The sequence below is a fragment of the Williamsia muralis NBRC 105860 genome (genome assembly GCF_001598915.1).
Taxonomy (GTDB): Bacteria; Actinomycetota; Actinomycetes; order Mycobacteriales; family Mycobacteriaceae; genus Williamsia; species Williamsia muralis.
The window spans coordinates 287,983-345,653 of sequence record NZ_BDAP01000006.1 but is presented as its reverse complement, the minus strand read 5'-3'; the positions used below and the strand labels follow the sequence as shown (position 1 = coordinate 345,653).

The window sequence follows — 57,671 nt, the reverse complement described above, 5'->3', positions numbered from 1 at the left end:
CAGCGGCGGCGCTCGCGGCCCGTGCGTTCGGCCCGCTGAGACGGGCGGGATTCGAGCCAGGATTGAAAGGCTGTGACGGCGCCGCCGTCGAGCGCAAGCTCGAACGCACCGTCCCGGTCGGCCAGTTCGAGGATCACCATGTCGTCGTCCATCACATCGGCCTCGGACGGCGTGGGCCCGCGGCGCCCTTTGGACACGACAACCTGACGGAGAACCAGGCGGTTGGGGCCGGGACGCATGCTGCGGAGCCGGAAGTACTCCATCGCGTTGTCGTCATAACGCACCACGCCATGCCGCCACGCTCGACCGTCATCAGCGGGTAGTTCGCGCAACAGTGCAGAAGTACCCGCGCCGCGCAGCTGATTGATGCGATAAAAAACGTAGAACATCGCCAAGGTGACCAGTACCAACACCGCAAGGGCAATCAGATTCCAGTGCACAACCGACACCTCCTTCTGCCCCCGCTAGAAAAACACCCGGTCCCCGCAAACTCCTCGAAGTTCGCGGGGACCGGGGAAACGGCTAGCCGTCCAGATGGTCCCCTGGTCACCAGGATGCCATCCGATCGACGATCTACTTCACGTGGCCCAGCTCTTCGACCGCACGCAGCCGAGACTGCGCACGGATGTAACGCTCGCTGCCCTCTTCTTCCGACTCCAGAACGGAACGTTCTGCGTCGGCGTCGACCTCGTCTGCCCACTCGGCAGACTCGGCGAGGACGGTGACGGTCTCACCGGTGACCGACAGGAAACCACCCTGCACGGCCGCGACTTTGCGTTGACCGCCCTCTTCCTCGATCAACACGAAACCGCCTTCGACCAATTGTCCCAGCAACGGCTCGTGATTGGCGAGGACACCCAGCTCACCTTCGGTGGTCTGAGCGATCACGAAGGTCGCCTCACCCGAGTACAGCCGCGTGTCCGCCGAGACGACCTCGATGTGAAATGCGGTGTCAGCCATGGATTTCGGTCACTTCCCGGAGATTCGTGCGGCAGCAGCCTCGACGTCATCGAGACCACCACAGCTGTTGAACGCCTGCTCGGGCAGGTGATCGAACTCACCCTTGGCGACCCGGTCGAACGCCTCGATCGTGTCGGCAAGCGAGACAACCGAACCCTTCTGACCGGTGAACTTCTCGGCGACCAAGAAGTTCTGACCGAGGAACTTCTGGATGCGACGAGCGCGCTGGACGGTCACCTTGTCCTCTTCGGACAGCTCATCCATACCGAGGATTGCGATGATGTCCTGCAGTTCCTTGTACTTCTGGAGGATCCGCTTGACCTCGTTGGCGACGCGGAAGTGCTCGTCTCCGACGATCGAGGCCTCCAGGATCCGCGAGGTCGACGTCAGCGGATCCACCGCCGGGTAGATACCCAGCTGCGAGATCGGACGGGACAACTCGGTGGTGGCGTCGAGGTGCGCGAACGTGGTGGCCGGCGCCGGGTCGGTGTAGTCGTCGGCGGGCACGTAGATCGCCTGCAGCGAGGTGATCGAGTTACCACGCGTCGAGGTGATGCGCTCCTGGAGCTCACCCATCTCGTCGGCCAGGGTCGGCTGGTAACCAACGGCAGACGGCATGCGGCCGAGCAGCGTGGAGACCTCGGAACCGGCCTGCGTGAACCGGAAGATGTTGTCGATGAAGAGCAACACGTCCTGGTTCTTGACGTCGCGGAAGTACTCCGCCATCGTCAGCGCGGACAGGGCCACGCGCATACGCGTGCCCGGCGGCTCGTCCATCTGGCCGAACACCAAGGCGGTGTCCTGGAGAACGCCCATCTCCTCCATCTCGAGGTGGAGGTCGGTGCCCTCACGGGTGCGCTCACCGACGCCGGCGAACACCGAGGTGCCGGAGAACTCGCGAGCGATACGGGTGATCATCTCCTGGATGAGGACGGTCTTGCCGACACCGGCACCACCGAACAGACCGATCTTTCCGCCCTTGACGTACGGGGTGAGAAGATCGATGACCTTGATGCCCGTTTCCAGGATCTCGGTCTTGCCCTCGAGCTGATCGAAGGCCGGTGGCTTACGGTGGATGCCCCACTGCTCGCCGTCGCGACCGAGACCCGGAGTGTCGAGGCAGTCGCCGAGAGCGTTGAAGACGTGTCCCTTGACCACGTCACCAACAGGCACCGAGATCGGCTTGGTGGTGTCGGATACCTCGGTACCTCGGGTCAAACCGTCGGTCGGCTGCATCGAGATGGTGCGGACAAGATTGTCACCGAGGTGCTGAGCGACCTCGAGCGTCAATTTCTTGGCCACCGAGGGCAGCGTGATCTCGGCATGGAGGGCATTGAAAAGCTCGGGCACTGCGCCACGCGGGAACTCCACGTCGACGACAGGTCCGATGACTCGTACGACCCGGCCGGTCACCGAGTCTGCGGTCGAACCCGAGACGGATTCGGTTACAGCTGTGGTCATGTTGTCTCTTCCTCTTTGTCGGTGCGCGGGTGGTGATCCGCGACCGCCTTTGGCTTGTTGCTGCTAGTTCGCGAGCGCGTTTGCGCCGCCGACAATCTCGCTGATTTCCTGGGTGATCTGTGCCTGCCGCAGCTGGTTTGCCTCGCGCGACAGGTTGGTCACCAACTCTTCGGCGTTGTCGGTGGCGGCCTTCATCGCGGTACGACGGGCGGCCGACTCCGATGCCGACGAATCGAGCAGGGCCGCGTACACGCGCGTTGCCACATACTTCGGCAGCAGCGCCGAGAGCAACGTCTCCGCACCGGGTTCGAACGTGTAGTTGCGCGCCGGCGTGGACGACTCGTCGTCGTCGCTCTCCGACACCACAAGCGGTGCGATCCTGCGAACCTCGGGCGACTGGTTGAGCATGCTCACGAACTTGGTGAACACCAGGTGCAGTTCGTCGACGCCTTCGATCTTGCCGCCGTCGAGCCCGTCGATCTCCGTGCCCGAGCCGGCGGCGAACAGGTCCACCAAGTGGTCGGTGGCTTCCGCAGCGTTGTGATACTCAGGCTGCTGCGAGAACCCCGTCCACGAGCCGGCGACGTTGACCCCGCGGAAGGAGAAGTAGCCGAGGCCCTTCTGTCCGGTGATGAACAGAACGGTCTCTTTGCCCTCGTCCTCGAGCAACTCCAGCAGTTGCCGGGTTTCACGCAAGACGTTGGAGTTGTACGCACCGCACATACCGCGGTCACTGGTCACCACCAACACCGCTGCGCGCTTCGGGTTCTCCCGGGCGACGAGCAACGGATGGTCAAGCGTGCCGGCTCCGGAAGCAAGCTCCGAGAGCACCGCGGTCATCTCCTGCGAGTACGGCTTGGCCGCCGCAACCCGCGACTGCGCCTTGACGATGCGCGAAGTCGCGATGAGTTCCTGGGCTTTGGTGATCTTCTTTGTCGACTGGACTGACCGGATGCGTGAGCGCAGATCACGAATACTTGCCATGGGCGTGTCTCACACTCCTTTCGGTTTGGTCATGGATTGTCGAATCATCTGCCCTAGGACTTCCGGACCTTGATTTCTTCGTTGTTGACTTCGTCGGCCGCGAGAGCGCCCGGATCTTCTTCGTTGACCGATCCGGGGCCGTCGCTGGCGAGGAACGACTTCTTGTACTTGTCGGCGGCGGTCTTGAGTGCCTCTGCCTGATCGTCGGACAGAGCCTTACCGCCCGCGATCGAGTCGTAGACGCCCTTGGCACCGTGGTGCAGGTGATTGAGGAGCTCGCCCTCGTACCGGCGCACGTCGTCGACGGCAACCGAGTCGTAGTGGCCCTCACCCGCGAGGTAGATCGAGACGATCTGGTCCTCGACGGACACCGGGGAGTACTGGTCCTGCTTGAGCAGCTCCACCCAGCGAGCACCGCGGGCCAGCTGGGCCTTGGATGCGTCGTCGAGGTCCGAGGCGAAAGCCGAGAAGGCCTCCAGCTCACGGAACTGCGCAAGCTCTAGACGGAGCGAACCCGAGACCTTCTTCAGGCCCTTCGTCTGCGCTGCACCACCGACACGAGACACCGAGGTTCCCACGTTGATCGCGGGGCGGACGCCCTTGTTGAAGAGGTCCGACTCGAGGAAGACCTGACCGTCGGTGATCGAGATGACGTTGGTCGGGATGAACGCCGAGACGTCGTTGGCCTTGGTCTCGATGATCGGGAGACCGGTCATCGATCCGCCACCGAGCTCGTCGGACAGCTTTGCGCAACGTTCGAGCAGACGGGAATGCAAGTAGAAGACGTCACCCGGGTATGCCTCGCGGCCCGGCGGGCGACGCAGCAGCAGCGAGATGGCGCGGTAGGCCTCGGCCTGCTTGGAGAGATCATCGAACACGATGAGGACGTGCTTGCCCTGGTACATCCAGTGCTGGCCGATGGCCGAACCGGTGTACGGGGCCAGCCACTTGAATCCGGCCGAGTCAGATGCGGGAGCCGCGACGATGGTGGTGTACTCCATCGCGCCGGCCTCGTCGAGCGCGGACTTGACGCCCGCGATGGTCGAACCCTTCTGGCCGATCGCCACGTAGATGCAACGCACCTGCTTGGTCGGGTCACCGGTTTCCCAGTTCGCCTTCTGGTTCAGGATCGCGTCGATGCAGACCGCGGTCTTGCCGGTCTTGCGGTCGCCGATGATCAGCTGACGCTGGCCGCGGCCGATAGCGGTCATCGCGTCGATGGCCTTGATGCCGGTCGCGAGCGACTCCTCGACGGGCTGACGCTCGAGCACCGATGCCGCCTGGAGCTCCAGCACGCGCTTCTCGTTCGATTCGATCTCGCCCTGGCCGTCGATGGGCTGACCCAGCGGGTTCACCACACGGCCGAGGAAGTTGTCGCCGACCGGGACAGACAGCACGTCGCCGGTACGGCTGACCTGCTGGCCTTCCTCGATCTCGTCGTATGCACCGAGGATGACGGCACCGACCTCGTCCTCGTCGAGGTTGAGGGCCACGCCCAGAACCCCGCCCGAGAACTCGAGCAGTTCGTTCGCCATCGCGCCCGGCAGGCCGCTCACGTGGGCGATACCGTCCGAGGTGTCGGCGACTAGGCCGACTTCTTCGCGCGATGCCTCGGCCTGGAATGACGAGACGTACTGCTCGATCGCTCCCTTGATCTCGTCGGATGAGATCGTCAACTCCGCCATGAGTACTCGTTCCTTGCTTTCGTTTTCGCTTGTGGTCTAAGTGTGCCCGCGCCGGAGTGCGTCCGGTCGGGCGTCGCGCCCGTCGGGCTAACTCGGCAAGGTCTCGCTCGCCTTGGCCAGTCGGCTGGCCACGTCGCCCTCGATGACTTCGTCGGCAACGATGACCTTGAAACCGCCGAGCAACTGCTCATCGATCTCGATCTGCACCGACATGTCGCGGCCGTAGATCCGCCCCAGCACTGTGCTGAGCCGCTCGATCTGCGCATCGGTCGGCAGTGCCGCCGCGATGACGTGTGCAACCGACTCTCCGCGTCGAGCAGCAGCCAGTTCGGCGATGCCTGACACGGTGACGTCGATCGGCTGATGCCCGCGCTGCAACTGCACAGCCTGTCGGACCAGCGCTCCGGTCTCGTCAGTGACCTTTCCGCCGATGACCCTGTCGAGCAACTGCAACCGGCCCTCGGCAGGTGCATTCGAATCGGACAGCAGTCGCGACAGATCAGGTTCTGCCAGCAGCAACCGGCCCAGCCGGAACAGTTCGTCCTCGACCTCGCCGATCTTGCCGCTGCGGTCGGCGACCGTCAGCAGCGCGAGCCGGGCGAGCCGCTCGAGTGCGGTGAGGAAATCTGCGGTGGCCGACCATTTCGCGGCGACAGCGGACTTGACGATGTCGAGGGTGGTGTCGGACACCTTCCCCGACAGGATCGAATCAACCAGAGACGCCTTGTGCTGCGACTCGTCGGTGGACTCCGCCAGGTGCTTGCGCAGAACCGGGTTGGCCGCGAGAAGGATTGCGACCGAACCGAGTTCGTCACCGATCGTTCGGAGCTGCTCGACATCCGCCGAGCCGGTCTTCTCGTCGAACGTGCGTGCCAGCGTGCGTACCGAGTCACGGCTCGCTGCCCGCATCGAGTGGGTGCCGATTGCCTCACCGGTGGATGTGGACTCCGGTGCGACACCGCCTTCGGCGGCCATCTGCTCCAACTCGGCCAGAACCCTGTCGAAGGAATCCTGCTTGGCCTTCGGGTCCTCGAGGTGCTCGCGCACCAGGTTGCCGGCGACGTCGAGTGAGGCGAGCCCCAGTTCGCCACGCAGCTGACGGATCAGCGCCTGGCGGTTGAGGGCGACCTGCGCCTTACCGTGCTCGGTGATGCGCTTGACCTCTGAATCGGCCTGGTTGCGCATCTGTTCCGCGATCGCCTGAGCGTCACCGCGTGCCTCTTCACGGATCTGGCTCGCCTCTGCCCTGGCCTGCTCGAGTGCTGTGGCGTGAGCGTCTTTCGCCTCGGCGAGCCGGGCCTTGGCCTGCTCGCTCTCGGCGACCTGCGTGGCGATCGTTTCCTTCTGCGCCGCAACGGATTTACGCAGCGGCGGAAGAACGTATCGGATGAAAACGAAGACAACGACGGCAAAGCCGACGAGTTGTCCGATGAAAATATCCACTGGTCAGTTCACCGTCCCGGTCTTTTCGCCCTCGGTCGCGGAGACACGATCGAGGGATGCCGACAACTTCGGGTCCGACGAGACGTCGAATCCGAGTACTCGGCTGGCCAGCCCGGAGGACAGCCTGCCCAGTTCCGCGCGGGCCTCCGCCGCAGCCCGCTGCCCTTCGGCGGCCAGCTGTTCGGAGGTTTCGCGCTGAACCGCGTCCGACTCCTCGGTTGCCCGCCGCCTCATCTCCTCGAGGTTCTCGTTGCCCTTGGCACGAGCCTCGTCGCGGATGCCGGTCGCCTCGACGCGGGCGCCCTTCATGGCGGATCGGTATTCCGATTCGGCATCCTCGAAACTCTTGGCCGCGGCCTTGTTGTCCTCGTTGGTCTTCGAGACCAGTGCCTCACGTTCTTCGAGGACCTGGCGGATCGGCGGAACGATGAACTTGCCGAGCACCACCAGCACGATGATGAAGATCAAGAGGACAACGAAGAACGTGCCGTTGGGTATGAGGAAATTCTCTGCGGCGAGATCCATGGTGTCGTTTTACCTGTTTCCCGAAATTATTCGGCGCTGATCGGGGTGGCGAAGACGAACAACGCCATGAAGGCCAGGTTGATGAAGTAAGCAGCCTCAACCAGACCGACGGTGATGAAGAACGGAGTGAACAGACGACTCTGCGCTTCGGGCTGACGCGCGATGCCTGCGATCAGCTGAGCACCGGCGAGACCGTCACCGATACCGGCTCCGATAGCTCCACCAGCCATGATCAGACCGCCGCCGATCAGTGCGCCCATGCCAATTGTTGGATCCATTTACTCTTCCCTTTCGGTGGTACTGACAATGGGATTGCCAGGTCTTTGTGCCCCGCCAGCATCGCGCCAGCAAGGGGTCGTGCTAGTGGTGCTCGTCCTCCAGCTCCATTGACTGGCTGAAGTACAAGATGGTCAGCAAGGTGAAGATGAACGCCTGGATGAGGCCGACGAAGAGGTCGAACATCTTCCAGATCGAGTTGGGGGCCCACATGATGTAGGCCGGGAAGATCGCGATCAGGGACACCATCACGCCGCCGGCGAACATGTTGCCGAAAAGACGGAGGGAGAGCGAGACGGGCTTCGCGATCTCTTCGATGATGTTGATCGGGGCCAGGCCGATGGCGTGACCCTTGATCAGGGCCTTCGGGTGGCCGAGGAAGCCGCGACGCTTGACGCCTGCGGCGTGGTACGCGACGAAGACGAACAGCGCGAGGGCGTAGACGAAGTTCGCGTCCGAGGCCGGCGGCTTCAGCCACTCACCGGTACCTCCCCCCTCTTTGCCGTACTGGACCGGCAACACCGAGATCCAGTTGGCGACGAGGATGAAGATGAACAGGGTGACCGCCAGAGGCAGCAGGAACGGCGCGACGCGCATGCCGATCGAGCTCTCGACCTGGCCACGCATCTGCGAGGTGAGTGTCTCGAAGAACAGCTGTACGGGGTTGGGAACCCCCGACGTCATCTTGGCCCGCACGTAGAAGGCCAGACCGAGCACGACCAGGGCCGCGAAGGCGGTCCCGATGATGGTGTCCAGGTTGAAGGTCATCCCGAACAGATCGACGTGGGTGTGATGCCCGACCTCGATCTCTGCCTCGGCGAGATACGACGTATCTGTCATGACTGGGTACGAAGTCCTTTCATCACTGGAATAACCGTGTTGAGAACCAGGATCACCTGACTCAGCGCGAGTCCGAACATCACGCCGATGCCGTCGGGCCTGGCGAGGAACGCCACCACGAGGGCGACGACCGTCAGGAGCGCCAGGCGCAGTACGGAGTTGATCGCGACCGGCCGCTTGCGCGGGTTCTCTTCAGCGGTGATTCCTTGCACATACAACTGCACGAGCTTGGCGTTGGCCAGACTCAGGGCCAATCCGACGAGCATCCAGATACCGAACATGATGTGGCCGAGGTAAGCGCTGGCGGCCACTGCGACGACGACCAGCAATCCGCTGAGGATCGCCGGACGCACCAAACTCAACGGAACATCCGGGAATACCGGCGCCGAGTCGGAGCTTGACGTCGTCATGCACCTCTCCTCAAGGGTCCAGCGGGTTCGCTAGCTCTGGGGGCAGCCTGGTAGAGCCGTGCCCGTCGATCTGGAACATGATCGGGGCGACAGCTCATCGATCCCTGTGACCATATCAACACTGTCGTGGCCTGCCACCAGGGGGTGCATTGACCGCGATTGCGGCTCTCACCTTGGTGATTCGGCTACTACAGACGATAGTACTACGTCGCATCGCATACCCGAAATGTCCGGGTTAGGCTGCACTTCGTCACAGATTACTGGACACGGTTCTACCTGCTGCACCCGGTCAGGCAGATGCACCCTGACGGTGTCGTCGTCGAAGGCGCGGGACGATGGTGGCGACCATCGCGAGGACCAGTCCGGCTGCCAGTACCGGTACCACCACCGACACCGAGAAGAACGTGCTCGCAGCCGCCCCGAAGGCCAGTAGTCCGACCCAGAGGTAGATGAGCAGCACCACGCGCCTGTGCGAGTGACCGATCTCCAGCAGTCGATGGTGCAGGTGCATCTTGTCCGGTGTGTAGAAGCCGACACCCGCCCTGGTCCTGCGTACGACCGCCATCAGCATGTCGAGCATCGGGATGAACATGACGGCCGCCACCAGGATGATCGGCGAGAGCAACGTGAACACATCGGCGGGGCCGTAGGCATTGGTGGCCACCCTGCCCGATGCGCTGGTCGAGGCCGTGGCCAGCATGAGCCCGATGAGCATCGAGCCGGAATCGCCCATGAAGATACGGGCGGGCTGGAAGTTGTGCGGCAGGAAACCGAGGCATGCGCCGGCGAGAATGGCCGAGATGAGAGCCGGTGGGTAGTAACTGACGTCGCCGCCCTGGTCTCGGAGCAGACCCAGCGAGAAGACGCAGATCGCCAGCGACGCGATGAGCGCGAGGCCTGCGGCGAGCCCGTCGAGGCCGTCGACGAAGTTCATCGCGTTGACCGTTGCGACGGTGACCGCGATCGTGAGCAGTCCCGCCTGGAGTGGGTCCAGCACCACCGTGCCGATGTCGCCGAACGGGACGTACAGCAGATACCAGCTCACACCCATGATCACCAGGACACCGGCAGCGGTCAGCTGGCCGACGAATTTAGTCAGGGCGTCGATCCCCCAGCGGTCGTCGATGATTCCGACGAGCACGATGACCCCACCGGCGACGACAACGGCGTTCATGTCGTCGGTGTATGCGAAACCCCTTGTCAGAGCCGGTAACTCGCCGGCGAGAGCCATTCCGGCGAGTACACCGATGTACATGCCGACACCGCCGAGACGCGGCGTGGGAATCGCGTGGACATCCCGGGTCCGCGGAACGGCCACCGCACCAGTTCGCGTGGCGATGACCCGCACGACACCTGTGGCGAGATAAGTGATGACGGCGGCGGCGAGCCCGACGAGCATCAGCTCCCGCAGCGGGACGCCTGCACCACTGCTCGTGAGGCCGGACTGCGCTGCGATCAGCACACCACTGCTCTCAAGGGAACTCGAATAGGCCGCGAACACGGGTCAACGCTACTAGCGCGCGCTCGAAAAGCACGCAAGCGGTCGACCTGACCCGCCAGCGGGATCGAGCCGACTCAGCTCCGCAGGCTCTCGACTCCGGTGCCCAACACCTCGGCGATCTGCTCGGCACTGATCGCACCCTCGCGCAGAATCTTGGGGCTGACGTCTGTGAGGTCGACGATGGTCGACGGCATCGCCTTCTCGGCCGGTCCACCATCGAGGTACACGGCCACCGACTCCCCCAGTTGCTCTCGGGCCTCGGCGGCGGTGGTCGCCGGCGGTCGGCCGGAGATGTTCGCGCTGGAGACGGCCATGGGCCCGACCTCCCGAAGGATCTCGATGGCCACCGGGTGCAGCGGCATCCGCAGCATCACCGTGCCCCGCGTATCACCCAGATCCCAGGCCAGCGAGGGAGCCTGGTGGACCACCAGACTCAGGCCGCCGGGCCAGAACGCCCGGGTCAGTTCCCTCGCCATCGACGACACGGACAACACCAGGCCGTCGATGGTGCTCCACGAGCCGACCAGCACGGGCACGGGCATGTCCCTGCCCCGCCCTTTGGCGGCCAGGAGGTTGTTGACCGATTCGGAATCGAAAGCGTCGCAACCCAACCCGTACAACGTGTCGGTGGGCAGGACGATCAGGCGGCCACCTTTGGCGGCGCCGACGGCGGCCCGGATACCGGCCGTTCGAGAATGGGGATCGTTGCAGTCGAACGTGGTGCTCACGGGTCCCATCCTTGCATGGTCGCCCTGGCCCCCATCCGCGACGTACCCGCCGGTCAGATGCGGCGGGACGTCGTCGTTCTGGTGGCGGTGACAAAACGCGGCCGTCCGGCCAGATCGTGGTTCTGGACGATCGAATCAAACCGGCCATCGGCGGTCAGCACCTCGATCACCGCCTGCCCCGTGCTGTCGTCATGCTCGATGGCCACTTTGCCACCCGCCTCGAGGAGCTGGGCGACGGTGGCGATCATCGGACCGATGACCGACATCCCATCCGCTCCCCCGAACAGTGCGAGGGGCGGGTCGTGGTCGATCACCTCGACCGGCAATTCGGCTGTCTCGGGTATGTAGGGCGGGTTGGCGACCACAACATCAGCTCTGATGCCGGCCAGAACGGCCGGGTCCCGAACGTCGCCCTGATGCACCTCGACTCGATCCGCGACCTGATCGGGCATCCGCGAGAGGTTCCGCTGAAGCCATCGGAGTGGCTCGTCGGCGATCTCGACGGCGTGCACCACGGCGTTGCGCCGAGCATCCGCGATGGACAACGCGAGTGCACCGCTTCCGCTGCACAGATCGACCACCACCGGTTCGGCAACGTCGGCAATCGCCTCCAGTGCCCACGACAGCAGCGCCTCGGTTTCCATCCGGGGTATGAACACCCCGGGGCCGACCTCAAGATCGACCATGCCGAACTGGACGTGACCGATGATGTGCTGCAAGGGCTCACGCGCGCGCCGCCGGTCGATCATTACGCGGTACGTGTCGGCCTGCTCCTGCGTCAGCTCGTCGACCGTGACGAGGCCGCCCACGGATGTGCCGGCCACGTGAGCCAGCAGAAGCGCTGCGTCGACGTCCGGGCTGGGAACGCCTGCGGCGGCCAGTTCGGCCGTTGCGGCCCTGCGATGTTCGCGCGCGTTCACTCCGCCTCGAGGCGGGCCTGGCGATCGGCGGCTCTGAGGGCGTCGAGTAGTGCGTCCATGTCGCCTGCGAGAACGGCGTCGAGGTTGCTGGCCTTGTAACCGATCCGGTGGTCGGTGATGCGATTCTCCGGGAAGTTGTAGGTGCGGATCCGCTCAGAACGATCAACTGTCCGCACCTGCGCCGCCCGTCCTTCCGACGCCTCCGAGTTGGCTGCCTCCTCGGCCGCCGCCTGCAGGCGCGCAGCGAGGACCTGCATCGCGCGGGCCTTGTTCTGCAACTGCGATCGTTCGTTCTGACAGGTCACGACGATCCCGGTGGGCAAGTGGGTGATCCGGACCGCGGAGTCGGTGGTGTTCACGCCCTGTCCGCCCTTGCCCGAACTGCGGTACACGTCGATGCGGAGGTCCGAATCGTCGATCTGCACCTGCTCGACCTCATCGGGTTCTGGATAGATCAGCACGCCGGCAGCCGAGGTGTGGATACGCCCCTGCGACTCCGTGACCGGCACACGCTGGACACGGTGTACGCCACCCTCGAACTTCAATCGCGCCCACACACCGTCCGGACCGTCGCCTCTCGACTTGATCGAGATGGTGACGTCCTTGTACCCGCCGAGATCGGACTCGGTGAGTCCGAGGGTCTGGGCCTTCCAGCCGTGCCGTTCGCAGTATTTGAGGTACATCCGGGCCAGATCCGAGGCGAACAGGGCCGACTCCTCGCCGCCTGCACCCGATTTGATCTCCAACACCACGTCGTCGCCGTCGTGGGGATCGCGTGGCGACAACAGGTCGGTGAGGGTGGCGTCGAGATCGGCGGCGGTCTTCTCCAGCTCGGGTATCTCGGCCGCAAATGCCGGGTCGTCCGCAGCGAGTTCGCGTGCCGCCTGCAGATCGTCCTGTGCTGCTTGAAGTTTGGTGTACGTGGCCATGATCGGCGCGAGCTCGGAGAAGCGCTTGCCAACGCGGCGCGCGGCAGCGGGGTCATCGTGCAGGGAAGGGTCGGAGAGCTGCGACTGCAAGCCTGCATGCTCGGCGAGAATGTCGTCGATCGCGGACGGCTCGGGGCTGCTCATGACCTGTTCCTACTCGAGAAAAGTTGTGACCGACGGCTGATGACGTCAACCGGGTGATTCGACGAAAACGGCGCCTGGCCTGCCGCGAAGGCAGACCAGACGCCGGACTTTCAAGCTATTTCTCGGCTGCAGCGTCTTTCTTCGCCGGACGCTTGCCGTATCGCTTCTCGAAGCGTGCGACGCGGCCACCGGTGTCGAGAATCTTCTGCTTGCCCGTGTAGAACGGGTGGCACTGCGAGCAGACCTCGACGTTGATACGACCGTTGTCCTTGGTGGAGCGGGTCGTGAAGGTGTTCCCGCAGCCGCAGACCACAGTGGTCTCGACGTACTGGGGGTGGATTCCCTGCTTCATTCTGGTGTCCCTTTCAATGGTCGCCGGGTCACCTTCGCGGATCGAAGGTGTGAACCGGAACCGGACTCGACCGTTCAGTATGCCAGAGCAGCGATGCCATCTCCCAATCGCTGAAATCTCGGAGAAGGCGCTGCACCCATGCTTGGCGGCACGATCACTGGAACGACCCGACAACCATTTTCATTCCGGGGATTTTCCTTCCACGCGAACGGGCATCTACATTCCACCTACGTGGAGTTCCATCGACGTCGTCGGGCGTTCCCTCGTCACGACTCCGGGTTAATCGACATACGGCTGGCAGGCACAGTGATGACCAGGTCAAGAACAATTGCGACGGCGGCGACCATCCTGGTCCTGGGGACGACAGGATGTGTGGCCGAGCGTTCCGGCGATCCCGTCCCCGAATCGGCGGACTCCGGATCGGTGTCGAGCTTGCGACCATCGGCGGACAATCCTGATCCCACCGACGACATCGAAGGCGTCGAGAAAAGGTACTACCCCGCTGCTCTTCATGTGGTCCCGACCGATCGCGTCCGTTACTCGTTCAGCCCGCCCATCGGCGGCCGACACGACGCAATCTGGGCCGCCTGCACCGGGGTGGTCTACAACGCGGGCATCCGTTCGGAAAACGCCGTGCATTCACTCGAACACGGAGCGGTCTGGCTCACCTACAACCCGGAAGACCTCGACGCCGAGGCCGTGGAATCGCTCGCCGAACGCGTCGACGGAGTCGACTACACACTGCTGTCGCCCTATCCCGGATTGGACCGGCCGGTGTCGGTGCAGTCGTGGGGACATCAGCTCAAGGTCGACGATGCCGACGACCCACGTATCGACCAATTCATCACCGCGACGAAACAGAACATCCAGAGCGGTGTCTACCCGGAAGCCCCAGAAGAGACCGGTTACCCCGAACCGGGGGCCACGTGCGCGGCGTCCGGCGCGTTCGATCAGCTCGATCCCCCACCGTTCGATCCACGCCCCGGCACCCTGCCGGAGAACTGATCACTGCCACCACGCACGAACCCACCCATCCCGTTCGGCCCGCCCTGTGACGGGTGGGCCCACGGGATCAGGTGGGTTCGGTGGCTGCGAGCCGGCGACTAGTCGTCGCCCATGGCTCCCGGTGCGGTCTTCTGGACCTGCATGAGGAACTCGATGTTGCTCTTGGTCTTCTTCAGCTGACTCACCAGGAGATCGATCGCCTGCTGCGAATCGAGGCCGGCAAGCACGCGCCGCAGCTTGTGCACGATCGAGAACTCCTCGGGCGACAACAGCAACTCGTCCTTACGCGTGCTGGACATGTTGACGTCGACGGCCGGGAACACCCTGCGCTCGGAGATCTTGCGGTCCAGTTTGAGCTCGGCGTTGCCGGTGCCCTTGAACTCCTCGAAGATCACCGTGTCGCCGGTGGAACCGGTCTCGACCAGAGCCGAGGCGATGATGGTGAGCGAGCCGCCGTTCTCGATGTTGCGGGCAGCACCGAGGAAACGCTTGGGTGGGTACAGCGCTGTGGAGTCGACACCACCGGACAGGATCCGGCCCGAAGCCGGCGACGCATTGTTGTACGCGCGACCCAGCCGGGTGATCGAATCGAGCAGCACCACAACGTCTTTGCCGTCTTCGACCAGACGCTTGGCCCGCTCGATCGCCAGCTCGGCCACCGAGGTGTGGTCTGACGGCGGGCGGTCGAAGGTGGAGGCGATGACCTCACCCTTCACCGACCGCTGCATGTCGGTGACCTCTTCGGGCCGCTCGTCCACGAGCACCACCATGAGGTAGCACTCGGGGTTGTTGATCGAGATGGCATTGGCGATGTTCTGCAGAATCGTCGTCTTACCGGCCTTGGGCGGGGACACGATCAGTGCACGCTGTCCCTTGCCGATCGGCATGACCAGGTCGATGACGCGGGTGGAGATGCGCTCGCTGGTGGTCTCCAAGCGAAGACGCTGATTCGGATACAGCGGGGTCAGCTTGTTGAACTCCGGCCGGCGCTTGGCGGTCTCGACGTCAGCGCCGTTCACCGAATCGAGCCGGACCAGCGGATTGAACTTCTGACGCTGGTTCGACTGCTCACCATCGCGCGGGACCTTGACCGCCCCGGTGATCGCGTCACCGCGACGCAGCCCGTTCTTGCGGATGAGGTTCATCGACACGTAGACATCGTTCGGTCCGGCGAGGTAGCCCGACGTACGAACGAACGCATAGTTGTCCAGCACATCGAGGATTCCCGCGACCGGCTGCAACACGTCGTCGTCGGAGATCTGTGGCTCACGCTCGTTGCCGCCACCGCCGCCTTCGCCGCGGTCACGTCCCCGTCGACGCTCACGGAAACGGCGTCCCCGCCGACCGCCGCGGCCGTCGCCGTCCTCGTCGTCGTCACGGGGACCGTTGTCGCGGTTGTCACGGGGGCCGCTGTTCTGGCCACTTCCCTGATCGTTGCGGTTGCGGTTCCTGTTGCCCTGCTCGGAGCGGTTTCCCTGCTCCGAACGGTTGCCCTGGTCGTCGCGGTTGCGGTCGTCGCGGTTGCGGTTGTCACGGCCCTGGCCTTCGCGGCTGGAGCCGCTGCCCTGGTTGTCGCGAATCTGACCCTCGCGGGTCTGATTGTCGCGGCCCTGACCCTCGCGGCCCTGGCTTTCACGGCCCTGACCCTCGCGGTTGTCCCGACCTGCGGCCTGCCCGTCGCGACCACGACGACGCTGCCGCCGCTGGTCGTTGCCGTCTGCCTGGTCACCGTCTTGGGAAGACTCGTCGGTCTTCGGCGCAGCCTTCTCCTCGGCGGGCGCCGCAGTGGCAGCCTGCTCGGGTTCGACCTTTGTGGTTTCGGTGGTCTTCGTCGCTGCTTCGGCGGCGGGTTCCGCAGGGGCGGAGGCGCTCTTGACCTGCGGCTTTTCGGCAGAGGCAGTCGGTGCGTCCTCCGACGGCGCCGTTCCTGCCGAGGTCTTGTCCGCGGGCGCCTTGCTCGAGGCGGCCTTGCCCTTGGTGGCAGGTGCGCTGGACGCCCCGCCGCTCTGGCGTTCCTTGATGGCCGCGATCAGGTCGCTCTTGCGCATACCCGACGTGCCCTTGATGCCCAGCTCTCCTGCCAGGCCACGAAGTTCAGTCAGAACCATTCCCGAGAGCCCGGTCCCACGACGACGTTCGGCTTTCGGAGTGTCAACTCCACCGAGGTCGAGCGTGTTCTCCGAGCCCGGTGCAGTGATCAGGTCCGTATCCGTCAACGGATATCCTTTCCTTCCCCCGCCGGTAGATTCGCGAGGGCCAAAGTTCTCGCACCCGGAGCCCAGGTGAGAGGTGCCGCTAGTTTTTCAGCGGTCTTATGAGGCGTGTGTCGTTTGCCGCGCTTTATATTTCACGGACTGGCGCCCGCGGGCTGTGATTCGAATTTGACATCCGATGAGAAGCACGCTCGGGTGAAAACATCCGCGGCTGGACGGGTACATGCTAACCAGGATCAGTAGTTCGGGCAACACCCACAGAATGCGGCGTGTTCACAAACTGCGAATCAATCAATGTTGCACCCGCCGTCGTCAGTGTACGACTACTCCGGGTGCAATCTCTACTTCCTGCAGAACAAATCCCAGCTCAGCTGCCTTGTCGCGGGTCTGAGGTGGTAGCTCCGACGCCGTCAGCGCCAGCACGGTGGGCCCGGCGCCCGACACGGTGGCCGGTACCTGCCGCTCACGCAACCATCGCACCAGAGCGGCCGTCGCAGGCATCACCGGGGCCCGGTAGTCCTGGTGCAGTCGATCCTCGGTCGCAGCCATCAGCAACTGGGGTTCGGTCGTCAACGCCACCACGGCCAGGGCCGCGCGGCTGACATTGAAGACCGCATCCGCCCGGGACACCGCGTCCGGCAACAACCCACGGGTGACCGCGGTCGACGACTCGACCTGCGGAATCATGGCGTAGGCGCGAATACCTGGATGCAGCTCCAGCGACCTCGCGAAGTAATTGAGTGCCGGCGAGTCCCCCGCCACGTCCGAGGTGTGGACGCCCGCGGTGGGTTCGGACCAGGAGACCACGGCCGAACCGAGCACACTCGCCGAGGCATTGTCCGGGTGGCCTTCGAACTCCGACGACAGCTGGATCAACGCCTCGGTGGACAGTTGTGTTCCCAGGCCGGCTGCGCGGACCAGGCCGGCGGCGACCGCCAGCCCGCCGACAACTGCGGACGCCGACGACCCCAGACCACGGGCATGGGGAATGCTGTTGCGGCACTTGACGTCCAGGCCCGGGGCCGTGACACCGGCCGCCGCCAGCCCCCGATTGATCGCCCGAACCACCAGGTGTCGCTCGTCGAGCGGTACTCCCTCGGCGCCTTCACCGCTGACGGTGATGCGCAGTGCATCGCCACCGACGGTGACGGAGATGTCGTCGTAGATGCCCAGAGCGATACCCAGACAATCAAACCCGGGGCCCAGATTGGCACTCGACGCGGGAACGCGCGCTTGCGCCTGGACCCCCGCAGGCAGAACGGGATTCACGTCCACACCTTCGCGACGGAGCCCAGCCACGTGCGAGTCATCGCCAGAGGATTCATCAGTCCGCGTTGCCCACACCGTCATGATCGGTTCCCATCAGCCCACATTCAGCGCGCGTGCGACAGCCACCGGATCAACCGGGATTGCCTCTACCGGCGGGATGCCGGCCAACGCGGTGTCGGGATCCTTGAGGCCGTTGCCGGTGACGGTGCAGACGACGAGCTCGCCCGCAGACACCCAACCCTCTTCACGGGCAGCAAGAAGTCCGGCGACACTGGCGGCCGACGCCGGCTCGACGAAGACACCTTCGTGGCCTGCGATCAACCGGTAGGCCTCGAGGAGTTTCTCGTCGGTGGCAGCCCGGAATTGACCACCCGATTCGTCCTTGGCGGCCACTGCCTGGTTCCAGCTGGCGGGTGAGCCGATCCGGATGGCGGTGGCGATCGTCTCGGGATCCTTGACCGGTTTGCCGGTGACCAGAGGGGCCGCGCCGGCCGCCTGCACGCCGAGCATGCGAGGGGTCGACCCGACAACACCGTCGCGGTGGTACTCGGTGTAGCCCTTCCAGTACGCGGTGATGTTGCCCGCGTTCCCCACCGGCAACGCATGCACGTCAGGAGCCCTGCCGAGCACATCCATGATCTCGAAGGCGGCAGTTTTCTGACCTTCGATGCGGGCGGGGTTCACCGAGTTGACCAGCTCGATCTCGGTCCACTCGGCGGTGGCCTTGCGAGCCAGTTCGAGGCAGTCGTCGAAGTTGCCCTGCACCTGGATGATCTTCGCGCCGTGCATCACGGCCTGGGCGAGTTTGCCCATTGCGATCTTGCCCTCGGGGATGAGGACTGCGCACGTGATGCCGGCGCGGGTCGCGTACGCGGCAGCCGAGGCCGAGGTGTTCCCGGTGGACGCGCACAGCACCGCGGTCTTCCCGTTGTTGACGGCGTTGCTCACGGCCATCGTCATCCCGCGGTCCTTGAACGAGCCGGTCGGGTTGAGGCCCTCCACCTTGAGGTACACCTCGCACCCGGTGATCTCGGACAGGTGCGGTGCGGCGATCAACGGCGTGCCACCCTCGAGCAGGGTGACGACCTTCCAGTCGTCCTTGACAGGCAATCGGTCGCGGTACGCCTCGATTAATCCCGGCCACGCACGGTGCACGGCGACAGACTCACTCATTGGTTCCCTCCAGTCGGAGAACGCTGGACACGCTCAGGACGGCCTCCAGCTTCTCCAGTGCCGCAACGGTTTCGGACAATGCCGCATCAGGTGCGCGATGGGTGACCACCACGAGCCGGGCGTCGTCGCCGGCGCCTTCCTGGCGAACGGTCGAGATGCTGATGCCCCGGGAGGAAAACTCCCCGGCGACTGTTGCGAGCACCCCGGCGCGGTCCGCCACCCGCATCGACACGTAATACCGGGTTCGCACGTCACCCATGGGGGCGATCGGCAGCGACGCGTACGTGGACTCCAGTGGGCCACGACCACCGTGCACTTTGTTGCGCGCAGCCATCACCAGGTCTCCCAACACCGCCGATGCGGTGGGTGCGCCACCGGCACCCTGTCCGTAGAACATCAGCCGACCGGCGTTCTCGGCTTCGACGACCACCGCGTTGAAAGCGCCGTTGACCGCCGCGAGAGGATGTTCGAGCGGTACCAGCGCAGGATAGACGCGGGCCGAAATGCGTTGCTGCCCATCCTCACCGACGATCCGCTCGCAAATCGACAGCAACTTCACCGTGCAGTCGAGTGCCTGGGCCGAGACGAGGTCGGCAGCGGTGATCTTGGAGATGCCCTCGCGGTAGACGTTGAGCGCGGTGACCCTCGAATGGAAGGAGATCGACGCCAGGATGGCTGCTTTCGCCGCCGCGTCGTAGCCCTCGACATCGGCCGTCGGGTCGGCCTCGGCGTAGCCGAGTCGGCCTGCCTCGGCGAGCGTCTCCTCGTAGTCACTGCCGTCGGCGTCCATCGCGGACAGGATGAAGTTGGTTGTGCCGTTGACGATTCCGGCGACACGGTTGACGGTGTCACCGGCGAGCGACTGCATCAGCGGGCGGATCACCGGGATGGCGCCGGCCACGGCCGCCTCGAAGTACAGATCCACCTTCGCCCCGGCTGCGGCAGTCGCGAGTTCGCCGGTGTAATCGGCGAGCAGCGCCTTGTTGGCGGTGACCACGGACTTGCCGCTCTGCAGCGATTCGCGGATCAACATCCGCGGCGGGTCGATGCCGCCGATGAGTTCGACAACGATGTCCACGTCGTCGCGGGCAACGAGGTCTTCGGGCTTGTCGGTGAGCAGGGCCGGGTCCACCCCGTCACGAGGAACATTCAGGTTCCGGACGGCGACCCCGCGCAGTTCCAGTGGGGCGCCGACCCGTGCCTGCAGATCAGCGGCGTTGTCGGTGAGGATGCGAACCACCTCGGTACCGACATTTCCCATTCCGAGTACCGCAACGCCGATGGCGCGGGCCCCGTTGTCGTTGATTCGGCTGTCCGTCACTCGTTCACCTCCAAGCTCAGTAGATCTTCGACAGTTTCACGACGCAGGATCACTCGCGCGTCGCCTCCCCGCGTGGCGACCACGGCGGGTCGGGTGACCATGTTGTAGCGACTCGACATCGAGTAGCAGTAGGCGCCGGTGGCGCCCACCATCAGCACGTCGCCGGGGCCGACATCGTCGGGAAGCCAGCAGTCGCGGATGACGATGTCGCCGCTCTCGCAGTGCTTTCCGACCACCCGACTGACCACCGCGTTCGCAGTGGAGACCCGCGACGCCAGCCGGACGTCGTACTCGGCCTGGTACAGCGAGGTGCGGATGTTGTCGCTCATACCGCCGTCGACGGACACGTAGCGGCGATGAGCTCCGCCCGGACCGAGCTGGACGTCTTTGACCGTGCCGACGGTGTACAACGTGACACCGGCCGGACCGGCGATCGCACGGCCCGGTTCCACCGCGATGGTCGGGGTGGGTAGGCCCAGTGCGGCCGATTCACGTTCGACGATGGCGGCGAGTTTGTCGGCGACTTCCTGCACCGGAGGCGGGTCGTCGGAGGGAAGGTATGAGATACCCAGTCCCCCACCGAGATCCAGGATCGAGAGTTGGGCGGTCTTGTCCACGCCGAACTCCGAGACCACGTCCCGCAGCAAGGACAGGACACGGTGGGCGGCCAGCTCGAAACCACCCACGTCGAAGATCTGCGAACCGATGTGGCTGTGCAGCCCCACCAGTCGCAGGTTGTCGGTGGCGAAGACGCGTCGGACCGCGTCCATCGCCGTGCCACCGGCCAGCGAAAAGCCGAACTTCTGGTCTTCGTGTGCCGTGGAGATGAACTCGTGGGTGTGCGCCTCCACACCCACGGTGATCCGGATGAGGACGTCCTGGACCACGCCGAGCCGGCCGGCGATCTCATCGAGACGTTCGATCTCGATCATGGAGTCGAGCACCACGTGCTCTACACCCGAGGTGACCGCGAGTTCGAGCTCGTACGGCGATTTGTTGTTGCCGTGCAGGGCGATCCGATCGGCCGGGAAACCCGCACGCAACGCCACCGTCAGCTCGCCGGCCGAACACACATCGAGAGAGAGACCCTCTGAGTGCACCCAGCGCGCAACCTCGGTGGACAGGAACGCCTTGGACGCATAGTGGACGTGCTGCGCCGATCCGAACGCCTTTGCCATCTCGGCGCATCGCGCCCGGAAGTCCTCTTCGTTGATGACAAACAGTGGGGTGCCGTATTTCTCGGCCAGCTCGGTGACCGCGATGCCGCCGATCTGCGCGACACCGTTCTCATCGCGACCGGTGCCCTGCGGGTAAATCGCCTCCGGCAACTGCGCGAGTTCTTCTGGAGAATTGGGCCTTTCGGCCAGGTGCGGTGCCGCCACGACCTCCGCGTGCCGTGGTCCGGCGGGGTGTGCGTTCACATTCGCTCCGGTGCGCTCACGCCGACCATCGCCAAACCGTTGGCGATGACCTGCTGGGTGGCGCCGCACAGAGCCAACCGTGCGGCGTGGAGATCGGTGGGTTCCTCGTCGCCCTGAGGCAGGACCCGGCACCGGTCATAGAACTTGTGGTACGTGCTCGCCAGCGCTTCGAGATACCGGCAGACACGGTGCGGCTCACGCAATTGCGCGGCTGCAGCGACCACTGCGGGGAAGTCTCCCAGCGTACGGATCAGGTCACCCTCGGCCCGATCCACCAGCAGCTCGAGGTGGTCGGTGGCGGCGATGAGACCCAGGGCCTCGGCATTGCGTCCGATCGCCGCGAGGCGGGCGTGCGCGTATTGCACGTAGTAGACCGGGTTTTCGTTCGACTGGCTGACGAGGAGGTCGAGGTCGATGTCGATGTTCACGTCCACCGACGACCGGATGAGTGAGTAGCGGGCGGCGTCCACACCGACCGCGTCCACCAGATCGTCGAGGGTGATGACCGTGCCCGCCCGCTTGCTCATCCGCACCGGCTGCCCGTCGCGGACGAGATTGACCATCTGCCCGATCAGTACCTCCAGCCGGTCGGGGTCGTCGCCGAGCGCCGCGGCCGCAGCCTTGAGCCGGACGACGTAACCGTGATGGTCGGCGCCGAGCATGTAGATACAGAGATCGAACCCGCGGTCACGCTTGTCCTTGAAGTACGCGATGTCGCCTGCGATGTACGCCGCCTCGCCGTCACTCTTGATGACCACGCGGTCTTTGTCGTCACCGAACGCGGTCGACCGCAGCCACCAGGCGCCGTCGTTCTCGTAGAGGTTGCCGTTTGCCTTCAGTTCGGCGATGGCCTTGTCGACCTGACCGCTCTCGAACATCTTGTTCTCGTGCGTGTAGACGTCGAAGTCGGTGCCGAACTCGTGCAGGTTCGCCTTGATCTGCGCGAACATGAGGTCGACGCCCCGGGCACGGAATGTCTCGAGCCGCTCCGCCTCCGGGAGGTCGAGAGCGCCGGGCGCGGCGTCGAGCACCTGCGCCGCGATCTCACCGATGTAGGCGCCGGCATACCCGTCCTCGGGAGTGGGTTCACCGAGTGCCGCGGCAACCAGCGACCGCGCGAACCGGTCGATCTGTGCGCCGTGGTCGTTGAAGTAGTACTCGCGGGTGACCGCGGCACCTTCGGCCGAGAGAACCCGGCCCAGCGCGTCGCCCACGGCAGCCCACCGCGTGCCACCGAGGTGGATCGGACCGGTCGGGTTGGCCGAGACGAACTCGAGGTTCACCCGGAGTCCGTCGAGAGTCGTTCCGGTCCCGTAGGCCGCACCACGTTCGATCACTCCGGCGACCACCACGTTCTGCGCGTCGGCGGCGAGTCGGATGTTCACGAAACCGGGTCCGGCGATCTCGGCGGTGGCGATGCCCTGACGGCTGGAGAGCTCGGCGGCAAGCCATCCGGCCAGCTCACGCGGGTTGACGCCGACCTTCTTACCGAGTTGCAGCGCGATGTTGGTGGCGTAGTCGCCGTGCTCGGGATTGCGCGGCCGTTCCACGACAACACTCTCCGGCAGCGCGGACGGGTCGAGTCCGTGGTCGGTGAGGACGGTTGAGGTGGCGGCATGCAGCAGCACCGCGAGGTCGGCGGGGGTCACGATGCACCATCCTATTGGCCCGCACCTCATCATTGACAATCGCCGTCTCCCTGCACAGCGATTGCCGTCGACGCGCACAAGTACACTGTCGGTCGCCGGTTCACATGCCGGCACGCACTCGTTCGCTCACCCCAGTTTTTGCACCGAAAGAGATCCATGGCCGACGCCGATAAAAAGGGCAACAAGATTCCCAAGAAACCGTCCACCGCAGGTAAGTCCGGCAAGAAGAAGGCCGGGCAGGTCCCCGTGGTGAAGGCGGGGGGCGTCGGACGGCAGATCCCGTGGATGACCATCGGCGCAGTCGTGGTGATCATCGCGCTCGTCGGCGGACTGGCCGCGTACCTCGTACCCAAGTATCTCGACCAGCGCGAAGTCGCGAAGTTCACACCTTCGGCGTCCAATCCCGACCCTTCGGACAAGATCGACGGCGTCACCAAGATCTACTACCCGGCCGGTCAGCACGTGCAGCCGACGCAGCGCGTGGCCTACGACCAGTCGCCTCCATTCGGCGGACCTCACGACGCGGTCTGGGCCGCGTGTACCGGCATCGTCTACCCGAACCAGTTGCGGACCGAGAACGCCGTCCACGCGCTCGAACACGGTGCGGTCTGGATCGCCTACAACCCGGACACCATCGCTCCCGGCGACCTCGACATCCTGCAGGACAAGGTCGAGGGCGAGCCGTACATGCTGATGTCGCCCTACCCGGGCCTGGACACGCCGATCTCGCTGCAGTCGTGGGGCCATCAGCTCAAGCTCGACTCCGCAGGCGACGAACGCGTCGACCAGTTCATCGAGGCACTGCGGCAGAACTCGAACAGCGGCGTGTACCCCGGTCAGCCCGATGCCACCGCGTATCCCGAGATCGGGGCATCCTGCGCGGCGACGCCCGGTGCGTTCGACCCGAACAGCCCGCCGCCGGCGGACGTCGGCCCGATCCCCGCTGACGCCATCCCCATGGACGGCACCGGCACCACCCCCGCCACCGAGGAGGGGCTGGTCGCACCGGAGCAGCCGATGACCACTGCTCCCGCCCCGGCGCAGCCCGTCCCGGCCACACCTGCGGGCTGATGGACGACTCGGAGTCCGGCACCGACTCGAACACCCCCGAACAGGCTCAGACCGGGTCGGTTACCGAAACCGGAACGGGTGAGGTCGAGCAGACCTCCGCTTCTGGCACACATCGACGACAGCTGCCGGCGATGCTGGTGCTCGGTGCGGTCGCCATGCTGCTACTCGGTGTGGTCGTCGGTCTTTTGCTTCGCATCAGCTTCGAAGGCGACGACAACAACAGGCCCGCCGAAGACTCGGCTGCGGTGGGCTTCGCGCAGGACATGATCCGTCACCACCAGCAAGCCGTGGAGATGGCGACCATCGAGTTGTACGGCGGAAGCGACCCCCAGGTGCAGTCGCTCGCCTACGACATCCTCACCTCGCAGACCAACCAAATCGGCCAGATGCAGTCGTGGCTGACCCGCTGGGACTATCCGCTCGACAATCCCGACGAGGGGATGGCCTGGATGCAGGGTCACAGTGACGGGCACGGTCACGGGGGCAGCACTGAGCCGGGCATGTCGATGGGGCCGAGGACGCCCGGTTCACCCCCGATGCCGGGCATGGCGACCACCGAGGAGATGACAAAGCTGCGGACGCTCCAAGGCGCCGAGCTGGACACTTTCTTTCTGCAACTGATGTTGCGACATCATCAGGGCGGGTCCGAGATGATGGAGTTTGCCACCGAGCGCGATCACGTCCAGGAAGACTTCGTCCGGCAGCTCGCCCAGCAGATGGTCAATGTCCAGCAATCGGAGTCGGACACGATGGCGAAGATGCTCGAACCCCGTGGGGCGCAACCTCTTCCGATGAACTAGTCGCCGGTCACCGCGCGGGCGGCAAGTCCTCGAAGACCGATCGCCAGTACTCCTCGGGAACGGTGTGGCCGGACTTGAGGATCAGCGCCAGGCCGGTCGCCATGAAGATGCCGAGGATGCCCAGCCACAGGCCGAACACCCCGATGGCAATCCAGGCCGCGGTGACCAGTGGCGGCCACGGATCGAGCACCACCAACAGCGGGGCGAACAGGAACCCGAGTCCGATGTACCAGGACGAGCCTGCCCGATCCATGATCAGGACCGCCCGTAGCCAGCGCGGCGCCCCGGGCACAGTGGTTGTGACTGCGTCTTGTCGATCGATATCCATGCCTTCAGGGTCGCCGCATCGGTGGTCGAAAACGATTACGCCGGAGGTAAGAAAAGCACCCCCGCCTCCGTAGTCCGACCACTGCCCGGCGATATGGCAACGGAAAACGAGAACACGTTCTAGTATGGGACCGTCCACACACGGCTCGGGGATGGTGCATGTACGACTTCGAAGAACGACGTGACGATGGCTCCGCCCTGTCATCAGAGCGGTTTCCCAAACCGCCCCTCGCGCTGACCGCGCTCGAACTGGCTCGCGTGATGGTCGAGTACCCCACATCGGCGGTGGTGGACGCCATCCTCCCGAGCCATGGTGTGGGCGAGGGACGTCCAGTGCTGGTGATCCCCGGTTTCTACGCAACCGATGGCCTCACCAACAGGATGCGCTCCCATCTGCGCGGTCTCGGTTACCGAGCCCACGGATGGCACCTCGGCCGCAACTTCGGATTGACCGACCACATCGTCGAGGGGCTACCCGACCGACTGGACCGACTTCACCAACGTTATGGCGTGCCGGTCAGTGTTGTCGGCTGGAGTTTCGGCGGCCTGCTCGCCCGGTGGCTGGGCCACGAACGTCCCGACGCGGTACGGCAAGTCATCTGCCTGGGGTCCCCGTGGCGACCTGAGGGCGAGGTGACCAGGACGACGGCGATGTTCGAGCACGCCGCGCGCAAGTACGGCCTTGTCGACAACGCGCGAGAGATCGTCGACACTCTCCGAGGACCGCTGCCCGTCCGGTGTACGGCGATCTATTCCAAGACCGACGGGATACTCAACTGGCGCAGTTGTGCACTCGACGAGGACGACAATTGCGAGAACATCGCCGTTCTCAGCAGCCACATCGGGCTGGTCTCCAATCCACTGGCCCTGAGCGTGCTCGCCGATCGACTGGCCCAGAACCCGTTTGCGCCAGAACCTTTCGATTGGGCGCGGTGTGTTCGTCATACCCTCCTCGGTCCATCGGTGAGCGCCCCGACGTTGAGAAAGAGCGCATGAGCACCGACAAGACGCCCGGCGAGTCCGGCGACGAGCCCACAGGCGCAGAGTCGGAAGAAGCACTGTGGGAGTTGCGCGACGGAGCGTGGGTGACCCGGTTGATCCCGCTCCTGCGATTGGCGGTCAAAGGCTGGTTCCGGTCCGAGGTGAAGGGCATGGCGAACGTGCCCGACGGCGGAGCGCTGCTGGTGTCCAATCACTCCGGAGGCCTCCTCGCGATGGACGTGCCGGTGATCGCGGTGGAGTTCTTCGATCACTTCGGCAGTGAGCGCCCGCTGTACGTGCTGGCCCACGACATGTTGTTCATCGGCCAGGGAAAACAGCTGTTCGCTCGCGCCGGCTTCGTTCCGGCCAATCGCCACAACGCCGACCAGCTCCTCCGCAGCGGCGGTGTCACCATTGTCTTCCCCGGCGGCGACTACGACGTGTTCCGGCCGTCAACCTCTGCCAATCGCATCGACTTCAACGGCCGTACCGGGTACGTGCGCACCGCGCTCGAAGCCGGGGTGCCCATCGTCCCGGTGGTGAGCATCGGCGGGCACGAGGCGCAGATCTTCCTCAGCCGCGGTGAGGATTTGGCCAAGCTGTTGCGTCTCGACAAACTCATGCGGACCAAGCTCGCCCCGCTGTCCTTCGGTTTCCCGTTCGGGTTGTCGCTGCAGTTCCCTCCGAACCTGCCGATGCCCACCAAGATCGAGACTCGGGTGCTCGATCCGATCGACATCGTCACGGAGTTCGGACCCGACCCCGACATCGCTGAAGTTGATCGTGTGGTCCGCGACCGTATGCAGTCCACGTTGGATGAGATGGCCCGGGCACGCCGCTTCCCGGTGCTCGGATGACCACAGGATCAGGAGCCACGTAGTGACCGAGTTGATTGGCCGAATTCGCCGGATGCTGTGGACCATCGGGGTGCTCGTCCGCAGTGGCATGCTCGCCGCACTGCGCCCGGACAAGTACGTGCGGATGGGACTCGTGATCTGGCGTCAGGGCACCACACCGATGACCGGCCTCGGGTTGGCAGCAGCGCGGCGGCCGAACGCCACTGCCCTCGTCGACGAACTGGGCAGCCTGACGTGGGCGCAGCTCGACACCCGTAGCGACGCTCTCGCCACGGCGTTGCGCGACCTGCGGCGAGAGCCTGACCAGACCGTCGGCATCCTCTGCCGCAACCACCGTGGCCTCGTCGAAAGCCTCTTGGCATCAACAAAACTCGGCGCCGACTCGCTCCTGTTGAACACCGGGTTCTCGGGCCCTCAGCTCACGGAGGTACTCCTTCGCGAGCACACCGGCGTCCTCATCTACGACGAGGAGTTCGCCGACCTCGTGGCCCACGCCCGTTCGCACGTCGAGGATCTCGCCGAAGTGATCGCGTGGACCGACAGCAGCACCGACGCTCCCACCGTCGAAGGGCTCATCAACAAACATCGTGGCGCCAAACGTCCGGGCCGTCCCGATTCCCCGGGACGTATCGTCCTGCTGACCTCCGGCACCACCGGGACCCCCAAAGGCGCACGCCGCTCCGGTGGCGGGGGCGCCGGAGCGCTCGCGGCCATGTTCGACCGCATCCCCTGGAAGGCGGAAGAGAAGATCGTCGTCGCGGCGCCCATGTTCCACGCCTGGGGCTTCGGGCAGCTCGCCGTGGCCGGGACGATGACCTGCACCGTGGTGATGCGCCGCAAGTTCGACCCAGAGGCAACGCTGAAGTTGGTTGCCGAGCACCGGGCCACCGGTCTTGCGCTCGTGCCGGTGATGCTCGAACGCATCATGGACCTGCCGTCCGACGTCCTCGACCACTACCAGCTGAGCTCACTGCGTTTCGCCACGGTCAGCGGATCGCGGATGAGGGCCGACGCCGTCATCGGGTTCATGGACCGGTTCGGCGATGTGGTCTACAACAGCTACAACGCCACCGAGGCCGGCCTGATCAGTACGGCGACACCTGCGGACCTGCGCGCTGCGACAGACACTGCCGGCCGGCCCGCGGCGGGCACCGAGGTGCGGATCCTCGACGACAACCTCGACGAGCTGCCTGTCGGCGCAGTGGGAAAGATAGCCGTTTTCAGCAACTCTCACTTCGAGGGGTACACGTCGGGTGACTCCAAGGACTTCCACGGCGACTTAATGTTGTCGGGCGACGTAGGCCGTCTGGACGAGAACGGCCGGTTGTTCGTGGTCGGCCGCGACGACGACATGATCGTCTCGGGTGGCGAGAACGTCTATCCCCTGGAGGTCGAGGAGACGCTCAACGCCCACCCCTCGGTCCTCGAAGCTGCAGTGCTCGGAGTCGACGACGACAAGTACGGACAACGGCTGGCGGCCTACGTGGTGCTCAAGCCCGGCGAAGATGCCTCCTGCGACGACCTCAAGGCACACGTCAAGTCCCAATTGGCCGGCTTCAAGGTGCCCCGCGACGTCGAGTTCCTCGACGCCCTCCCCCGCAACGCCACCGGCAAGGTGGTCAAACGCGAACTCACCGGACCCGCGTGATGACAAACGCGGAACAGTTTGGGTAAGTCACCGATGACGCGCCCCGGACCCCTCCATACTTCCGGAATGGAGCGAATGGAAGGGGTTGATGCCGGCTATCTGTACATGGAAACGCCAACCATGCACATGCACACGCTGAAGATAGCCATCATCGAGCCGCGAGAGGGTTTCACGTTCGAGCGTTTCCAGGAGCAGATGCTGGCCAGGCTCGGCCAGCTTCCCCCGCTGCAGCGGCGGGCTCTGCCTGTACCGCTCTCGCTCAATCACCCGCTGTGGATCAGTGACCAGCCGATCGAGCCCGCGCGGCACCTTTTTCTGCACGACCTGCCGGAACCCGGGGGTATGGCGGAGCTCGAGGCGGTCACCGGCGAGATCGCGGGAACCCCGCTCGACAGGTCGATCCCGTTGTGGGAGATGCATGTGTGCCAGGGCATGGCCGACGGGCGAATAGCGGTGATAGGCAAGATGCACCACGCGCTCGCGGACGGCGTGGCGGCCAACGCATTGCTGGGCAACATCACCGACCAGAGTGACGATCCCGAGCAGAACCCTGCGCCACAAGAGGATTCGAGGTCTGACAGCTGGGCTCTCGAACCGACGCCCACCAAGGCCGAACAGACCCGGCTTGCCCTGTCCGATGCCATCCGCCAGATGGGCACGGTGCACGGCCTCCTGTCGCGTACGGCGTCCGGAATCAATGCGGTGGTGCGGCATCGTCGGGGTGAATCGGTGTCGGTACCCCGCCCGGTCCTCGACGCGCCCCGGGCATCGTTCAACGGCGCTCTCGGTGCCTCGCGCATCTTCGCCACGTGCACGCTCCCCCTCGACGACATCAAGCAGGTGCGAAAAGCCAACGGCGTCACCGTGAATGATGTGGTGCTGGCGATCGTCGCCGGAGCGCTGCGCGACTGGACCCGGTCGCGCGGTGAGGACCTGTCCGGGTCACTTCTGGCCGGGGTGCCGGTGTCGACCGACGACCCCGAGGGCCCCGCGCGTCTCGGCGGCAACCGGGTGTCGAATCTGTTCACGACCCTCGCGACCGACGTGGACGACCCACGTGAACGGTTGCTCGAGATCTCGCGGACAACAGCCGCCTCGAAGAAGGTGCAACAGCACCTGGGTCCTCACATGCTCACCGACTGGGTGCAGTTCACTCCACCGGCACCCTTCAGTGCGGCCCTCAAACTCTATTCGAAATACAACATGGCGGCCCGACACTCGCCGCCGTTCAACGTCATCGTGTCCAACGTCAAGGGTCCGGCGCAGGACGTGACAATCGCCGGTTCGAAGCTGAGTGATCTCTTCAGCGTCGGACCACTCATCGAAGGTATCGGCCTCAACGTGACCGCGTGGTCCTACGCCGGTCGGCTCAACGTCTCGATTCTGAGCTGCCCAGACCTGGTGGACGATCTCGGTCCGCTCGTGGCACGTATGCGTCCGGCTCTCGATGAACTGGCGAACATGCCCGACTGAGCAGTTCGAGCGAGAGGACGACCACATGACAGTGCAGCTGGCCGGAAAGGCCCTGAACCGGGTCGCGAGTACCAGTGCCGACGCCCTACGCAGCGGGGTGGGGGCAGGACTGAAGCAGATCATGCCGTCCGCACCTGCAGTCGACGCCGTGCCCGAGGGCCGGATCGTGGAGCTCCCCGGGCGTGGCCGGACATTTGTTGTCGACGTGCCCGGCCCCTCACCCACCGCCCCCACGATCGTGTTGCTGCACGCACTGGGATGCACCTCGTATCTGAGCTGGGTGGCCACCTTCAGCGAGCTGTCGCAGCACTACCGGGTTGTCACGTTCGACCAGCGATGGCATGGGCGGGGTATCCGGTCGTCGCGTTTCCGGTTCGTCGACTGCGCAGACGATGTGGTGGCAGTGATGGATGCCCTGGGCATCGAACAAGCAGTCGTGGCCGGCTACTCCATGGGCGGCGCAGTGGCCCAGTTGACGTGGCAGCGGCACCGGAGGCGTGTATCGGGCCTGGTGCTCTGCTCCACCGCGAGGAACTTCCGTGGAAAGAAGGGCGAGCGACTGTTCTTCCCCCTGATGACCGCGGCGATGCATCCGTTGGCCAGCTTTGCGCTGTCGCATGTCGACCGGCTGGCACAGACCCTCCCCGAGCTGCCGTCGGTGGAAGTGGCGAACCCCACCGCGTGGAGCAAGGTCGAGTTCCGCAGTACCAGCGCCTGGTCCCTACCCGAGGCGCTCGGTGAGCTCGGTCGTTTCGACTCTGCAGCCTGGATCGGCGGGGTCGACGTTCCGACTGCTGTGGTGGTGACCGGAAAAGACCACATCATCCCCTCACGCCGCCAGCGCAAGCTGGCGGACTCGATACCCGGCGCCCAGGTCTTCACCGCACGCGGTGGGCACGCGGCCATCGTGTTGGGGGCTACAGGGTGGGTTCCGGTGTTCCTCGAGGCGGTCCAGAACGTGACCGATCGTGTGACACCCGGTACCAGAGCAGCGATCTGAGCCGGAGATGTCGCCTGAATCTGTGCCCCCGGCAGGATTCGAACCTGCGGCCTTCCGCTCCGGAGGCGGACGCTCTATCCCCTGAGCTACGGGGGCTCATTGGGCGAGAGTCAGCCTAGCGCATCGGGTGTGGGCATCCCAAAACGGATGGGCCGGGCGCGTTCACACGGCCACGAGGTGAGCCCCGCCCACACCCTGATAGCGCTGCGGTGTGCACGTGAGCACGATGACCTGGGTGTTCCGTCCGGCGTGTCCCAGGACTGCTCCCATGCTGGCCAGGCGCTCGGGGTCGGTGTAACCAAGGGCGTCATCGATGATGACCGGAACGCCGTCTGCGGGGTCGATGAGCATGGCGCACGCCAGCCGGCTGATGATGCCCAGCTGTTCTTTCGCACCGCCGGAGAGGGCATCGTGGTCGACGGTGACCCCGTCGAGGGTCCGGGTGGTGATGCGCAACTCCTCATCGATCCCGACGCCCAGGCTCGACCCGAACACAACCTTGCCCAGCCGGAGCACCTGGTCGGTGAACGGCTGGACATAGCGGCGCCGGGTGTTGTCGCGGTGACGCTGAAGCGTGTGGAGCAGCAGTTCTGCCGCCTGCGCACGGACCCTGACGCGCTCCAGGACGCCCTGCGCGCCTTCCAATTCGGTTGCTGCGACATGTAACTGGTCCAGCTGGCCATCGTCGCGACGGATCTCGATGCGCGTACGCAATTCGGCGATCTCGGTCCCGAGACCGGCCAGGCGCGGCTCTGCATGCTCCACCAGTGCCGAGACGTTGGCGTAGTGCAGTTCCAGTGTCTCCGGGTCTGCCTCGTCGATGTCGCGGGCGGCACGTGCCATCGCCTTCTCCACTTGTGCGATGTGCTCGAGGATCGCCACGCGCCGCTCCTCCAGCGCCTCATCGGTACGACCGTCGCACAATTGATGGTGCTGGTCTCGGAGATCATCACGATCGGCGCGCAGCTGGACGAGACGCTCGTCCAGGATCCGGTGCTCGTTGTCCAGACTGCGCAGCTCGCTCAGCACCTCTGCTCGTTGCTGGGTGACCCCGGCGAGCCGAACCGAGGCGGCACCTGCACGCCGTTCGGCCTCCTCGACGCCGACGGTGGGTGTGGTCGTCGGCTGGGCGTCGATCCGGGATGTCAGCTCGGCCAACTCGGCACGCAGAGTGTCCTCGTCACGGTCGCCCAGAACCGCGGCCAGCTGTGACCGAACGCTGTCGACCGCGTCTGACGCCCGTTCGCGACGGCGCACCTGGGCCCGCAATTCGGCGACGTCCGCGACGCCGCGCTCCTCGAGGAAACCCGCAAGGGCCCGCTCCGCACCGGCCAGTCGGCCGGCCAGGGTTGCCGACTCGGCCCCGGGCGCCACGGCCACCCGCACCACACCGTCCACCTCCACCACCGCGCCCTCGGTGAGTGCGAACTCGGTGGTCGCCGTGTCGACACCGTCGACGGTGATGGCGTGGTCTCCGAGTTTCGTGACCGTGACAAATGCTGCAGCAGAACGTGATTCGGCGCGCGCGATGGTGACTCGCTGAGCGAGGTCTTCGGCGATGTCGAGGTCGTCATGGTCACTGGTGACAGCGGCGACCTGGCGCCGGGCGGCCGTCAGCTGTTCGCGCAGCGATCCGACGCGCTCCAGCAGTGCGGTGACCTCGTCGCGGCGCGTGCGCAGCGCACCGTTCTTCGCCGCAGCCCTGGCGGCGGCGACCTCCTCGGCCGCCCGGACCTCTGCCAGCCGCGCATCCTCCATGTCGCGGTCGAGGCGCGTCAGCTCGACCCGTCGTGTGTCCGCGACACCTCTGACGTGTTCGACCGCCCGGACGGTCACGTCGATGGTGTGCTCACAGTCGTTGACCCGCTTGCAGGCTGCGGCGCGCTGGGCCTTCTCGCGGTCGAGAGACTGCAATTCGTTCTGGAGAGAGCGCATTTCGGTTCGGGCCTCGTCATGCCGCCGTTGCAGCCCCACCGCCTGCTCTCGCTGCTCGGTGAGCGAGGCCAGTTCCACCTTTGCCATCTCCAGCGAGTTCGCCAGCTCCCGGCGCGTGGTGGTGAGCGTCTCCAGGCGCGCCGCGTCCGCGGTCACCTGGTCCATCGCAGCGGCCAGCTCGGTGTGACGAGCCTGGGCGCGTTCCACGTCGGCTGTGGCCGCGGCCAGTTCCCGGGCAGGACGACCTTGTGCCGCAGTGAAATAGCGTTCGTACTCCGTACGTACAGCGTCGAGCAACGCCGAGTCATCCGACCCGGGGTCGGTTCCCGACGACGTCGTGCCTGCTGCGGTGTCCAGTGCACGAGACAACGCTGCGCTCGACGACAGTTCGCCGACCACCGGGTCTCCCGCCTGGAGCAGGCGCAACGCCTTGAACAGGCCCGCGTCGACACGCTCATCGAGGATGGCGCACACACGCTCGTGGGCCGCGCGGCCACTGAGCTGCTCTCTCACCGGCTCATCGATGACCAGTTCCGTGCGGGCACCTCTGTTGTACTGCTTGGTGTAGGTGAATCGGTAGGGGCCGCAGCTGATGTCGGCCTCCACCACCGACCCGACATCGAGACCGGATGGGGCGACGGCACGTACCTTGGCGCTCTTGCTGTCCGAGCGCACCTCCAGCAGCAGATCGAGAGCCTCGATCATCGATGACTTGCCGGCCTCGTTGGCACCCTCCACCACGGTGACCCCGACCTCGGGAAAGATGATCTCCCGCTCGGTGATCCCGCGAAAGTGGCTCAGCCTCAGTCGATGCAGCTTCACCGGCTACCACCGGCCAGCCGGAAGAGCAGGGCGAGGGCCTCCTGCGCCACGGCTGCCTGCGAGTCGGTGGCGCGTGCCAGCTCCGACAGTTCGGTGACGGCGTCGCCGATGAACCCCGTCAGTGCCATCCCGGCGAAGTCCTCGTCGTCGGGTCTGATCACCAGGTCGTGACGCAGATCCCAGAACGTCAGTGCGGCAAATCGATCCGAGAACTCCTCGAGCATCGCATCGAGTTCTGACCGTTCGGTGATGCTCACGGACCCACGCAGCGCCAATTGCACCACGGTGTTCGCCTTGTGGTCGAAGGCGTCGAGGCGCCGCCGCAACCCGGAGATGTCGTCGGCGCTGTTGATGTCGTGCTCGACGGTACGAAAAGCCCACTGCCCCACGGGTTCGGCAGTGACATGCACGGTGTTCTCATCGTGCGCAGGGGTGACACCCGGCATGTACTGGCCGCGGGCGAGGGTGACCACCAGTGCTCGGCCCGGATCCTCCTCGCGGTGATCGTAGTTGGTGACTTCCTGCGCCCCGGAATACCAGATCCGTCCGGTGTCACCGATATCGGTGACCGAATGCCGGTCTCCCAGCGCCACATAGTCGATCAACCCGTCCGCGATGGCGCGTTCGAGTTCGGCGACATGGATGAGGGTCGGGTCGTCGGAGTCGGGCGCGAGCGTGTCGACCCGTCCATGACCGGCAACGATGCGGATGTCCTCGCTCGGCCCGAGCATGGAGACCTGCTGTGCGATGGTGTCCGCCAGCGGCACCTTGCTGGTCCACGGCGCGGCGATCAGCTGCACGCCGGGGCGCACCTGAAACGCACCGACCGTTCCGAGAACGTGGACGTGGTCGGGTTTGTGGTCGGTGAACACGCGCGAGTTGTAGATGCTCGCGGCGTCGAGCGGATCGTGATTGCCCGGGAGGAGGTACACCGGGCACCCGATCTGCTGCATGTGGTCGAGACTTCGACGGATGACGCGCGAGGACACCTGCCGGTCCTCGAACACGTCACCGCACACCAGGACGAACTCGGCGTTGTGCGTGGCGGCCAGCCGACCGATGCGTCCGATGGCCTCCTGACGCGCTGCTGTGTACCGCGCCTGGGCATCGCCCTTGAGGAAGTGCCTGGTCATGCCGAGCTGCCAGTCCGCGGTGTGGATGAAGGTCACCTCCTGTGCAGGCAGCGACAACGGCAGAGCTGCACTCATGGGTGACCTCCCCTCGTGGCCCGGATCGAACACAGTGACGACTGGTCCGATCCTACGAGTGGTGTCCGACAGAGCGTTGGATCTCCAGCGGTGGGTCACGCATCGCTTGTCGAGGCGGACACACCGGCTTTCAGTATCGCTCGCTCTCGATCACCACCGGTCCGGCCACCGCGAGCACGATCAGCCGTGTGTCGTCGGCGATCTCGTAGCCGAACTGGTATCCCGTCCCGATGTCGTAGCGCGAATCGCGGTCCTGTCGGCGACCACTTCCGTCGACCACGATGATCTCGCACAATCCCGGTTGGGTCTCGGCGCTGCACGAGTAGTCGACCAGCTCCGGCGACGGCTGCGGGTCGACCACCGACACCCCGGCATAGATTTCCGGGCTCACGGCTTCGACATCGACGGTGACCTCGTCTCCCGATCCGATCGTGGCCGCGGGATCTCGGGCGGCCAGACCCGAGAAGTCCAATCCGACAACGGCTTTCAAGAGGTCGGTGTCGACCCGTGAGATGGCCCGCTGGGCGATCGCGATCCAGTCGAAGTAGGTTGCCACCGGACTGATCTTCGAACCGCCGTCGGCCGGCACCGCGACCACATGACCGAAGGCACCGTACAGACGCTCGGCAAAAGGGCCGCCATCGGAGATGCATTCCTGGTCGCCCTCCCCGACCGTGCGTACGCAGTCACCGTCGAAGACAACTGTTGCCTCGGTGCCCTCGGAACGGAGTGTGGCCTCGAACTTGTCGATCCGGACCCGCGCCTGGTCGTGGTCCCCCCTGGTGACCTCGACATCGAGATCGTCGATCGTCACCGGCGACTCGATTCCGAAGTCGAAGTCGAACTCGGAGTCCGCCTCCAGCTCAGCATTGATGCCGGGGGCGTATGTCTTGAGCAGTCGCGCCTCGACCCCGCCCATCGCGTCCGCGACATGAGTGACGTCAGCGGTCTGGAGGGTCTCGACCAGTCCCTCGACGAATCCGGCCAGTGCCTGTTCCGGAGAGTCATAACCGGCTTCGGGCGGGCCGGGATCAGCTGTCTGCCAGCCCAGTTCCTCTGCGGTGTACTGGGCCGCAGTGAATGTGGGACTGACGAACCAGCCACCGTCGCGCCGCACCGACATCAGGAAAGGCGCCTGCTCGCGGTCACCGACCACCACCGTCTCGGTGCCGGTGTCGACGTCGTCGGCTGTGGTGGTCTTGTAGGTGACCTCGGGTCCGGCGATCGAGACCTCGATCTCGACGGCACCGACCGCCGCCGGATCAACGTCGGGGACGAGGTCGGCCAGCGACTCGATTGTTCTGGCGTCGATTTTCAGGATGATGGTGGCGCGTTCGATCGAGACCTTCGTCAGATCGGCTTCCACCGCGTCGGACGTCAGACGCAGATCCGATATCTCCACCGAGATACCTTCGAATTGATCGATGGGTGACTGCCCGGCAGATCCCAGCTTGCTCTGCAGGTCTCCGATGTCACCGATGAGTCCGGCCAGCTGGTCGGTCTCATCCGGCGGCAACAGTAGTCCGAGCCTCGTCCAGTCCTCATCCTCGAGAGCGCCCAGGAAGTCCTTCACCGAGTTCGTGGCGCTCGACGCCCCGTTGACCTGGGTGACGAGTAGCCGGTTCACCGCGAATCCGCCCGTCGCCACCAGAACTATCGCAGCCACGATCGCAATGGCCTTGAGAAGGCCGGGGATACGTGATGGGCCGGGCGGTCCGGGTTGCGGCGCAACGGGGCCGGGATTCGACGGGTAGGTCATCGGATCACACCACTTCGGGCCAGGGACGGCGCCAATGCCTCACGCCACACGATGAACGCCGGCACCACGAACCCGACAAGCCAGAGCGCCAAGGGCGCCGGCAGGTTCCAGTTCACCCGCACACTCATCACCACCAGGACCGCTATCGCAGTGATGACGAGTCCGATCGCAAAGCCGAACAACGCTTTCTGCTGGTCCCCCGGCCCACTCGACATCCTGTCGCGCACGAGTGTGGCCCCCGCCAGGGCGAGCGTGAAGAACACCAGCGCTGCGAGCACGGCGGACGTTGCCGAGTACAGGGTGAGCCCGGCGACCGACAACGCCACCCAGAGCAACGACACCGCCATCACCACTCCCAGCGGCGCACTGTAGTACTCCTGCTGCGTCATCGCGATCCGGCGCGGTAGCGCAGGCGACAACGCGGCAGCCCCGATCCCACCGAGGACGGCGATACCGAGGTAGCCCGTGGTCACCGAATCAACCGATTCGTATGGCACTCCCGGCAACGACACCATCAGCGCCCACCCTGCAGCAGCCCATCCCAGAAGCGAAAGCGACAGGGACGAACCAGTTTTACCGGTGGCCGCCGACAGGATCAGGCGGCCGACCACGATCAGCCAGGCCACGGCTGCGGCCGCGGAGACCAGCGGATCGAGGACGCTCACGCGCAGGCCTGCGACGGCATCGAGGTTCTCCACGAAACGCACCACATCGATCACCACAGCGGACACCGTCATCACCGCGAACAGCCCGCCGACGACAAGAAGAAGAGCCCGCGACTGCCGACCTGCTACGCCGAACCCGTCGTGGCCCGAGACATCGAAGAGATCGGCCTCACGCGGCTGCCCCGCGAGAACCGCTCCCGCCAGCCCGATCCATACCGCCGGACCGAAACCCGTACCGCCGTAATCCCATTCGGTCCAGCGGCATGAGATATCCCAGCCAAGGCAGACCATGACCACTGCGAGATAGGGGGCCACACAGATCAGTTTGAGCGCACGCAGCTTCGCCGGCGTCCACGTCTGCCCGAACATTCCCCGCCGACTCGCGGCCGGCAACAACAGCGACAGCAGCGAGAGGCCCGTGACGATCGCGACGTCGACGCGGAACAACGCGAGGGTGTCGGCGTCCCAGTCCAGACCCAGCGAGGCCAGCAGCGCCACAGCCGCCAAGAAGTCGCGAATCCGGTCTGCTCTCGTGGGTGCCCACGGAGCGCCACCGACAAGCGAAGCCGAAGGCGGACGTTGCAACACAACCGAGGGTTGCGATGGGGGCACCGTTCCTGGTTGCAAAGTGCGCTCCTCCCGTTGGGCACCAATGCAGGTCACATCGTAGGTCAGGGTGAAGGAAAATCCTGTCATCCATTCGGCGCAGGGATACTGGGCAGATGAACCCCTCCCCCCGCAGCCACATGGTGTTCGCTGCCGCCGCCGGAACATCCAGTGTGGCGCTGGGACTCGGCGTCGGCTACCTGCTAGCACCTGCCGTCGATCGGAGTTCGTCGCCTTTACAGGCCGTGGGGTCCGAGGTGATCGACCGCATGCCCGAGGGTCTGAGGGAATCGGCCATCGATGCGTTCGGCACTGCCGACAAGACAGTGCTGCTGGTGACCATCGCGGCAATCATGGCGGTGCTCGCCGCTTGCGCCGGAGTGGCCGAATACCGGCGTCCCCCGGCCGGACTCGTCATGGTGGCCCTGGTCGGAGCACTCGGGGCCGCAGCGGCGGTGGCGCGGCCGAACGCGTCGCTCGGGTGGGCGCTACCCACGATCGCCGGGGTGGTGGTCGCCGTGCTCGTACTGCACTGGCTGATACGGGCACTGCCCCCGCGGGGCGGCGAACCCGCAGACCACAACGATGCGCACGGCGACGGGTCTGCCACTGCCACCGACCGACGCCGGTTCCTGGTCCGAGCCGGTGCAGTCGGCGGCGGGGCGGTCCTGGCCGGACTCGGCGGTGTGACCGTCCGACGGGTCAGTGGCGGGGTGGGAGCCGATCGTGCCGCCTTCGCCGTGCCCGATGCGAGCAATCCGGTCACCACACAAGCGCCGTCCATTGCTCAGGTCAGCTCGTTCATCACCCCCAACGACGACTTCTATCGCATCGACACCGCGCTCGTGGTGCCACAGGTCAAGAGCACAAGCTGGTCGCTGCGCATCCACGGGATGGTCGATCGAGAGATCAGGCTTGATCTCGACCAGCTACAACAAGACAACAGCGCCTTCGACGCCGTCATCACATTGACCTGTGTGTCCAACGAGGTCGGCGGCGACCTCGTCGGCAACGCGACCTGGACTGGCTACCGCCTGAAGGACCTCCTGGCTGCGGCCGGCCCGTCCGCGGACGCCGACATGGTGTTGTCGACCAGTGCCGACGGATGGACCGCCGGTACTCCACTGACCGCATTGACCGACGGCCGCGACGCCATGCTGGCGGTGGGGATGAACGGTGAACCGTTGCCGCTCGAACACGGCTACCCGGTCAGGATGGTCGTCCCGGGCCTGTATGGATACGTCTCGGCGACCAAGTGGGTCGTGTCGCTCGAGGTCACCAGATTCGATCGCGCGGAGGCCTACTGGACCACGCTCGGCTGGGCCGAGAAGGGGCCGATCAAGACCAGTTCGCGCATCGACGTGCCGAGGACCGGTTCCTCACTCACCAGCGGCCCGGTCACCGTCGGAGGCGTGGCCTGGGCACAGCACCGCGGCATCAAGGGCGTACAGGTGCAGGTCGACGACGGGCCGTGGAACGACGCAGAACTGTTGGATCCCAACGTGATCGACGCATGGCGACTGTGGAGGTGGCAGTGGGATGCCCCATCCGGCGAGCACCGCCTGAGGGTTCGGGCCATCGACGGCGAAGGCGCAGCGCAGATCGAATCGGAGACGCCGTCGGTGCCGGACGGAGCGACCGGACTGCATTCGGTCGAGGTGCAGGTCCGGCCCTGAGCTAGCGCGGCTCGGCGCAGTCGGCCATCCATCCGGCGAGCAAAGCCAGCGACCTCCGCGCTGCGGCATCATCGCGGTCGACGAGCCACCACTGCACGGTGCCGAACAGCATCTGCAACGCAGACCGCACCAATTCACGTTCGGACACTTCCCATCGCATCCCGCAGCGATCGCCGATCTCGGAAAGATAGGTGTGTCCGTACTTCTCGGCGATCGTGTGCTGCAGCAGCGCCTGACCGGCCGACGCCGATTCCGTCGGCTGCCGCAGCGAGAACAGCATGGACTCGATCATGAGCAGCCAACGATTCGGGAATTCGGCCGCGCGTGCCCACACCGCAGTGACCGCCTCCTGGATGGAAATCCGGAGCGCGTCCCGGCCGGTACCGAGGTTTTCGGTGGGCACCGAAGCGAGAAGCGCCTCGAGTTGCTCGGCGATCACCTTCTCGATCATCGCGGCGACGAGTTGTTCCTTGTCGTCGAAGCAGTAATGCACCACGCCGAGGGAGACCTTGGCTTCCTCGGCGACACCACGCACGGTCACCGCGCTCATCCCGCCGCGGTCGGCAAGCGTCAGAGCGCAGTTCACCAATTGTGCGCGGCGGTCCTCCACCGACAACCGGCGCGAACCTGGAACGTCACTGCGCATGGCGCACAGTACATCCCGAGACGAGCGCCGACGTCAACCACGGTGGACACACGGCTGGTCAGTCCCCCGCGCCAGATTGCGCCGCGGCTTTCGCAGTGCTGTTCGCCTTCGGAACCCCGGCTGCGCCCTCGGTGCCGGCGGGGACATCGCCTGGTTGCGACCCGCCCGCGGGCACCACCGCTTCCATCATGTGCCGCGGCCTGGCAAAGGCTGCAGCAGCGACGACACCGATCAGCAGGGCCGCAGCCGGCAGCAGGAGCGACTGCCCCATCGCTGCGGAGAAACCGTCCCGAACCGACTCCGGGAGCCGTCCGGCCTGATCCATCGACGACGACCCGAACCCGGGGACCTCTGCGGCGAGGCGGGTCTGCATCAGGGCACCCACCGCAGCGCTACCGAGCACCGAGCCGATGAGACGCGTGGTGTTGTACACGCCGGCACCGGCCCCGGCACTGGTCATCGGGAGGTTTCGCGTCGCGGTGGCAGCCAACGGCGCCCAAATACCCGAACTCGCCGCGCCCATGAGCGCCACGGGCAGCAGAAGCTGCCAGATCGGGGTGGTCGGCGTGGCGATCATCGCGAGCCAGCCGATGGCCACCGCGTTGAGCAGCAAGGCCGTGGCGACGATGTATCGAGGGTGGATCCGGTCGACCTGCCGGCCGACTATGGGCGCGAGCACGCCGGTGAGAACCGCCATCGGCACGGTCACCACGGCCGACTCCGTCGGGGTCAGACCCGCGACGAGCTGCAAGTAGTACATCAGCGGGACCATCATCCCGGCCGTCGCAAAACCCATCGTCGTGATGCCGATACTCGCCAGTGAGAAGTTCCGGTCGCGGAACAGGCGCAGGGGCACAAGCGGTTCAGCCGACCGCCGCACGGTCAAGATCTTGTGCTGCCAATAGACGAACAACGCCATCAACACCAGGCCGAAGCCGATGAGTCCCCAGATCCAGGCCGCCCAGTCGTATTTCTCACCGTCCTGGATACCGAAGACCAGGCACGTCAGACCGATGCCGCTGAGTGCCATGCCGACAAGGTCGAAGTGGCGTTTGCTCGTGGACACCTGCGGCACCAGCTTCCACGCCAGCGCCAGACCGATGATGCCGACGGGGACGTTGACGAAGAAGATCCACTCCCAGCCCAGACCGTCGACGAGCCCGCCACCCGCGAGCGGCCCGATCAGCGTCGCGACACCCGCGACGGTGCCCCAGACACCCATTGCCGCGCCACGCTTGTTCTCGGGGAAGATCCTCGTGATCAGTGCCATCGTCTGCGGCGTGATCAGCGCCGCGCCGACACCCTGCAGACCGCGCGCGACGATGAGCATCTCGATCGAACCTGCGAACCCGCACCACACACTCGCGACCGTGAACACCACGAGGCCTACGAGATACACGTTCTTCGGTCCGTACCGGTCACCCAGACGTCCGGCGACCAGCATGGGCACCGCGTAGGTGAGCAGATAAGCGCTCGAAACCCAGATGACCCCGTTGACATCGGTGTCGAGCGCACGCTGAATGGCGGGCTGGGCAACCGAGACGATGGTCATGTCCACGAGAATCATGAAGAACCCGATGCACAACGCGCCCAGCGCGAGCCAAGGTCTGGTGGTGATGGCCGGGGTGGGGCTGGGGCTACTCACTGTCTTCCTCTGTTCTGTTCGATGGGGTCGTGCGCGCCAACCACTCCTCGATCCACAGGAGGTCGCCGTTCTCCAGCCGATCTCGCAGGCTCTCGGTCCAGGCGATCTCAGCCTGCATCACCGCCTGCCGGCAACCGGCATCCAGCAGGAACATCTCGGGGATGCCGCCTTCCGAGGCCACTTCCACCGACCGGTTGACCGATTCGAGTTCGCCTCGCATCGCACCGAGCCGCTCGGTGAGAAGCCCGACAACCTCATGCCGGCCCAGCGAGTGCGCCTCGGCCAGGGCGAGGTAAAAGCTCGGGTACTCGACCGCGGGTGTACGGAGCATTGCCGTGAGAGAGCGGCGCAAAGCGCTGGTGCCCGCCTCGGTGATGGCGTAGACGGTTCGTTCGGGCCGGTTGCCGGAACGCTGAACACTGTTGATCTGTAACAGATCCTGGGCGTGCAGCCGGTCGACTGTGTGGTAGAGCGATCCGGGTCGGGTCTTGGCGAAACGGTCCTCGTTGCGTTCGAGCAACGTCTGGACCATTTCATACGGATGCATCGGCCGTTCCGCCGCCAGCCCGAGGACAAGAACGGCCAACGGGGTCAGTTCGACATCGGCAGCAGCACTGCGTTGCGTCATCGTCCTCCCCCACCCGGCCTTCGGCCCGCCCCGAATAGTCCATGTGGAATATACCGCGCCGAAGTCCGTCTGCCCAGCCCTGATCAACGGCTACCCTGGAAACGATGAGCACCGAGTCGACACACTCAGCGCACGACACCCCCGGCACCTACGTGACCACCGGTGAAGAGTTCGTGCGGGACACCCGATACATCGACAACCGCATCACGCGTGACGGCGTCGGACCAGCGGGCGAGACATTCAAGGTCGAGCCCGGCCGGTACCGGCTGATCGTCGCCCGCGCATGCCCCTGGGCGAACCGGGCGATCATCGTGCGCCGACTGCTGGGTCTGGAGTCGGTGCTGTCGATGGGCCTTTGTGGCCCGACCCATGACTCGGACAGCTGGACCTTCGACCTCGACCCCGACGGACTCGACCCGGTCCTGAAGATCCCGCGCCTGAAAGACGCCTACCTGACGCGATACCCGGACTACCCGCGGGGCATCACCGTCCCGGCCATCGTCGACATCCCCACCGGCGCCGTGGTCACCAACGAGTTCCGCCAGATGACCCTCGACTTCTCCACCGAGTGGGTCGACCACCACCGGGACGGGGCTCCTGACCTCTACCCCGAACATCTGCGCGGCGAGATCGACGAGGTCATCGACGTCGTCTTCAAAGACGTCAACAACGGCGTGTACCGGTGCGGCTTCGCCGGCAGTCAGGACGCCTACGAAACAGCCTACGATCGTCTGTTCACACGTCTCGATCAGCTCTCCGACCGGCTACGCGAGCAGCGTTACCTGGTGGGCGACACCATCACCGAAGCGGACGTGCGCCTGTTCACCACCCTGGTCAGATTCGACCCCGTCTACCACGGACACTTCAAGTGCAATCGGTCCAAATTGAGTGAGATGCCCGTGCTCTGGGCGTACGCACGCGACCTGTTCCAGACCCCCGGATTCGGCGACACCGTCGACTTCACCCAGATCAAACAGCACTACTACATCGTTCACGAGGACATCAATCCCACGAAGATCGTGCCCAAGGGACCGGATCTGTCCGGCTGGCGCACCGCCCATCACCGTGAAGAACTCGGCGGTCGACCGTTCGGCGACGGCACCCCGCCACCGCCTCCCATCGATGGCGAAGTGGTTCCCGCCGGACAAGGAGCCTGACCCATGGCCAAAAAGCAGCTGTCGTCCATCGGCGACGGACAGATCGTGGGGGCCGGGCGCAAACCCGAGGGCATCCTGGACGCGCTGGTCGGTCAGGCGCAGCACCTGCAGGCACCCGCCGTCGCCAAGTACGTCAACCACCTGCGCCAAGAACACCCCTACGAGTCACCGGCACAGATCATCGCCAGGCTCGAACAGCGCTTCCTGATGGCTGTCACCGGATCTGGCGGAGCGGTCGGCGCCGCGGCTGCGTTCCCGGGTGTGGGCACCGTGATGTCCCTGGCATCCCTGGGCGCCGAGACCGCCTTCTTCATCGAGGCATCGGCACTCCTGTCGCTGGCCATCGCCGATGTACACGGCATCCCGATCGACGACCGCGAACGCCGCAAAGCCCTCGTGCTGACGGTGGCGCTCGGTGAGTCGGGGCTGGCTGTGGTGCGTGACTCCCTCGGCGCGAAGTCCGGCGGAACCATGGGCCGTGCGCTCGGCGGCGTCATACCGGCACCGGTCATGCGCACACTCAATCAGCGGTTGGTCAAGCGCTACCTGCGCAAGTACACCCTCCAGAAGTTGCCGTTGGCGGCCGGCAAACTCCTTCCCGCCGGCCTCGGCGCGATCATCGGAGGCGTCGGCAACCGCACACTCGGCAAGATCATCATCAACAATTCGCGCAAGGTCTTCGGCCCTGCTCCCAGGGAATGGCCGTCGAACCGTCCCCACATCATCGCGCCATACGACGGGCCGTCCTCTAGTTGACCGCTCCGCCAGAAGACGTTCGACCCGGGTGGATCCGGCGGCTGACCCGGGAATGTCTGCGTCACCGCAGACTGGTTGTCATCGTCCTCGGTGTCACCGGCCTCGCGCTGCTGATCGACCTCACGATCCCCCTGCTGACCAAGGCCGCGATCGATGAAGCCACCGGGGCCGCCGAGCACGGTTACTCGATCGCTGCGATCGCCGGGGTCATGGTGGCGCTGGCATTTGTCCGATTCGGATGCCAGTACGGTCGCCGCCTGACCGCTGGACGACTATCGCTCAACGTGCAGAACGCGCTGCGGTTGTCGATCCTGAACAGCGTGCTCCGCCTCGACGGTGCGGCTCAGGATCAGATCCGCACCGGACAGGTGGTGTCGCGCAGCATCACCGATCTGCAGCTGGTGCAGGGCCTCCTCGCGATGGTGCCCCTCTCGCTCGGCGCGATGGTGCAGGTGGTTCTCGCCATCGGGGTGATGTTCTACCTGTCACCGTTGCTCACAGTGGTTGCCCTGCTGGTCATCCCGGCCGTGTCGGCCATCGCCTTCAACAGTCGCAAACGCCTGTTCGCCGCCACCTGGTCCGCGCAACAATCGGCCGCCGACCTCGCCCAGCACGTGGAGGAGACGGTGACCGGCGTCCGGGTCGTCAAGGGCTTCGGTCAGGAGGATCGGGCTGTCGACGAGCTCGTGGGCCTTGGCCGTCGGCTGTACTCCATGCGCCTGCGGTCGGCGAAGATTAACGCACGTTTCGCGCCGTCGCTCGCGGCCGTGCCGCAGCTGGGGATGGTCGCGATCATCGCCCTGGGCGGGTACCTGACGATGCAGGGCTCGATCACGGTCGGCACCTTCCTCGCGTTCGCCACCTACGTCACCACGATGACCGGACTCGCCCGACTCCTCACCTCACTGCTGGTGTCGGCGCAACTCGCGCGGGCCGCCGTCGAGCGGGTGTACCAGGTGATCGACGAACCACCCGATCCCGCTCTGTCCGCGCGCGGCACCCTTCCCGGTGATGCCCTCGGACTGGCGCTGAAAAACGTCACCTTCACCTACCCGGGAGCCCGAACACCCGTGCTGAACGGGGTCGACCTCCACATCGCCCCCGGTGAGGTCGTGGCCGTCGTCGGTCCGCCCGGCTCGGGCAAATCGACCCTCGCCCTACTCGCCGACCGCTTTTACCGGCCCCAGGCCGGCACGATCGAATTGTCGAACAGCCACGGCACTTTCGACATCTCCACGGTGGAGACACAGGAACTCCGGTCGACGGTCGGCGTGGTCTTCGACGAGGCCTTCCTCTACTCGGACACCGTTGCCGCCAACATCGCCCCGAACGCCCACGTCGGCAAATTCGACAGCACCACCGACGAGAAGCCACTGCCGTCGGGCATCATGTCGGCCGCCGAACGAGCCGGCGCACACGGTTTCGTGACCGCACTCGAACACGGATACCGGACCATCGTCGGAGAACGAGGACTGACACTGTCGGGCGGACAACGCCAGCGCATCGCACTGGCCCGCGCGCTCTATGCCGACCCCCGCGTACTGATCCTCGACGACGCGACCTCCGCGGTCGACGCGCGGACCGAGGCGGACATCTTCACCCATCTGCGCACCTCCACGCGGACCATGTTGATCCTGGCCCACCGCCGGTCCACCCTGACCCTTGCCGACCGTGTCGCCGTTCTCGACGGAGGCCGCATCATCGACGTCGGTACCGAGGCCGAACTCAACGCTCGCTGCGCCCTCTTCCGCTCACTGATGAGCACGGATGTCCGCGACGACGACCTCGACGAGGAAATCGCCGCCGATCAGCCGGTGGCGGTCGATGCGCTCTGGCCGAGCGAAGCGCCCGATCCCGAGCCGCGGCTGCGCAAGGTCGCGGCACCGGCGACGATGGGTCCGCGCGGCGGCGGTGGGATGGCCGGCGCGCTCGGTGCGATGGCTCCGACCCCGAAACTCCTCGAAGCGGTGCAGGCGCTCCCCCCGGCCGACGAGTCACCGGAGGTCGACGACAACGACATCCGCACCGATCGGCCCGACTTCTCGCTTCGTCAGTTGCTGCGCCCGGTTCGCTGGTTGCTGGCGTTGGTCGTGCTGTGCATATCCATCGACACCCTGGTGGGTCTGGCCTTCCCGACGATCGCCCGCTACGGCATCGACGGCGCCACGTCCGACCGGTCGAGCCATCTGTGGTTCGCAGCCGGCGCAGGTCTGGTCGCCGTTGCGATCGGATTCGTGGCTACCGCCGTGATGACCGTGATCACCTCCCGCGCCGGCGAGCGCGTCCTCTATGCACTGCGCGTACGGAGTTACGCGCACCTGCAGCGACTCGGCCTGGACTACTACGAGCGCGAACTGTCCGGGCGGATCATGACGCGCATGACCACCGACGTCGATGCGCTGTCGACGTTCCTGCAGACTGGTCTGTCGACCGCGATCGTCAGCACCCTCACGGTGGTCGGTGTGGCGGTTGCCCTCATCATCACCGACGCCTCTCTCGGACTGCTGATGCTGGTGGTGTTCCCGCCGATCATCGTGGCGACGATCGTGTTCCGCCGGATCTCGTCGCGCGCCTACACCCGCTCACGGGAATTGGTCAGCGAGGTCAACGCCGACTTCCAGGAGAACGTCGGCGGAGTGCGCACCACCCAGGCCTATTCGCACGACGGCTTCGCCATGGCGCAGTTCTCGGCACGGGCTGCGGCGTACGTTCGGGCTCGCATGGTGTCCCAGCAGGCGATCTCCATCTTCTTCCCGTTCATCACGCTGATGTCCGACCTCGCCACCGCCGGGGTGATCGCCTTCGGCGCCCACCAGGTTGCCGGCGGCGGCACCAGTGCAGGCACCCTCGTCGCGTTCGTCCTGTATCTCGGCATGCTGTTCGGTCCGGTCCAACAGCTGTCGCAGGTCTTCGACGGGTACCAGCAAGCTCTGGTCGGCCTTCGGCGGATCTCCGATCTGCTCGCCACCCGCAGTAGCGTGCGCTGTCCCGATGGTGTGCCCGAACTCGCCGTGGCAACACCGGAGAACGGATTCACCGGGCACGCCGAACTGAGAGAGGTCGGGTTCCGCTATCCCGGGTCGACAACCGATGCGCTCGCAGGCGTGGACCTCGATCTTCCCGCCGGCACCTCACTGGCCCTGGTGGGTGAGACCGGCGCGGGCAAGTCGACCATCGTCAAGCTCCTCGCCCGGTTCTACGACCCGACAAGCGGATCGGTGCGGATGGACGGCACCGACATCCGCGGCTTCCGGTTGTCGTACTACCGCTCCCGACTGGGCGTGGTCCCGCAGGAACCCCACCTGTTCACCGGCACCGTCGCCGACAACATCGCCTACGGCAGACCAGACGCCGACCACGAGCAGATCGTCGCGGCGGCTCGCGCGGTGGGAGCGTTGTCGATGATCTCGGCGCTGCCGGGCGCCATGAACCATCCGATCGGTGAGCGGGGGCAAGGACTGTCCTCCGGTCAGCGACAGCTGATCGCGCTCGCCCGTGCCGAACTGGTGGACCCCGACCTCCTGCTGCTCGACGAGGCGACAGCCACGCTCGATCAGGCCACCGAACGACGGGTGATGGCAGCCGGCCGGCACCTCACCGGATCACGGAGCTCGGTGATCGTCGCCCATCGACTGGCGACCGCGGCGCGAGCCGACCGCATCGCCGTGGTCGCCGGCGGGCAGATCGTGGAGCTCGGAACACACGACGAGCTCCTGGCGTTGGACGGAAGGTATCGCGCCCTGTGGACGGCGGGTATCACACCGGACGAGGCGAGCGAACCGACAGCCGGACACGGCGGCAACCGACCGGCATAGCTTCGGCGGCACTCGGGGACTAACCTTTAGACCTGGATACTTCGAACGGAGTTCCGGGCGGCGTGATAGCGGCGGAGACGGCCCCTGGCGCGGGACTCGACATGGATACGTAAAGGGAATTGAGGCGAGATACTGCCGTGAGCAGCAGTTCGATTTCAGACTTCGGACAGAACGAGTGGCTGGTTGAGGAAATGTACCAGCGCTTCAAAGAAGACCCGAGCTCGGTGGACCCGAGTTGGCATGACTTCCTGAAGAGTTATGGCGCAGAGGGTAATGGGTCCGAGGAGGCGAAATCCCCGCCGAAGTCGGCGCCGAAGGCGGCCGCTGGGTCACAGCCGAAGGCCGGCGCCTCATCGAATGGCTCTGCTGCTCCCAAATCCTCCGCCAACGGTTCCGCGGCCAAGCCCGCTGTCGACCCGACCCCGGCGAGCAAGGCCGCTGCCGGCCAGTCCGAGCACAGCAGGGACGCCTCGTCGTCGACCACCACCTCGGCCGAGTCGACCACCGACAAACCCGCGGAGTCGGTGAGCAAGGACGCCGCACCGGCGGCCAAGAAGTCCGCGCCGGCCCCCCGCAAGGACGCCCCCACCAAGAAGGACACCCCGGCGAAGAAGTCTGCGCCGGCAGCAGCCGATGCACCGACCGAGGCCAGCAACAAGGTCCTGCGTGGTGCCGCTGCCGCGGTTGCCAAGAACATGGCGGCCTCGCTGCAGATTCCGACGGCCACCAGCGTTCGCGCGGTGCCCGCCAAACTGATGATCGACAACCGGGTGGTCATCAACAACCACCTCGCCCGCACCCGTGGCGGCAAGGTGTCGTTCACCCACATCCTCGGGTACGCGATCGTCCAGGCGATCAAGTCGTTCCCGAACTTGAACCGCCACTTCGAAGAGGTCGACGGCAAGCCGAACGTGGTGACCCCGGCGCACACCAACCTCGGCCTGGCGATCGACCTGCCCGGCAAGGACGGTTCGCGCACGCTCGTGGTCGCGGCGATCAAGCGTTGCGAGACCATGAACTTCGCGCAGTTCCACGCGGCATACGAAGACATCGTCAGGCGGGCTCGCGAGGGCAAGCTGACCGCCGAAGACTTTGCGGGCGTGACGATTTCGCTCACCAACCCCGGAACCATCGGCACGGTCCACTCGGTGCCGCGGTTGATGAAGGGCCAGGGCGCGATCGTGGGCGCGGGCGCGATGGAGTACCCGGCCGAGTTCCAGGGCGCCTCCGACGAGCAGATCTCAGCGCTCGGCGTCGGAAAACTGATGACGCTGACGTCCACCTATGACCACCGCATCATCCAGGGCGCGGAGTCGGGTGACTTCCTGCGCACCATCCATCAGTTGCTGCTGTCGGACGAGTTCTTCGACCAGATCTTCACCACGCTCCACATCCCGTACGAGCCGATCCGCTGGCGTCGCGACATCCCCGAGGGCGCCGTCGACAAGAACGCCCGTGTGCTGGAACTGATTGCGGCATACCGCAACCGGGGCCATCTGATGGCCGACATCGACCCTCTGATGATCGATTCGGACGCACGGTCGGCTCACCCCGACCTCAACGTGCTGACCTACGATCTGACGCTCTGGGATCTCGATCGCAGCTTCAACGTCGGTGGGTTCCACGGCGAGAACAAGATGAAGTTGCGCGATGTCCTGTCGATCCTGCGCGACTCCTACTGCCGCCACGTCGGTGTTGAGTACACCCACATCCTCGAGCCCGAGCAGCAGCAGTGGCTGCAGGAACGGGTCGAGATCAAGCACGTCAAGCCACCCGTCGCGGAGCAGAAGTACATCCTCTCCAAGCTCAACGCAGCCGAGGCATTCGAGACGTTCCTGCAGACCAAGTACGTCGGGCAGAAACGCTTCTCGCTCGAGGGTGCCGAGGCAGTCATCCCGATGATGGACGGCGTGATCGATCAGAGCGCCGAATACGGCCTCGACGAAGTGGTTGTGGGCATGCCCCACCGCGGCCGGCTCAATGTGCTCGCGAACATCGTCGGCAAGCCGTACTCGAAGATCTTCACCGAGTTCGAGGGCAACCTGAACCCGTCGCAGGCGCACGGCTCGGGCGACGTCAAGTACCACCTCGGCGCCGAGGGCAAGTACTACCAGATGTTCGGCGACAACGAGATCAACGTCTCCCTCACCGCCAACCCGTCTCACCTCGAGGCCGTCGACCCGGTCCTCGAAGGTCTGGTGCGGGCCAAGCAGGACCTGCACGACAAGGGCGACGGCGCGTTCACCGTGCTGCCGCTGATGTTGCACGGCGATGCCGCGTTCGCAGGCCAGGGTGTGGTCGCCGAGACGCTGAACCTCGCGATGCTGCGGGGTTACCGCACCGGCGGCACCATCCACATCGTGGTGAACAACCAGGTCGGTTTCACCACCGCCCCGGAGGCATCGCGGTCGTCGGAATACTGCACCGATGTCGCGAAGATGATCGGTGCGCCGATCTTCCACGTGAACGGCGACGATCCCGAGGCATGTGTGTGGGTGGCCAAGCTGGCCGTCGACTACCGGCAGGCGTTCAACAAGGACGTTGTCATCGACCTGGTCTGCTACCGCCGTCGCGGCCACAACGAGGGTGATGATCCCTCGATGACCCAGCCGGCGATGTACGACGTCATCGACACCAAGCGGTCGGTGCGTAAGAGCTACACCGAAGCGCTCATCGGCCGTGGTGACATCTCCACCAAGGAAGCCGAAGACGCCCTGCGCGACTACCAGGGTCAGCTCGAACGGGTCTTCAACGAGGTCCGTGAGTTGGAGAAGTACCAGGCTGCACCGAGCCCGTCGGTCGAGGCCGACCAGCAGGCACCGGTGAAGCTGGACACCGCCATCAGCAAAGAGACGATGGAGCGGATCGGCGACGCGTTCATCAACGTGCCCGAGGGTTTCACCGTGCACCAGCGTGTCCAGCCCGTGCTAAAGAAGCGCTACGAGATGTCGCGTAACGGCGATGTCGACTGGGCGTTCGGTGAGCTGCTCGCATTCGGTTCACTGGTCGAAGAGGGCCGCACCGTGCGACTGTCCGGTCAGGACTCCCGCCGAGGCACCTTCACCCAGCGTCACTCGGTACTGATCGACCGGGAGACCGGCGAGGAGTACACACCGCTGCGCACGGTCGCCGAGACCAACCCGGACAAGCCGGGCCGATTCCTCGCCTACGACTCCGCACTCAGCGAATATGCGGTGGTCGGCTTCGAATACGGATACTCGGTCGGTCATCCCGATGCCCTCGTGCTGTGGGAAGCCCAGTTCGGTGACTTCGTGAACGGCGCCCAGTCGATCATCGACGAGTTCATCTCGTCGGGTGAGGCCAAGTGGGGTCAGACCTCCGACGTGGTGCTGCTGCTGCCGCACGGTCACGAGGGTCAGGGTCCCGACCACACGTCGGGACGTATCGAGCGGTTCCTGCAGCTGTGCGCAGAGGGCTCGATGACCGTGGCCCTACCGTCGACCCCCGCGAGTTACTTCCACCTGCTGCGGCGCCATGTGCTCGATGGCATCAGCCGCCCGCTCGTCGTCTTCACCCCGAAGTCGATGCTGCGGAACAAGGCTGCGGTGTCGCCGGTGTCGGAGTTCACCGAAGGTCGTTTCCAGTCGGTCATCGACGATCCGGCCTTCACCTCCGATGCCGAACGCGAGAAGGTCCGGCGGGTGCTGCTGGTGTCGGGCAAGTTGTACTACGAACTGGCCGCACGCAAGGCCAAGGACAAGCGTGACGATGTCGCGATCGTCCGTATCGAGCAGCTCTACCCGGTGCCGCACAAGCGTTTGCGCTCGGCACTGAGCCGCTACACCAGCATGGAAGAGATCTTCTGGGTCCAGGAAGAGCCGGCCAACCAGGGTCCGTGGCCCTTCTTCGGTCTGGCGCTCCCCGAGATGCTGCCCGAGTTCTTCAACGGCCTGCGCCGGGTCTCGCGACGGGCGATGTCGGCCCCGTCGTCGGGCTCGTCGAAGGTGCACGCCGTCGAGCAGCAGGAGATCATCGACACCGCGTTCGGCTGACCGATCTTGGTGGGTTTTGGTGAGCGTTTCCGCAGGTCACGCTCACCGAAACCCGCCACTATCGGGGGTCGGGGGTGGCTGCTGCCAGTGTCGCGATGAGCGGCAGTGCGCGGGTGATCAATTCGACGAGGGCGTCGCGGTCCACGCCCGCCGAATCTTGCAGCCACCGAACGGTCACCTGCTCGGTGAAGGTGACCCAACCGTGTACGGCGAGTTCGATCAGCGGCGTGCGCGTCAGATCGAGAAGTTCGGCCAGCGACAACACCCGTTCGGCCATCACGGTCCGGGTGTGCTCGGCGACCTCACGCATCGCCGGATCCGAGGCACCGCTCCCCTGCAAGATCGCGAGATAAGCCGAACGGTTCGCCGACACGTAGTCGATGTACTGGGCCAGCGATGCCCGGGCGATCTCGATCGGGTCGCCGAGACTCAGATCGGGTTCGGTTCGCGCGAGCATCCGCCGGCTCTGCTCCGTGGTCAGTGCCACCAGGAAGTCCTGCTTCGACTCGAAATAGTGGAAGAGCAGAGCCCGCGACACGCCGGCCGCCTCGGCGACCTCTTCGACGGACACCTGGTCGAGCGCACGGTTGTCGAGCATCCGCAGACCGTGGCTGATCAGCTGATCACGCCGTGCCTGTGGGCTCATCCGGGTTCGCCGAGCGGTCGTCACGCGTCCGATAGTACTGACTCTTCGTCAATAGTCGGGGTCGTGCTCGCCGCTCCGCTATTGACAGCTCGTCAATAGGCGGTATGTTCGTACCCATGAACGTTGTAAAGATCGCCATCATCGGCGCAGGCTTTTCCGGATTGGGTGCTGCCGTCAAGCTGCAGCAGAACGGGTTCGACGACTTCGTCATCCTCGACCGCGGCAGCAATTTCGGTGGTACCTGGCGCGACAACACCTATCCCGGTGCGGCATGCGACGTCCCCTCGCACCTGTACTCCTACTCATTTGCGCTCAACCCCTCGTGGACCCGCTCCTTCTCGCAGCAGCCCGAGATCCACAAGTACATCAACGGCGTCGCCGACAAGTACGACCTGGGGTCGCGGACGCAGTGGAACACCGAGGTCATCAACACCGCCTGGGACGAGAAGGCCGGCCACTGGGTGATCGACACCGACAAGGGTCAGTGGCAGGCCGAGTTCCTCATCGGCGGGATCGGCCCCCTCTGCGAGCCCAAGCTCCCCGACGTCACCGGTATCGAGAGCTTCACCGGCGAGATCTTCCACTCGGCGCGATGGAACCACGACTACGACCTGGCCGGTAAGCGCGTAGCAGTGATCGGGACCGGCGCCTCGGCCATCCAGATCATCCCCGAGTTGGCCAAGAAGGTCGGGCGGCTCGACGTCTACCAGCGCACTGCCCCCTGGGTCCTGCCGCGTGCCGACCGGCCCTACTCCGCCAAGGAGAACTGGGCGTTCAAGAACATTCCCGGATTCCAGCGTGCGGTGCGCGCGAGCATCTACGCCTCGCACGAACTGGTCTCGTTCGGCCTCACCCACCAGCCCAACGTCCTGGCACCCGCGAAGATCATCGGCAAGCAGAACATCGCTCGCGGAATCTCCGACCCCGCGCTTCGGGCGAAGGTCACCCCGAACTGGAAGGTCGGCTGCAAGCGGATCCTGCTGTCGAACACCTACTACCCGGCGCTGAACCAGTCCAACGTCGAGTTGGTCACCGACCCGATCAAGGAAGTCACCACCAGCGGCATCATCACTGCCGATGGCGTGAGCCGCGAGGTCGACGCAATCGTCATCGCGACCGGCTTCCACGTGACCGACTCCCCCACGTTCGAGCACATCATCGGCAAGGACGGGCGCAGCCTCGCTCAGGTCTGGGAGGCCGAGGGGATGAACGCCTACAAGGGTTCGACCGTCAACGGCTTCCCCAACATGTTCCTGATGGTGGGACCGTCCACCGGGCTGGGTCACACCTCGATGGTCTACATGATCGAGTCCCAGCTCAACTACCTCGTCGACTACTTCAAACTGTCCCGCGAGTACGGCATCTCCCGGGTGGAGGTGCGGGCCGACGCACAGCACGATTACAACGCCACCATCCAGAAGAATCTCAAGACGAGTGTCTGGGAAACCGGCGGCTGCGCGAGCTGGTACAAGGACAAGTTCGGCAACATCACCACGCTGTGGCCCGGATTCACCTTCAACTACCGTCGCCTGACCCGTAAGTTCGACCTGGCTGCGTACGACACCTCGACCGCAGCCGCGATCGCTCCCGCGGCAGGCGATGGCGATGACACGACCAACACACTGAAAGAAGCGGTGACGTCATGAAGGACTTCAGGGGCAAAGTGGCCGTGGTGACCGGCGCCGGTTCGGGCATGGGCCGCGACCTGGCACTCCAGCTCGCAGCCAAGGGCGCCAAGGTCGCCATCTCGGACGTCAATCCCGCCGGTCTCGAAGAGACCGAGCGCATGCTCAAAGAGCAAGGCGCCGAAGTACATTCGCAGCTGCTCAATGTTGCCGAACGCGAAGCCGTCCTCACCTACGCGGATGATGTCGCCCAGCATTTCGGCAAGGTCAACCTCGTCATCAACAACGCAGGCATCGCCCATCACGGTGAAGTCGAGCTGACCGAGTTCAAGCAGTACGAACGCGTGATGGACGTGGACTACTGGGGCGTGGTGAACGGGACCAAAGCGTTCCTGCCGTACCTGATCGCCTCGGGCGACGGGCATGTCGTGAACACCTCGTCGTTGTTCGGCATCCTGGCCATGCCGGGTCAGAGTGCCTACAACGCGGCAAAGTTCGCGGTCCGCGGCTTCACCGAATCGCTGTATCAAGAGATGCGGATCGCCGGACATCCCGTGAACGTCACCTGCGTCCATCCCGGTGGCATCAAGACCGCGATCGCCCGCAACGCCACCGTGTCCGAAGGGCACGATCAGAAGAACACCGCCGAGTTGTTCGACAAGAAGCTGGCCCACACCACGTCGGCACGGGCAGCGGAGATCATCATCAAGGCAATCGAGCGCAACCGTCCACGGGTTCTCGTCGGCGCCGACGCCAAGGTGCTCGATCTGCTGGTTCGCGCCGGCGGATCCATGTACGAGATCGTCAACAGCAAGCTGGCGGTCAGGTTGCTGCCGAAGGCAGACCCGTCGCCCGTGACCTCCACGTCTCCGCTCCTCTGACCCTTGACGATCATGGAACTGAAACCATTTCTGTCGGTCCCGGCCGGTGAACTGATCTTCCGTCCGCTGTTTGCACTCACCCTCAATTCGCGGTGGTCGCCGCAGACCCAGCGCAAGCTGCTGGAGATGAGTACGTTGCTGCTGCCGAAGGTGCCTCACTCGGTGATCCGGTCGGTGACTCTGGGTGATCGGTCTGCCGAGCGGGTCAGTGTCGGGGCCACCGAACACGGTCGGGCGGTGCTGTACCTGCACGGCGGTGCCTACATCGTCGGGTCCCCGGCCACCCACCGGGCACTGACCACCACGCTCGCGCGGGCCGCAGGCGCCGAGGTCTATGCCCTCGACTACCGGCTTGCACCCGAGCATCCGATGCCCGCCGCAGTCGATGACTCGGTTGCCGCCTACCTCGCCCTGCTCGAACGCGGATACAGTCCCGAGTCCGTGGCGATCGCGGGCGATTCGGCAGGCGGCGGGCTCAGCGTGGCCACTGCGCGGGTGTTGATCGACGAGCACGGGGTCACCCCCGCCGCGCTCGGTCTGATCTCACCATGGGTGAACCCTGCTGGGGTGTCGGAAGATCTCGGCACCGACATCGTCGTGAACCTCGAGTGGTCGCGTCAGGGCGCAGCCGCCTACCTCGGAGACGGCGATCCCACCGACCCCCGGTATGCGCCGGCCGTCGGATCTTTGGAGGGGCTGCCGCCCACCCTGGTCCAGATCGGTCAGCGTGAACTGTTGCTCGAGCAGGTCAACGAGTTCGTCGCGTCGCTGCGTGAGGCAGGGGTCGACGTCACCGCATCCGATCTCGGTCCGCTGTGGCACGTGGCGCACACCGCGGCACCGCTGGTGACCGAGGCTGCTGCCGCAGTTGACGACCTGGGTCGATTCCTCAGTGACCGGCTGCGGTACTCACAGGCTGTGCTCGCCGAGCCAGCGGGTCGCAACGCCGGATAGCTCCGCACCACCGTCGACCTCGGCCGCCATGGTGGTCAGGTCGGCGGTGGTCAACTCGCCCGCAACCTTGTTCATCGCACGGAACAACGTGCGGCTGAGGGCAGCGGTGCGGAAGATCGGCACCAGGTCCTGCGCCCGCATCACGTCGTTGCCGTCGTCGAGACCCTGGAGGCCGGCGTCGTCGGCCACCACACCCAATGCCGAGAACAACCCTGCGGCGCGGCCCGCGGCCACTTCCGCGACCGCCGCCTGCGCATCCATCACCCGAGCAGGACCGAAGGCGCATCCCGCCCCGGCCAAGTCGCTGACCGTCTGCGGCGCCGGTTCCTCCACGGTGACCAGGGGCAGCCCTGCCGGGAGTGCGGCGCACTCTGCGAGTTCATCGATGTCGGCTGTGGCCGCGAGGTCACTGGACACGAACACCAGCGGCTTGTTCTGCACCGTGGTGGCGTCGCCCGCCGAGACACCCTGCGGTAGTGCCTGATTGAGCTGGTTGTAGACGTCCTCCGAGGTGCGTCCCGATGCCCCCGGGTCGAGCTGTGCCAGCAATTCTCCGGACCACGCCGGGAACAGATCCACTGTGCGGTTGTCCATCTGGTCGAGCAGGCCACCGTAGTCGGCCACCGGATGTTCGTCCGAGACCGCCGCCCCTGCCCCGCGAAGAGCTCCCGCATAGATGGCTGTGGCAACTCGACTCGGCGTATCGGCCGTCGACCCCATCACCAGCTCCTGCGGCGCGGGTCCCGGGTCCGAACAACCGGCGACCATCAGCGCGCAGGCCACCACCAGGACCGGCAGACCTCGTCGGATGTGCTGCAGTAGAGCGGAATTCACTCTTGCTTGGCCACCCTGGCAACCGCGTCGGCGA

At 65.4% G+C, this 57,671-nt stretch carries 48 protein-coding genes and 1 tRNA gene (2 of these 49 only partly in view); 16 read left to right on the top strand and 33 right to left on the bottom strand.

Annotation, left to right across the window (positions count from 1 at the left end):
- From WIMU1_RS21685 to rpmE, 15 genes are all read right to left on the bottom strand, one after another.
- On the bottom strand, positions 1 to 440 hold the 5' portion of the coding sequence (locus tag WIMU1_RS21685; RefSeq protein WP_051406508.1) for a DUF2550 domain-containing protein. Its footprint begins 1 nt before the window's first position; only the first 440 of its 441 coding nucleotides appear in the window; its start codon is at positions 438 to 440; its stop codon straddles the left edge of the window (only 2 of its three bases are visible, at positions 1 to 2).
- 133 nt (positions 441 to 573) lie between these two features.
- Entirely contained in the window at positions 574 to 960 is a 387-nt protein-coding gene (locus WIMU1_RS21680; RefSeq protein WP_023957903.1) for a F0F1 ATP synthase subunit epsilon, read from the bottom strand.
- 9 nt (positions 961 to 969) lie between these two features.
- Entirely contained in the window at positions 970 to 2,421 is a 1,452-nt protein-coding gene (gene atpD / locus WIMU1_RS21675) for a F0F1 ATP synthase subunit beta (RefSeq protein WP_023957901.1), read from the bottom strand.
- 63 nt (positions 2,422 to 2,484) lie between these two features.
- On the bottom strand, positions 2,485 to 3,405 hold the full coding sequence (locus WIMU1_RS21670; RefSeq protein ID WP_062800245.1) for a F0F1 ATP synthase subunit gamma: 921 nt from the start codon (positions 3,403 to 3,405) through the stop codon (positions 2,485 to 2,487).
- A gap of 53 nt (positions 3,406 to 3,458) precedes the next feature.
- Positions 3,459 to 5,090: a F0F1 ATP synthase subunit alpha gene (atpA, locus tag WIMU1_RS21665; protein WP_062800243.1), complete on the bottom strand. Its 1,632-nt coding sequence runs from the start codon at positions 5,088 to 5,090 to the stop codon at positions 3,459 to 3,461.
- Positions 5,091 to 5,177: 87 nt separating this feature from the next.
- A complete protein-coding gene (locus WIMU1_RS21660) occupies positions 5,178 to 6,533 on the bottom strand; it encodes a F0F1 ATP synthase subunit B/delta (protein ID WP_062800241.1) in 1,356 nt (451 codons plus the stop codon).
- A 3-nt stretch (positions 6,534 to 6,536) separates the two neighbouring features.
- Entirely contained in the window at positions 6,537 to 7,058 is a 522-nt protein-coding gene (locus WIMU1_RS21655; RefSeq protein ID WP_062800239.1) for a F0F1 ATP synthase subunit B, read from the bottom strand.
- A 26-nt stretch (positions 7,059 to 7,084) separates the two neighbouring features.
- Positions 7,085 to 7,336, bottom strand: a complete 252-nt coding sequence (locus WIMU1_RS21650; protein ID WP_062800237.1) for a F0F1 ATP synthase subunit C — start codon at positions 7,334 to 7,336, stop codon at positions 7,085 to 7,087.
- Positions 7,337 to 7,418: 82 nt separating this feature from the next.
- The gene (atpB, locus tag WIMU1_RS21645) at positions 7,419 to 8,174 is read right to left on the bottom strand and encodes a F0F1 ATP synthase subunit A (RefSeq protein WP_023957889.1); all 756 of its coding nucleotides are present in this window, start codon (positions 8,172 to 8,174) and stop codon (positions 7,419 to 7,421) included.
- On the bottom strand, positions 8,171 to 8,584 hold the full coding sequence (locus WIMU1_RS21640) for an ATP synthase subunit I (RefSeq protein ID WP_062800234.1): 414 nt from the start codon (positions 8,582 to 8,584) through the stop codon (positions 8,171 to 8,173). Before WIMU1_RS21640 ends, atpB begins: the two co-directional genes overlap by 4 nt.
- A 289-nt stretch (positions 8,585 to 8,873) precedes the next feature.
- Positions 8,874 to 10,046, bottom strand: a complete 1,173-nt coding sequence (locus WIMU1_RS21635; protein WP_232232976.1) for a glycosyltransferase family 4 protein — start codon at positions 10,044 to 10,046, stop codon at positions 8,874 to 8,876.
- Between the two features lie 113 nt (positions 10,047 to 10,159).
- Positions 10,160 to 10,813, bottom strand: coding sequence for an L-threonylcarbamoyladenylate synthase (locus tag WIMU1_RS21630; RefSeq protein WP_062800338.1), 654 nt, complete (start codon positions 10,811 to 10,813; stop codon positions 10,160 to 10,162).
- A gap of 53 nt (positions 10,814 to 10,866) precedes the next feature.
- Positions 10,867 to 11,733, bottom strand: a complete 867-nt coding sequence (prmC, locus tag WIMU1_RS21625) for a peptide chain release factor N(5)-glutamine methyltransferase (RefSeq protein WP_062800232.1) — start codon at positions 11,731 to 11,733, stop codon at positions 10,867 to 10,869.
- Positions 11,730 to 12,806, bottom strand: a complete 1,077-nt coding sequence (gene prfA / locus WIMU1_RS21620; RefSeq protein WP_062800231.1) for a peptide chain release factor 1 — start codon at positions 12,804 to 12,806, stop codon at positions 11,730 to 11,732. Before prfA ends, prmC begins: the two co-directional genes overlap by 4 nt.
- Positions 12,807 to 12,921: 115 nt before the next feature.
- Positions 12,922 to 13,158 (bottom strand): 50S ribosomal protein L31, encoded by a 237-nt coding sequence (gene rpmE, locus WIMU1_RS21615; protein WP_062800230.1) that lies wholly within the window; start codon positions 13,156 to 13,158, stop codon positions 12,922 to 12,924.
- Positions 13,159 to 13,467: 309 nt separating this feature from the next.
- Here rpmE and WIMU1_RS21610 point away from each other — a divergent pair, with 309 nt between their 5' ends.
- Positions 13,468 to 14,163, top strand: coding sequence for a thioredoxin-like domain-containing protein (locus WIMU1_RS21610; protein WP_062800229.1), 696 nt, complete (start codon positions 13,468 to 13,470; stop codon positions 14,161 to 14,163).
- 98 nt (positions 14,164 to 14,261) lie between these two features.
- Here WIMU1_RS21610 and rho read toward each other — a convergent pair whose 3' ends face one another.
- From rho to argS, 6 genes are all read right to left on the bottom strand, one after another.
- A complete protein-coding gene (rho, locus tag WIMU1_RS21605; protein WP_062800228.1) occupies positions 14,262 to 16,379 on the bottom strand; it encodes a transcription termination factor Rho in 2,118 nt (705 codons plus the stop codon).
- A 309-nt stretch (positions 16,380 to 16,688) separates the two neighbouring features.
- On the bottom strand, positions 16,689 to 17,645 hold the full coding sequence (gene thrB / locus WIMU1_RS21600; RefSeq protein ID WP_062800337.1) for a homoserine kinase: 957 nt from the start codon (positions 17,643 to 17,645) through the stop codon (positions 16,689 to 16,691).
- A 93-nt stretch (positions 17,646 to 17,738) separates the two neighbouring features.
- Positions 17,739 to 18,818, bottom strand: a complete 1,080-nt coding sequence (thrC, locus tag WIMU1_RS21595) for a threonine synthase (RefSeq protein ID WP_023957868.1) — start codon at positions 18,816 to 18,818, stop codon at positions 17,739 to 17,741.
- Entirely contained in the window at positions 18,811 to 20,139 is a 1,329-nt protein-coding gene (locus tag WIMU1_RS21590; RefSeq protein ID WP_023957866.1) for a homoserine dehydrogenase, read from the bottom strand. Before WIMU1_RS21590 ends, thrC begins: the two co-directional genes overlap by 8 nt.
- Positions 20,136 to 21,560 (bottom strand): diaminopimelate decarboxylase, encoded by a 1,425-nt coding sequence (gene lysA / locus WIMU1_RS21585; RefSeq protein WP_062800226.1) that lies wholly within the window; start codon positions 21,558 to 21,560, stop codon positions 20,136 to 20,138. Before lysA ends, WIMU1_RS21590 begins: the two co-directional genes overlap by 4 nt.
- The gene (argS, locus tag WIMU1_RS21580) at positions 21,557 to 23,209 is read right to left on the bottom strand and encodes an arginine--tRNA ligase (RefSeq protein WP_062800224.1); all 1,653 of its coding nucleotides are present in this window, start codon (positions 23,207 to 23,209) and stop codon (positions 21,557 to 21,559) included. The genes lysA and argS overlap by 4 nt, the downstream gene beginning before the upstream one ends.
- 156 nt (positions 23,210 to 23,365) lie before the next feature.
- Between argS and WIMU1_RS21575 the strand changes: the two genes are divergently transcribed.
- Together WIMU1_RS21575 and WIMU1_RS21570 are read left to right on the top strand one after the other, a co-directional pair.
- A complete protein-coding gene (locus tag WIMU1_RS21575) occupies positions 23,366 to 24,280 on the top strand; it encodes a thioredoxin-like domain-containing protein (protein ID WP_023957860.1) in 915 nt (304 codons plus the stop codon).
- Complete coding sequence (locus tag WIMU1_RS21570) at positions 24,280 to 25,080, top strand: DUF305 domain-containing protein (protein WP_062800222.1); 801 nt, start codon at positions 24,280 to 24,282, stop codon at positions 25,078 to 25,080. Before WIMU1_RS21575 ends, WIMU1_RS21570 begins: the two co-directional genes overlap by 1 nt.
- A 7-nt stretch (positions 25,081 to 25,087) precedes the next feature.
- Here the strand turns inward: WIMU1_RS21570 and WIMU1_RS21565 are convergent, their stop codons facing one another.
- Positions 25,088 to 25,408 (bottom strand): hypothetical protein, encoded by a 321-nt coding sequence (locus WIMU1_RS21565; protein ID WP_062800221.1) that lies wholly within the window; start codon positions 25,406 to 25,408, stop codon positions 25,088 to 25,090.
- A gap of 158 nt (positions 25,409 to 25,566) precedes the next feature.
- On the opposite strand from WIMU1_RS21565, the gene WIMU1_RS21560 reads away from it, so the two are divergent.
- The 5 genes from WIMU1_RS21560 to WIMU1_RS21540 all read left to right on the top strand — a co-directional run bounded on the left by WIMU1_RS21560 (position 25,567) and on the right by WIMU1_RS21540 (position 31,366).
- On the top strand, positions 25,567 to 26,403 hold the full coding sequence (locus WIMU1_RS21560) for an esterase/lipase family protein (protein ID WP_062800219.1): 837 nt from the start codon (positions 25,567 to 25,569) through the stop codon (positions 26,401 to 26,403).
- Positions 26,400 to 27,245: a lysophospholipid acyltransferase family protein gene (locus tag WIMU1_RS21555; RefSeq protein ID WP_084248460.1), complete on the top strand. Its 846-nt coding sequence runs from the start codon at positions 26,400 to 26,402 to the stop codon at positions 27,243 to 27,245. The genes WIMU1_RS21560 and WIMU1_RS21555 overlap by 4 nt, the downstream gene beginning before the upstream one ends.
- Before the next feature lie 52 nt (positions 27,246 to 27,297).
- Positions 27,298 to 28,893: an AMP-binding protein gene (locus tag WIMU1_RS21550; RefSeq protein WP_211339057.1), complete on the top strand. Its 1,596-nt coding sequence runs from the start codon at positions 27,298 to 27,300 to the stop codon at positions 28,891 to 28,893.
- A gap of 66 nt (positions 28,894 to 28,959) precedes the next feature.
- Positions 28,960 to 30,366, top strand: a complete 1,407-nt coding sequence (locus tag WIMU1_RS21545; RefSeq protein ID WP_062800215.1) for a WS/DGAT/MGAT family O-acyltransferase — start codon at positions 28,960 to 28,962, stop codon at positions 30,364 to 30,366.
- A 25-nt stretch (positions 30,367 to 30,391) separates the two neighbouring features.
- Positions 30,392 to 31,366 (top strand): alpha/beta fold hydrolase, encoded by a 975-nt coding sequence (locus WIMU1_RS21540; protein WP_062800214.1) that lies wholly within the window; start codon positions 30,392 to 30,394, stop codon positions 31,364 to 31,366.
- A gap of 23 nt (positions 31,367 to 31,389) precedes the next feature.
- Here the strand turns inward: WIMU1_RS21540 and WIMU1_RS21535 are convergent.
- The 5 genes from WIMU1_RS21535 to WIMU1_RS21515 all read right to left on the bottom strand — a co-directional run bounded on the left by WIMU1_RS21535 (position 31,390) and on the right by WIMU1_RS21515 (position 38,382).
- Positions 31,390 to 31,462: transfer RNA gene (locus tag WIMU1_RS21535), tRNA-Arg, on the bottom strand.
- A gap of 66 nt (positions 31,463 to 31,528) precedes the next feature.
- The gene (locus tag WIMU1_RS21530; RefSeq protein WP_062800212.1) at positions 31,529 to 34,123 is read right to left on the bottom strand and encodes an AAA family ATPase; all 2,595 of its coding nucleotides are present in this window, start codon (positions 34,121 to 34,123) and stop codon (positions 31,529 to 31,531) included.
- On the bottom strand, positions 34,120 to 35,292 hold the full coding sequence (locus WIMU1_RS21525; RefSeq protein ID WP_062800333.1) for a metallophosphoesterase family protein: 1,173 nt from the start codon (positions 35,290 to 35,292) through the stop codon (positions 34,120 to 34,122). Before WIMU1_RS21525 ends, WIMU1_RS21530 begins: the two co-directional genes overlap by 4 nt.
- Positions 35,293 to 35,461: 169 nt before the next feature.
- On the bottom strand, positions 35,462 to 37,090 hold the full coding sequence (locus WIMU1_RS21520) for a hypothetical protein (protein ID WP_062800211.1): 1,629 nt from the start codon (positions 37,088 to 37,090) through the stop codon (positions 35,462 to 35,464).
- Complete coding sequence (locus tag WIMU1_RS21515) at positions 37,087 to 38,382, bottom strand: DUF7937 domain-containing protein (RefSeq protein WP_218017666.1); 1,296 nt, start codon at positions 38,380 to 38,382, stop codon at positions 37,087 to 37,089. Before WIMU1_RS21515 ends, WIMU1_RS21520 begins: the two co-directional genes overlap by 4 nt.
- A gap of 95 nt (positions 38,383 to 38,477) precedes the next feature.
- Here WIMU1_RS21515 and WIMU1_RS21510 point away from each other — a divergent pair, with 95 nt between their 5' ends.
- Entirely contained in the window at positions 38,478 to 40,037 is a 1,560-nt protein-coding gene (locus tag WIMU1_RS21510) for a molybdopterin-dependent oxidoreductase (RefSeq protein WP_116915713.1), read from the top strand.
- A gap of 1 nt (position 40,038) precedes the next feature.
- Here the strand turns inward: WIMU1_RS21510 and WIMU1_RS21505 are convergent, their stop codons facing one another.
- From WIMU1_RS21505 to WIMU1_RS21495, 3 genes are read right to left on the bottom strand one after another with little or no spacing between them, the layout of a single operon-like run.
- Entirely contained in the window at positions 40,039 to 40,683 is a 645-nt protein-coding gene (locus WIMU1_RS21505) for a TetR/AcrR family transcriptional regulator (RefSeq protein WP_023957834.1), read from the bottom strand.
- A 58-nt stretch (positions 40,684 to 40,741) separates the two neighbouring features.
- Complete coding sequence (locus WIMU1_RS21500) at positions 40,742 to 42,328, bottom strand: DHA2 family efflux MFS transporter permease subunit (RefSeq protein ID WP_084248458.1); 1,587 nt, start codon at positions 42,326 to 42,328, stop codon at positions 40,742 to 40,744.
- On the bottom strand, positions 42,321 to 42,956 hold the full coding sequence (locus WIMU1_RS21495; protein WP_062800206.1) for a PadR family transcriptional regulator: 636 nt from the start codon (positions 42,954 to 42,956) through the stop codon (positions 42,321 to 42,323). Before WIMU1_RS21495 ends, WIMU1_RS21500 begins: the two co-directional genes overlap by 8 nt.
- A gap of 104 nt (positions 42,957 to 43,060) precedes the next feature.
- Here WIMU1_RS21495 and WIMU1_RS21490 point away from each other — a divergent pair, with 104 nt between their 5' ends.
- From WIMU1_RS21490 to WIMU1_RS21475, 4 genes are all read left to right on the top strand, one after another.
- Positions 43,061 to 44,113: a glutathione S-transferase family protein gene (locus tag WIMU1_RS21490; RefSeq protein WP_023957829.1), complete on the top strand. Its 1,053-nt coding sequence runs from the start codon at positions 43,061 to 43,063 to the stop codon at positions 44,111 to 44,113.
- Between the two features lie 3 nt (positions 44,114 to 44,116).
- Positions 44,117 to 44,869, top strand: a complete 753-nt coding sequence (locus WIMU1_RS21485; RefSeq protein WP_062800204.1) for a hypothetical protein — start codon at positions 44,117 to 44,119, stop codon at positions 44,867 to 44,869.
- On the top strand, positions 44,866 to 48,684 hold the full coding sequence (locus WIMU1_RS21480) for an ABC transporter ATP-binding protein (protein WP_084248457.1): 3,819 nt from the start codon (positions 44,866 to 44,868) through the stop codon (positions 48,682 to 48,684). Before WIMU1_RS21485 ends, WIMU1_RS21480 begins: the two co-directional genes overlap by 4 nt.
- A gap of 191 nt (positions 48,685 to 48,875) precedes the next feature.
- Positions 48,876 to 52,697, top strand: coding sequence for a multifunctional oxoglutarate decarboxylase/oxoglutarate dehydrogenase thiamine pyrophosphate-binding subunit/dihydrolipoyllysine-residue succinyltransferase subunit (locus WIMU1_RS21475; protein ID WP_062800330.1), 3,822 nt, complete (start codon positions 48,876 to 48,878; stop codon positions 52,695 to 52,697).
- Positions 52,698 to 52,755: 58 nt separating this feature from the next.
- Here WIMU1_RS21475 and WIMU1_RS21470 read toward each other — a convergent pair whose 3' ends face one another.
- Positions 52,756 to 53,367 carry a TetR/AcrR family transcriptional regulator gene (locus WIMU1_RS21470; protein WP_245969055.1) on the bottom strand — a complete coding sequence of 204 codons (612 nt, stop codon included), beginning with the start codon at positions 53,365 to 53,367 and terminating at the stop codon, positions 52,756 to 52,758.
- A gap of 92 nt (positions 53,368 to 53,459) precedes the next feature.
- Here WIMU1_RS21470 and WIMU1_RS21465 point away from each other — a divergent pair, with 92 nt between their 5' ends.
- From WIMU1_RS21465 to WIMU1_RS21455, 3 genes are read left to right on the top strand one after another with little or no spacing between them, the layout of a single operon-like run.
- Positions 53,460 to 54,989 (top strand): flavin-containing monooxygenase, encoded by a 1,530-nt coding sequence (locus WIMU1_RS21465; protein ID WP_062800328.1) that lies wholly within the window; start codon positions 53,460 to 53,462, stop codon positions 54,987 to 54,989.
- Complete coding sequence (locus WIMU1_RS21460; RefSeq protein WP_062800201.1) at positions 54,986 to 55,849, top strand: SDR family NAD(P)-dependent oxidoreductase; 864 nt, start codon at positions 54,986 to 54,988, stop codon at positions 55,847 to 55,849. Before WIMU1_RS21465 ends, WIMU1_RS21460 begins: the two co-directional genes overlap by 4 nt.
- A 12-nt stretch (positions 55,850 to 55,861) precedes the next feature.
- Positions 55,862 to 56,803, top strand: a complete 942-nt coding sequence (locus tag WIMU1_RS21455; protein ID WP_062800199.1) for an alpha/beta hydrolase — start codon at positions 55,862 to 55,864, stop codon at positions 56,801 to 56,803.
- On the opposite strand, the gene WIMU1_RS21450 is transcribed toward WIMU1_RS21455, so the two are convergent.
- Positions 56,759 to 57,637, bottom strand: a complete 879-nt coding sequence (locus WIMU1_RS21450) for a glycine betaine ABC transporter substrate-binding protein (RefSeq protein WP_062800197.1) — start codon at positions 57,635 to 57,637, stop codon at positions 56,759 to 56,761. The genes WIMU1_RS21455 and WIMU1_RS21450 overlap by 45 nt on opposite strands.
- Positions 57,634 to 57,671: the 3' end of an NAD(P)-dependent malic enzyme gene (locus WIMU1_RS21445; RefSeq protein ID WP_062800196.1), read on the bottom strand. It continues 1,144 nt past the right edge of the window; 38 of the gene's 1,182 nt are visible here — the last part of the coding sequence; its start codon lies beyond the right edge, outside the window; its stop codon occupies positions 57,634 to 57,636. Before WIMU1_RS21445 ends, WIMU1_RS21450 begins: the two co-directional genes overlap by 4 nt.

Coding starts and splice junctions, on each gene's coding strand:
- WIMU1_RS21680 (WP_023957903.1), bottom strand. CDS start 960: ATGGCTGACACCGCATTTCACATCGAGGTCGTCTCGGCGGACACGCGG.
- atpD (WP_023957901.1), bottom strand. CDS start 2,421: ATGACCACAGCTGTAACCGAATCCGTCTCGGGTTCGACCGCAGACTCG.
- WIMU1_RS21670 (WP_062800245.1), bottom strand. CDS start 3,405: ATGGCAAGTATTCGTGATCTGCGCTCACGCATCCGGTCAGTCCAGTCG.
- atpA (WP_062800243.1), bottom strand. CDS start 5,090: ATGGCGGAGTTGACGATCTCATCCGACGAGATCAAGGGAGCGATCGAG.
- WIMU1_RS21655 (WP_062800239.1), bottom strand. CDS start 7,058: ATGGATCTCGCCGCAGAGAATTTCCTCATACCCAACGGCACGTTCTTC.
- WIMU1_RS21650 (WP_062800237.1), bottom strand. CDS start 7,336: ATGGATCCAACAATTGGCATGGGCGCACTGATCGGCGGCGGTCTGATC.
- atpB (WP_023957889.1), bottom strand. CDS start 8,174: ATGACAGATACGTCGTATCTCGCCGAGGCAGAGATCGAGGTCGGGCAT.
- WIMU1_RS21640 (WP_062800234.1), bottom strand. CDS start 8,584: ATGACGACGTCAAGCTCCGACTCGGCGCCGGTATTCCCGGATGTTCCG.
- prfA (WP_062800231.1), bottom strand. CDS start 12,806: ATGAGCAGCCCCGAGCCGTCCGCGATCGACGACATTCTCGCCGAGCAT.
- rpmE (WP_062800230.1), bottom strand. CDS start 13,158: ATGAAGCAGGGAATCCACCCCCAGTACGTCGAGACCACTGTGGTCTGC.
- WIMU1_RS21610 (WP_062800229.1), top strand. CDS start 13,468: ATGACCAGGTCAAGAACAATTGCGACGGCGGCGACCATCCTGGTCCTG.
- thrC (WP_023957868.1), bottom strand. CDS start 18,818: ATGAGTGAGTCTGTCGCCGTGCACCGTGCGTGGCCGGGATTAATCGAG.
- WIMU1_RS21575 (WP_023957860.1), top strand. CDS start 23,366: ATGGCCGACGCCGATAAAAAGGGCAACAAGATTCCCAAGAAACCGTCC.
- WIMU1_RS21570 (WP_062800222.1), top strand. CDS start 24,280: ATGGACGACTCGGAGTCCGGCACCGACTCGAACACCCCCGAACAGGCT.
- WIMU1_RS21565 (WP_062800221.1), bottom strand. CDS start 25,408: ATGGATATCGATCGACAAGACGCAGTCACAACCACTGTGCCCGGGGCG.
- WIMU1_RS21560 (WP_062800219.1), top strand. CDS start 25,567: ATGTACGACTTCGAAGAACGACGTGACGATGGCTCCGCCCTGTCATCA.
- WIMU1_RS21555 (WP_084248460.1), top strand. CDS start 26,400: ATGAGCACCGACAAGACGCCCGGCGAGTCCGGCGACGAGCCCACAGGC.
- WIMU1_RS21550 (WP_211339057.1), top strand. CDS start 27,298: ATGCTGTGGACCATCGGGGTGCTCGTCCGCAGTGGCATGCTCGCCGCA.
- WIMU1_RS21545 (WP_062800215.1), top strand. CDS start 28,960: ATGGAGCGAATGGAAGGGGTTGATGCCGGCTATCTGTACATGGAAACG.
- WIMU1_RS21540 (WP_062800214.1), top strand. CDS start 30,392: ATGACAGTGCAGCTGGCCGGAAAGGCCCTGAACCGGGTCGCGAGTACC.
- WIMU1_RS21520 (WP_062800211.1), bottom strand. CDS start 37,090: ATGACCTACCCGTCGAATCCCGGCCCCGTTGCGCCGCAACCCGGACCG.
- WIMU1_RS21510 (WP_116915713.1), top strand. CDS start 38,478: ATGAACCCCTCCCCCCGCAGCCACATGGTGTTCGCTGCCGCCGCCGGA.
- WIMU1_RS21505 (WP_023957834.1), bottom strand. CDS start 40,683: ATGCGCAGTGACGTTCCAGGTTCGCGCCGGTTGTCGGTGGAGGACCGC.
- WIMU1_RS21495 (WP_062800206.1), bottom strand. CDS start 42,956: ATGACGCAACGCAGTGCTGCTGCCGATGTCGAACTGACCCCGTTGGCC.
- WIMU1_RS21490 (WP_023957829.1), top strand. CDS start 43,061: ATGAGCACCGAGTCGACACACTCAGCGCACGACACCCCCGGCACCTAC.
- WIMU1_RS21485 (WP_062800204.1), top strand. CDS start 44,117: ATGGCCAAAAAGCAGCTGTCGTCCATCGGCGACGGACAGATCGTGGGG.
- WIMU1_RS21475 (WP_062800330.1), top strand. CDS start 48,876: ATGTACCAGCGCTTCAAAGAAGACCCGAGCTCGGTGGACCCGAGTTGG.
- WIMU1_RS21465 (WP_062800328.1), top strand. CDS start 53,460: ATGAACGTTGTAAAGATCGCCATCATCGGCGCAGGCTTTTCCGGATTG.
- WIMU1_RS21460 (WP_062800201.1), top strand. CDS start 54,986: ATGAAGGACTTCAGGGGCAAAGTGGCCGTGGTGACCGGCGCCGGTTCG.
- WIMU1_RS21455 (WP_062800199.1), top strand. CDS start 55,862: ATGGAACTGAAACCATTTCTGTCGGTCCCGGCCGGTGAACTGATCTTC.